Origin of the sequence: Cellulomonas soli (assembly GCF_052036975.1) — a bacterium.
Classification (GTDB): Bacteria; Actinomycetota; Actinomycetes; order Actinomycetales; family Cellulomonadaceae; genus Cellulomonas; species Cellulomonas soli_A.
In genome coordinates this window covers 56635-113465 of record NZ_JBQIAR010000014.1, presented here as the reverse complement: position 1 = coordinate 113465, position 56831 = coordinate 56635, and the positions used below count along the sequence as shown (strand labels likewise).

52 protein-coding genes and 1 tRNA gene (1 of these 53 running past the window's edge) are annotated in these 56831 nt (G+C 73.7%); 35 read left to right on the top strand and 18 right to left on the bottom strand.

Annotation, left to right across the window (positions count from 1 at the left end; genetic code table 11):
* Positions 1 to 901: glycosyltransferase family 2 protein (locus tag ACTHAM_RS14440; RefSeq protein ID WP_440688660.1), on the bottom strand; the 901-nt coding region annotated here is incomplete at its 3' end.
* 697 nt (positions 902 to 1598) lie between these two features.
* On the opposite strand from ACTHAM_RS14440, the gene ACTHAM_RS14435 reads away from it, so the two are divergent.
* The gene (locus ACTHAM_RS14435) at positions 1599 to 3185 is read left to right on the top strand and encodes a DUF4082 domain-containing protein (RefSeq protein ID WP_440688658.1); all 1587 of its coding nucleotides are present in this window, start codon (positions 1599 to 1601) and stop codon (positions 3183 to 3185) included.
* Positions 3186 to 3266: 81 nt separating this feature from the next.
* On the opposite strand, the gene ACTHAM_RS14430 is transcribed toward ACTHAM_RS14435, so the two are convergent.
* From ACTHAM_RS14430 to ACTHAM_RS14420, 3 genes are read right to left on the bottom strand one after another with little or no spacing between them, the layout of a single operon-like run.
* The gene (locus ACTHAM_RS14430; RefSeq protein ID WP_440688656.1) at positions 3267 to 4292 is read right to left on the bottom strand and encodes a hypothetical protein; all 1026 of its coding nucleotides are present in this window, start codon (positions 4290 to 4292) and stop codon (positions 3267 to 3269) included.
* Complete coding sequence (locus ACTHAM_RS14425; RefSeq protein ID WP_440688654.1) at positions 4289 to 5779, bottom strand: MFS transporter; 1491 nt, start codon at positions 5777 to 5779, stop codon at positions 4289 to 4291. Before ACTHAM_RS14425 ends, ACTHAM_RS14430 begins: the two co-directional genes overlap by 4 nt.
* Complete coding sequence (locus tag ACTHAM_RS14420; RefSeq protein WP_440688652.1) at positions 5776 to 6519, bottom strand: hypothetical protein; 744 nt, start codon at positions 6517 to 6519, stop codon at positions 5776 to 5778. The genes ACTHAM_RS14425 and ACTHAM_RS14420 overlap by 4 nt, the downstream gene beginning before the upstream one ends.
* 354 nt (positions 6520 to 6873) lie before the next feature.
* Between ACTHAM_RS14420 and mfd the strand changes: the two genes are divergently transcribed.
* The 15 genes from mfd (at position 6874) to ACTHAM_RS14345 (ending at position 26735) form a co-directional block, all read left to right on the top strand.
* Positions 6874 to 10503, top strand: a complete 3630-nt coding sequence (mfd, locus tag ACTHAM_RS14415) for a transcription-repair coupling factor (RefSeq protein ID WP_440688650.1) — start codon at positions 6874 to 6876, stop codon at positions 10501 to 10503.
* A 62-nt stretch (positions 10504 to 10565) separates the two neighbouring features.
* Entirely contained in the window at positions 10566 to 11270 is a 705-nt protein-coding gene (locus ACTHAM_RS14410; protein ID WP_440688648.1) for a hypothetical protein, read from the top strand.
* A gap of 37 nt (positions 11271 to 11307) precedes the next feature.
* Entirely contained in the window at positions 11308 to 12039 is a 732-nt protein-coding gene (locus ACTHAM_RS14405) for a MazG family protein (protein WP_440688646.1), read from the top strand.
* A gap of 276 nt (positions 12040 to 12315) precedes the next feature.
* Complete coding sequence (locus ACTHAM_RS14400; protein ID WP_440688644.1) at positions 12316 to 13866, top strand: Re/Si-specific NAD(P)(+) transhydrogenase subunit alpha; 1551 nt, start codon at positions 12316 to 12318, stop codon at positions 13864 to 13866.
* Position 13867: 1 nt separating this feature from the next.
* Positions 13868 to 15250 (top strand): Re/Si-specific NAD(P)(+) transhydrogenase subunit beta, encoded by a 1383-nt coding sequence (gene pntB / locus ACTHAM_RS14395; RefSeq protein WP_440688642.1) that lies wholly within the window; start codon positions 13868 to 13870, stop codon positions 15248 to 15250.
* A gap of 132 nt (positions 15251 to 15382) precedes the next feature.
* Positions 15383 to 16666 carry a phosphopyruvate hydratase gene (gene eno, locus ACTHAM_RS14390; protein WP_440688640.1) on the top strand — a complete coding sequence of 428 codons (1284 nt, stop codon included), beginning with the start codon at positions 15383 to 15385 and terminating at the stop codon, positions 16664 to 16666.
* Between the two features lie 551 nt (positions 16667 to 17217).
* A complete protein-coding gene (locus ACTHAM_RS14385) occupies positions 17218 to 17658 on the top strand; it encodes an FtsB family cell division protein (protein ID WP_440688638.1) in 441 nt (146 codons plus the stop codon).
* 47 nt (positions 17659 to 17705) lie between these two features.
* The gene (locus ACTHAM_RS14380) at positions 17706 to 18209 is read left to right on the top strand and encodes a DUF501 domain-containing protein (RefSeq protein ID WP_440688636.1); all 504 of its coding nucleotides are present in this window, start codon (positions 17706 to 17708) and stop codon (positions 18207 to 18209) included.
* Positions 18210 to 18236: 27 nt separating this feature from the next.
* Positions 18237 to 19181 (top strand): Ppx/GppA phosphatase family protein, encoded by a 945-nt coding sequence (locus ACTHAM_RS14375; RefSeq protein ID WP_440688634.1) that lies wholly within the window; start codon positions 18237 to 18239, stop codon positions 19179 to 19181.
* Positions 19182 to 19486: 305 nt separating this feature from the next.
* Positions 19487 to 20515, top strand: coding sequence for a substrate-binding domain-containing protein (locus ACTHAM_RS14370; RefSeq protein WP_440688632.1), 1029 nt, complete (start codon positions 19487 to 19489; stop codon positions 20513 to 20515).
* Complete coding sequence (locus ACTHAM_RS14365) at positions 20515 to 22104, top strand: sugar ABC transporter ATP-binding protein (RefSeq protein WP_440688630.1); 1590 nt, start codon at positions 20515 to 20517, stop codon at positions 22102 to 22104. Before ACTHAM_RS14370 ends, ACTHAM_RS14365 begins: the two co-directional genes overlap by 1 nt.
* On the top strand, positions 22101 to 23189 hold the full coding sequence (locus tag ACTHAM_RS14360; RefSeq protein WP_440688628.1) for an ABC transporter permease: 1089 nt from the start codon (positions 22101 to 22103) through the stop codon (positions 23187 to 23189). The genes ACTHAM_RS14365 and ACTHAM_RS14360 overlap by 4 nt, the downstream gene beginning before the upstream one ends.
* Positions 23186 to 24511, top strand: coding sequence for an S-methyl-5-thioribose kinase (gene mtnK / locus ACTHAM_RS14355; protein WP_440688626.1), 1326 nt, complete (start codon positions 23186 to 23188; stop codon positions 24509 to 24511). The genes ACTHAM_RS14360 and mtnK overlap by 4 nt, the downstream gene beginning before the upstream one ends.
* A gap of 5 nt (positions 24512 to 24516) precedes the next feature.
* Positions 24517 to 25599 (top strand): S-methyl-5-thioribose-1-phosphate isomerase, encoded by a 1083-nt coding sequence (mtnA, locus tag ACTHAM_RS14350; protein ID WP_440688624.1) that lies wholly within the window; start codon positions 24517 to 24519, stop codon positions 25597 to 25599.
* On the top strand, positions 25596 to 26735 hold the full coding sequence (locus tag ACTHAM_RS14345; protein ID WP_440688622.1) for a RuBisCO large subunit C-terminal-like domain-containing protein: 1140 nt from the start codon (positions 25596 to 25598) through the stop codon (positions 26733 to 26735). Before mtnA ends, ACTHAM_RS14345 begins: the two co-directional genes overlap by 4 nt.
* A gap of 4 nt (positions 26736 to 26739) precedes the next feature.
* Here the strand turns inward: ACTHAM_RS14345 and ACTHAM_RS14340 are convergent, their stop codons facing one another.
* Positions 26740 to 27195, bottom strand: a complete 456-nt coding sequence (locus tag ACTHAM_RS14340) for a cupin domain-containing protein (protein ID WP_440688620.1) — start codon at positions 27193 to 27195, stop codon at positions 26740 to 26742.
* Between the two features lie 246 nt (positions 27196 to 27441).
* On the opposite strand from ACTHAM_RS14340, the gene ACTHAM_RS14335 reads away from it, so the two are divergent.
* Positions 27442 to 27771: a PadR family transcriptional regulator gene (locus ACTHAM_RS14335; protein WP_440688618.1), complete on the top strand. Its 330-nt coding sequence runs from the start codon at positions 27442 to 27444 to the stop codon at positions 27769 to 27771.
* The gene (locus ACTHAM_RS14330) at positions 27768 to 28952 is read left to right on the top strand and encodes an HAAS signaling domain-containing protein (RefSeq protein WP_440688616.1); all 1185 of its coding nucleotides are present in this window, start codon (positions 27768 to 27770) and stop codon (positions 28950 to 28952) included. Before ACTHAM_RS14335 ends, ACTHAM_RS14330 begins: the two co-directional genes overlap by 4 nt.
* A gap of 52 nt (positions 28953 to 29004) precedes the next feature.
* On the opposite strand, the gene ACTHAM_RS14325 is transcribed toward ACTHAM_RS14330, so the two are convergent.
* The gene (locus ACTHAM_RS14325; protein WP_440688614.1) at positions 29005 to 29583 is read right to left on the bottom strand and encodes a hypothetical protein; all 579 of its coding nucleotides are present in this window, start codon (positions 29581 to 29583) and stop codon (positions 29005 to 29007) included.
* A 94-nt stretch (positions 29584 to 29677) separates the two neighbouring features.
* On the opposite strand from ACTHAM_RS14325, the gene ACTHAM_RS14320 reads away from it, so the two are divergent.
* The 5 genes from ACTHAM_RS14320 to ACTHAM_RS14300 all read left to right on the top strand — a co-directional run bounded on the left by ACTHAM_RS14320 (position 29678) and on the right by ACTHAM_RS14300 (position 34238).
* Positions 29678 to 30376 carry a response regulator transcription factor gene (locus tag ACTHAM_RS14320; RefSeq protein WP_440688612.1) on the top strand — a complete coding sequence of 233 codons (699 nt, stop codon included), beginning with the start codon at positions 29678 to 29680 and terminating at the stop codon, positions 30374 to 30376.
* Positions 30373 to 31341: a sensor histidine kinase gene (locus ACTHAM_RS14315; protein ID WP_440688610.1), complete on the top strand. Its 969-nt coding sequence runs from the start codon at positions 30373 to 30375 to the stop codon at positions 31339 to 31341. The genes ACTHAM_RS14320 and ACTHAM_RS14315 overlap by 4 nt, the downstream gene beginning before the upstream one ends.
* A 97-nt stretch (positions 31342 to 31438) precedes the next feature.
* Complete coding sequence (locus ACTHAM_RS14310) at positions 31439 to 32875, top strand: NAD(P)/FAD-dependent oxidoreductase (RefSeq protein WP_440688608.1); 1437 nt, start codon at positions 31439 to 31441, stop codon at positions 32873 to 32875.
* A 135-nt stretch (positions 32876 to 33010) separates the two neighbouring features.
* Positions 33011 to 33084: transfer RNA gene (locus ACTHAM_RS14305), tRNA-Leu, on the top strand.
* A gap of 164 nt (positions 33085 to 33248) precedes the next feature.
* Positions 33249 to 34238: an aldo/keto reductase gene (locus ACTHAM_RS14300; RefSeq protein ID WP_440688606.1), complete on the top strand. Its 990-nt coding sequence runs from the start codon at positions 33249 to 33251 to the stop codon at positions 34236 to 34238.
* Positions 34239 to 34247: 9 nt separating this feature from the next.
* Here ACTHAM_RS14300 and ACTHAM_RS14295 read toward each other — a convergent pair whose 3' ends face one another.
* From ACTHAM_RS14295 to ACTHAM_RS14275, 5 genes are all read right to left on the bottom strand, one after another.
* Positions 34248 to 34994 (bottom strand): SAM-dependent methyltransferase, encoded by a 747-nt coding sequence (locus tag ACTHAM_RS14295; RefSeq protein ID WP_440688604.1) that lies wholly within the window; start codon positions 34992 to 34994, stop codon positions 34248 to 34250.
* Positions 34995 to 35030: 36 nt separating this feature from the next.
* Entirely contained in the window at positions 35031 to 35447 is a 417-nt protein-coding gene (locus ACTHAM_RS14290; RefSeq protein WP_440688602.1) for a PLDc N-terminal domain-containing protein, read from the bottom strand.
* Between the two features lie 111 nt (positions 35448 to 35558).
* Positions 35559 to 36431, bottom strand: coding sequence for a siderophore-interacting protein (locus ACTHAM_RS14285; RefSeq protein ID WP_440688600.1), 873 nt, complete (start codon positions 36429 to 36431; stop codon positions 35559 to 35561).
* A 229-nt stretch (positions 36432 to 36660) separates the two neighbouring features.
* Complete coding sequence (locus tag ACTHAM_RS14280; RefSeq protein WP_440688598.1) at positions 36661 to 37530, bottom strand: ABC transporter permease subunit; 870 nt, start codon at positions 37528 to 37530, stop codon at positions 36661 to 36663.
* Positions 37527 to 38525 carry an ABC transporter ATP-binding protein gene (locus ACTHAM_RS14275; protein ID WP_440688596.1) on the bottom strand — a complete coding sequence of 333 codons (999 nt, stop codon included), beginning with the start codon at positions 38523 to 38525 and terminating at the stop codon, positions 37527 to 37529. Before ACTHAM_RS14275 ends, ACTHAM_RS14280 begins: the two co-directional genes overlap by 4 nt.
* Before the next feature lie 302 nt (positions 38526 to 38827).
* Here ACTHAM_RS14275 and ACTHAM_RS14270 point away from each other — a divergent pair, with 302 nt between their 5' ends.
* Positions 38828 to 39655, top strand: a complete 828-nt coding sequence (locus ACTHAM_RS14270; RefSeq protein ID WP_440688594.1) for a Bax inhibitor-1/YccA family protein — start codon at positions 38828 to 38830, stop codon at positions 39653 to 39655.
* A gap of 58 nt (positions 39656 to 39713) precedes the next feature.
* Here the strand turns inward: ACTHAM_RS14270 and ACTHAM_RS14265 are convergent, their stop codons facing one another.
* Positions 39714 to 41189: a phytoene desaturase family protein gene (locus tag ACTHAM_RS14265; RefSeq protein WP_440688592.1), complete on the bottom strand. Its 1476-nt coding sequence runs from the start codon at positions 41187 to 41189 to the stop codon at positions 39714 to 39716.
* Positions 41190 to 41285: 96 nt separating this feature from the next.
* Between ACTHAM_RS14265 and ACTHAM_RS14260 the strand changes: the two genes are divergently transcribed.
* Complete coding sequence (locus ACTHAM_RS14260) at positions 41286 to 42692, top strand: cystathionine beta-synthase (protein ID WP_440688672.1); 1407 nt, start codon at positions 41286 to 41288, stop codon at positions 42690 to 42692.
* A 93-nt stretch (positions 42693 to 42785) separates the two neighbouring features.
* A complete protein-coding gene (locus ACTHAM_RS14255; protein ID WP_440688590.1) occupies positions 42786 to 43832 on the top strand; it encodes an acetylxylan esterase in 1047 nt (348 codons plus the stop codon).
* 9 nt (positions 43833 to 43841) lie between these two features.
* On the opposite strand, the gene ACTHAM_RS14250 is transcribed toward ACTHAM_RS14255, so the two are convergent.
* Both ACTHAM_RS14250 and ACTHAM_RS14245 read right to left on the bottom strand, forming a co-directional pair.
* Positions 43842 to 44438 carry a TetR-like C-terminal domain-containing protein gene (locus tag ACTHAM_RS14250; RefSeq protein WP_440688588.1) on the bottom strand — a complete coding sequence of 199 codons (597 nt, stop codon included), beginning with the start codon at positions 44436 to 44438 and terminating at the stop codon, positions 43842 to 43844.
* Positions 44431 to 45366, bottom strand: coding sequence for an alpha/beta fold hydrolase (locus tag ACTHAM_RS14245; protein ID WP_440688586.1), 936 nt, complete (start codon positions 45364 to 45366; stop codon positions 44431 to 44433). The genes ACTHAM_RS14250 and ACTHAM_RS14245 overlap by 8 nt, the downstream gene beginning before the upstream one ends.
* Before the next feature lie 149 nt (positions 45367 to 45515).
* Between ACTHAM_RS14245 and ACTHAM_RS14240 the strand changes: the two genes are divergently transcribed.
* Positions 45516 to 45923 (top strand): FKBP-type peptidyl-prolyl cis-trans isomerase, encoded by a 408-nt coding sequence (locus tag ACTHAM_RS14240; RefSeq protein WP_440688584.1) that lies wholly within the window; start codon positions 45516 to 45518, stop codon positions 45921 to 45923.
* A 102-nt stretch (positions 45924 to 46025) separates the two neighbouring features.
* On the opposite strand, the gene msrA is transcribed toward ACTHAM_RS14240, so the two are convergent.
* Positions 46026 to 46688, bottom strand: a complete 663-nt coding sequence (gene msrA / locus ACTHAM_RS14235; RefSeq protein WP_440688582.1) for a peptide-methionine (S)-S-oxide reductase MsrA — start codon at positions 46686 to 46688, stop codon at positions 46026 to 46028.
* Positions 46689 to 46856: 168 nt separating this feature from the next.
* Between msrA and ACTHAM_RS14230 the strand changes: the two genes are divergently transcribed.
* The 3 genes from ACTHAM_RS14230 to ilvA all read left to right on the top strand — a co-directional run bounded on the left by ACTHAM_RS14230 (position 46857) and on the right by ilvA (position 50592).
* On the top strand, positions 46857 to 48092 hold the full coding sequence (locus ACTHAM_RS14230) for a cystathionine gamma-synthase (RefSeq protein ID WP_440688580.1): 1236 nt from the start codon (positions 46857 to 46859) through the stop codon (positions 48090 to 48092).
* Positions 48093 to 48187: 95 nt separating this feature from the next.
* Entirely contained in the window at positions 48188 to 49396 is a 1209-nt protein-coding gene (locus tag ACTHAM_RS14225; protein WP_440688670.1) for an AI-2E family transporter, read from the top strand.
* Positions 49393 to 50592: a threonine ammonia-lyase gene (gene ilvA / locus ACTHAM_RS14220; protein ID WP_440688578.1), complete on the top strand. Its 1200-nt coding sequence runs from the start codon at positions 49393 to 49395 to the stop codon at positions 50590 to 50592. Before ACTHAM_RS14225 ends, ilvA begins: the two co-directional genes overlap by 4 nt.
* A gap of 97 nt (positions 50593 to 50689) precedes the next feature.
* On the opposite strand, the gene greA is transcribed toward ilvA, so the two are convergent.
* Positions 50690 to 51178, bottom strand: coding sequence for a transcription elongation factor GreA (gene greA / locus ACTHAM_RS14215; RefSeq protein ID WP_440688576.1), 489 nt, complete (start codon positions 51176 to 51178; stop codon positions 50690 to 50692).
* Positions 51179 to 51434: 256 nt separating this feature from the next.
* Positions 51435 to 51887 (bottom strand): DUF4307 domain-containing protein, encoded by a 453-nt coding sequence (locus ACTHAM_RS14210; RefSeq protein WP_440688574.1) that lies wholly within the window; start codon positions 51885 to 51887, stop codon positions 51435 to 51437.
* A gap of 86 nt (positions 51888 to 51973) precedes the next feature.
* On the opposite strand from ACTHAM_RS14210, the gene mca reads away from it, so the two are divergent.
* Genes mca through ACTHAM_RS14195 form a run of 3 tightly spaced genes read left to right on the top strand, consistent with a single transcriptional unit; the run spans position 51974 to position 54035 of the window.
* Positions 51974 to 52831: a mycothiol conjugate amidase Mca gene (mca, locus tag ACTHAM_RS14205; protein ID WP_440688668.1), complete on the top strand. Its 858-nt coding sequence runs from the start codon at positions 51974 to 51976 to the stop codon at positions 52829 to 52831.
* On the top strand, positions 52828 to 53160 hold the full coding sequence (locus tag ACTHAM_RS14200; RefSeq protein ID WP_440688572.1) for a hypothetical protein: 333 nt from the start codon (positions 52828 to 52830) through the stop codon (positions 53158 to 53160). Before mca ends, ACTHAM_RS14200 begins: the two co-directional genes overlap by 4 nt.
* Positions 53157 to 54035, top strand: a complete 879-nt coding sequence (locus ACTHAM_RS14195; protein WP_440688570.1) for a carbon-nitrogen hydrolase family protein — start codon at positions 53157 to 53159, stop codon at positions 54033 to 54035. The genes ACTHAM_RS14200 and ACTHAM_RS14195 overlap by 4 nt, the downstream gene beginning before the upstream one ends.
* Here ACTHAM_RS14195 and trhA read toward each other — a convergent pair.
* Complete coding sequence (gene trhA, locus ACTHAM_RS14190; protein ID WP_440688568.1) at positions 54020 to 54736, bottom strand: PAQR family membrane homeostasis protein TrhA; 717 nt, start codon at positions 54734 to 54736, stop codon at positions 54020 to 54022. The two genes, ACTHAM_RS14195 and trhA, sit on opposite strands and share 16 nt — an antisense overlap.
* A 193-nt stretch (positions 54737 to 54929) precedes the next feature.
* On the opposite strand from trhA, the gene ACTHAM_RS14185 reads away from it, so the two are divergent.
* Together ACTHAM_RS14185 and ACTHAM_RS14180 are read left to right on the top strand one after the other, a co-directional pair.
* A complete protein-coding gene (locus ACTHAM_RS14185; protein WP_440688566.1) occupies positions 54930 to 55691 on the top strand; it encodes an isoprenyl transferase in 762 nt (253 codons plus the stop codon).
* Positions 55692 to 55853: 162 nt separating this feature from the next.
* A protein-coding gene (locus tag ACTHAM_RS14180) for a PhoH family protein (protein ID WP_440688666.1) crosses the window boundary here: on the top strand, positions 55854 to 56831 show its 5' portion. The gene runs 402 nt beyond the window's last position; 978 of the gene's 1380 nt are visible here — the first part of the coding sequence; the start codon lies at positions 55854 to 55856; the stop codon falls past the right edge of the window.

The following is a 56831-nucleotide window of genomic DNA, read 5'->3' as shown; positions in this document are numbered from 1 at the left end:
CGACCCGGTGGCCCGGGTCGCGCGCCCGCAGACCTGACTTGAGCAGCAGCACCCCGCGCACCGCCTGGGCGTGCAGGGCGGAGCCGTGCGCGCGGGCGTAGCGGACGCGGTTGGCCTCCTGCAGGGCCACCAGGGCGGCCGAGCTGCCGGACCCCCCTCGGCTGTGCACGACCTGCGCGGCGGGTTCGAACCAGATCTGCTGCCCGGTCTCGCGCAGCCGCCGGCAGTAGTCGGTCTCCTCGGAGTACAGGAAGTAGCGCTCGTCCCAGGGGCCCAGCCGGTGCGCGGTGCCGGCCCGGACGAGCAGCGCGGCGCCGGTGGCCCAGTCCACGGGGTGCGGGTGGGTGTAGTGCGCGGGTGTGCGGTCGGTCTCGGACGCCCAGGGCGGGCGGCCCGGGAACCGCCGCCCCACGAGGGCGTCGCCCAGGGTGCGCAGCACCGTCGGCTCGCGGCGCAGCGAGGGGTAGGGGGTGCCGTCGGGCTCGAGGATGCACGGGACGACCGCACCCACGCGGGGGTCGTCGAGGCGTGCCAGGAGGGCGGCGACCGCGCCGGGTCGCACCACGAGGTCCGGGTTGAGGACCAGGACGGCCTCGACGTCGCCGACGAGGGGGAGCAGGGTGTTCAGGCCGCCGGCGTAGCCGAGGTTCCCGCCGGTGGGCACCACCTGCACGTCGGGGTGCTCCGCGAGATGCGCGAGCGTGAGGTCCGAGGAGCCGTTGTCGGCGACGAGCACGCGCAGCGGGAGCTGCGCCGCCTCGACCCGCAGGGAGGCGACGAGGGCGTCGATGTCGTCCGCGCTGTTGTAGGTGACGACGAGCACGGCGACCCGGGCGTGCTCGTGCGGGGCGGCGAAACGCGTGCCGGGGGCGGTCGCGTCCTGCTGGGCGCGTGCGGGCATCGGCTTCGGCTCCTCGGGTGTGCGCGGGCATCGGCGCGGGACGGCGGGCATCGGGATCTCGGGTGGACGATCGGGGCATCCCGGGCACGATCACGGTACGGCGCGTGCCGGTGGGGGCGGCAGCCGACAGGGGCGGGCGGGTCGATTTCACCCTGCGGCCAGACGGGTGAACGAGTGCCCGAAGCGTCCGGATGTGCTCGTTCACATCCCTCGCGAATCGGACATTGTGCACCATTCCCGCCGATTCTGCTTCGAACAGCGGGTGAAGATCTTGCGGCATTCTTGCCCAGATCCCGTGCCCGTTGTGCGGCATTTGCGTGAAGGCCCACCTCCCGCAGGATTTGCTCGCGGCAGAGCATATTCGCCTGTGTCCCACACTCGTTGGCGATGTCGTGAAGCTGTCACCTGGCCCGATGTCGCGCAGCCCGGGCCCCAGGCCTGACGCGGCCGACTCGGACCGGCGGCCGGTCGGTGATCACGGGGCAGCGCGGGGACGCGCCACCCCGCGCAGCACGGGACCGACGGCCGACGACCGAGACGGGTCGCACCCCTCAGGGGTAGGACATCGCGGCCGATTCATGAGGGTGGGTCGGACTTCGGAAGGTTGCACGCCTTGCGGGCGCGTGTCCTGTTCGTGGTCGCCGGTCTCATTCCACCCGGTGCGCCCCTCCGCGCACCGCTTGATGACGGGAACACAATGAGCACGAATCTCAGTTGGAGCGGCGGACGACGACTCGTCCTCCGTGCCCTCGGTGCGACCGCAGTCGCAGCCCTCGCCGTCACGGCCGCGGTCACGCAGCCCGCCGCGGCCGCGACCACCACGACGACGCAGTCCATCTGGACGACGACAGCCGCCTCGCAGGCGTCCGTCGACCTGGCCGATGCGTCGTCGGTCGAGCTCGGCACGGCCTTCACCGCCACCGCCGACGGCGTCGTCAGCGGCGTGAAGTTCTGGAAGACCGCCGACAACAAGGGGACCCACGTCGGTTCGCTGTGGACCTCGGCCGGCAAGCGGCTCGCCAAGGCGACGTTCGTCAACGAGACGACCAGCGGCTGGCAGACCGTGCAGTTCGCCACCCCGGTGAAGGTCACCAAGGGCGCCAGCTTCGTCGCCTCGTACCTGGCCCCGAAGGGCCGCTACGCCTACACCCAGTCGTTCACGGGCACCTCGGCCAGCCCCTCGCTGAGCGTCCCGTCGACCAACGCCGGTCGGTACACCTACGGCACCGGGTCCTTCCCGAAGTCGACCTACAAGTCGACGAACTACTGGGTCGACGTGCTGTTCACGCCGGCTGCCACGACCACCGCGCCGGCCCCCGCACCGGCTCCGACGACGGCTCCCGCGCCGACGCCGACCGCGACCACCGCCCCGGCGCCGACCCCGACGCCCACGGCCACCACCGCCCCGGCGCCGACCCCGACGCCCACGGCCACCACCGCCCCCGCGCCGACCCCGACGCCCACCGCGACCACCGCCCCGGCGCCGACCCCGACGCCGACCGCGACCACCGCCCCGGCGCCCGCACCGACGACCACGCCCGGCACCAGCGTCGGCACCGCCCGTCCGGGCGCCACCACCACCGGCGTGCCGGCCGGCACCACCCTGAAGGCCTCCGGCGGCCTCACCGTCACGACCGCCAACACGGTCATCGACGGCCTGGACATCTCCGGCTCGGTCTACATCAACGCCCCGGGCGTCGTCATCAAGAACTCGCGCATCCACGGCAGCGGCTCCGGCACCGGCGTGCAGACCAGCGGCTCGGGCTCCGTGACGATCTTCGACAGCGAGATCTACGGCTTCGAGAACGCGATCGGGTTCGACAGCTGGAAGGCGTACCGCGTCAACGTGCACTCCAACACCGGTGACGGTGTGAAGTTCGGCAGCAACGTCGTCCTGCAGGACAGCTGGATCCACGACCTGAAGCCGGGTGCCGGTGCGCACGCCGACGGTGGGCAGGTCCAGTACGGCGTGGTCAACCTGGTCATCCGCCACAACGTGATCGACCTGTCGACCACGAGCTCGGCGAACGCGGCCCTGTTCATCGCCCCTGACCTGGGTGGCAGCACCAACGGCCCGGTGACGATCGACAACAACTACCTCGCCGGTGGCAACTACACCGTGTTCTGCGTCGACGGGAACAACGGCCAGTACTTCATCAGCAACATCTCGTTCACGAACAACACGTTCGGTCGGGGTGCCGCCTACGGCCCGGTGCGCGTCAACGTGCCGGTGACCTGGACGAACAACACGTGGGCCGACAACGGCGCCGCGATCACGCTCTGACCTGAGGGCAGCTCGACCGGAGCCCCCGTCCCCCGTGCGCGGGAGGGCGGGGGCTCCGTCGTGCGTGCGGCTCGCTGCGGGTCAGCGCACGATCGACGGCGACCACGCGCCCTCGAGGAACAGCTGCGGCTCGGCACCAGGGGTCGTGATGTCCAACGACCAGACGTCCGTCGTCCCGGGCTCGTCGGCGCGCGGCAGCCCGTACAGGATCGTGGAGTCGTCGAGCCACTCGATCTGGTCGTCGCACCCCTCGGTCACCGGGTAGAGCGTCTCGTCCGAGGAGTCGAGGTCGAGCACCGCGTAGGCCCAGACCTTCTGCGCGTCCTCGACCCGTTGGACCTTCTTGTAGGCCACCAGCGAGCTGTCGGGGGAGACCGACGGGCACTCGCCGCCGGCGCGCAGCGCGGTGATGGTCCGCTCGGACACCGACCCCGTGGCGATCCAGGTCGTGTCCGCCGACTGCGAGGCCGCCGTCACGTAGAAGAGCTCGTCGTCCACGAAGCTCACGCCCCAGAAGTTGCGGTCGGCCGCCGTGAACGGCTCGCCGTCGACCAGGAACGTCCACGACTCCAGGCTGCCCAGGTCGGTGCCGTCGGTCCCGTGGATCTTGGTCTCCGTGGAGAACCCCACCTGTGCGTACGAGTGGCCGGTGACGAACGCGGTGGTGGCCACCAGCGACCCGTCGGGGCTCAGCCGGGTGCGGCTGGGGATGCCCGGCAGCGGCCAGCTCTGCACCTCCTGCCACTGCTCGTCGAGCACGACCGCCTCGAACGTCGTGGCCACCCCGCGCACGGTCCGCAGGCACGAGGTCAGGCCCTCTGCGTGGTACAGGCGGTCGCAGGCGACGTCGGTGAAGGCGCGGGTACCCGCGGGGTCGTCCAGCGGCACGGCCGCCACGAGGCCGTACTGCGCACCGGGCAGCGTGTTGCGGAACAGCACGTACGGGCCGTCGAGCACCGAGGCCAGGTCGGTCGACGCCACGCTCGGTGCCGCCTCGGTGGCGGCACGCTGCGTGCGGGCCGCCGACCACACGTACGCGCCGACGCCCAGCACCACCACGGCCACGATCGCGACGAGCGCGACCACGCGGGGCGGCAGACGCCTCACGGCGCGCTCGTCGCGGTGCCGACGGCCGACGTCTGCGACGGACCGTCCTCGATCGGCGGTTCGAACCGGCGCACGGCGAACCAGGACACGGGGACGGCCACGGCGAGCAGCATGGCGACGCACACTATCGCCGGCTGACGACCCAGGGTGTACCAGAGCACGCCGAACGCCGCGGAGGCCGCCATCCGACCGACGGCGACGACCGTCTGCGCGGTGCCGATCGCCGAGGCCCGCACCTGCGGGGCGACGCTCTGACCGACCACCGCGGCCAGCACGCCGTCCGTCGCGGCGTAGAACGCGCCGAGCAGCGCCAGTGCCGCCAAGGTCGTCGCACCCGACGCACCGCCGAAGGCCGCGCACACGTAGGCCGCACCGAGCATCGCGTGCCCCCACACGAACACCCGTGCCCGACCGACCCGGTCCGACAGCCGGCCGGCGGGCACCGCCAGCAGCATGTAGGCCACGTTCGTGCCCACGTACAGCAGCGGGAACCACTGCGTCGCGAATCCGTCCCGAGCCTGCAGGGACAGGTAGATGAAGCCGTCGCCGATGGTCAGCAGCGCCAGTGCGCCGGCCACGACCAGCAGCCGACGCAGCCCCGGTTCGGTCAGGAACCGCCAGCTGAACGGGCGCTCCGTGAGCGAGGGCACCGCGCCGTCGCTGCACGAGCAGCCCTTGCAGCTGGGCAGCGAGCGCTCGGCGCGCGACTGGTGCGCGGTCAACCACGAGGCCTTGCGCGGACGCACGTCGGGCACGAGCAGGCCCAGCACCGCCAGGCCGATCACCGCCGACCCGAACGAGATCACGAACACCGTGTGGTACCCGTCGGGCAGCAGCCAGAGCACCACGAACGCGAGCAGCGGACCCACCGCCGCTCCCACCGTGTCGAGCATCCGGTGCACGCCGAACGAACGCCCCAGGTTCCGCGGGGTGCTGGACGCGGCGATCATCGCGTCGCGCGGCGACGTGCGCAGGCCCTTGCCCAACCGGTCCACGGCCACCAGCGAGGTGATGGCGACGAACCCGGTGGTCAGCAGCAGCCCCGCGCGGGTCAGGGCCGACAGCCCGTAGCCGAGGAACGCCACCCACTTGGGGTGGTCCCCACGGTCGGCCGCCCAGCCGCCACCGATGCGGACCAGTGCGCTGGCGCCCTGCATGAGCCCGTCGACGAACCCGTACGCCAACGTCGTCATGCCCAGCGCGGTGGTCAGGTACAGCGGCAGGATCGCGGCGACGGACTCCGAGGAGATGTCCGTCAGCAGGCTGACCACGCCGATCGTGACCACCGTCGACGACACGCGGCTGCCGCGGGCCGCGCGTGCCGCCCGCGCGGCGCGGGCCGCCTCGACCGTGCCGGCGTCGGTGGGCGGCAGCCGACGGGTGCCGGTGCTGCGCGCCTCGTGCTCGTCGTGCGACGCGTGCTCGTCGTGCGAGGTGTCCTGCCCCGGGCGGTCGGGCGCAGCGGTGGTCGGGGCGTTCGGCCTCACGGTGTCGTCTCGAGCGTGCCGGCCACCGACAGCTCCGTCCCGCCGCCGGTGCGCTCACGCGTGGTCAGGACCAGGCCCTCGTCGCCGTGCACGAACGCGGTCGCCGCGTCACCGGGCAGGGCGGGGCTCGCCTCGGCCGTGAAGCCGAGGGCCTCGAGGGTGGCGGTGAACGCCGCGCGCACGTCGTCCGCTCCGGCGCCCGTACCGGCCTCGAGCCCGATCTGCAGGCGTGCGCCCTCGGCCGACACCGAGCTGGAGACGATGTCGAGGCTGGTCCCGGCGGGCAGGACCTGCTCGGGGAAGCCGGTGACGAGGCCTCCGCGGGCGGATGCCGTGGCAGGCAGGGCGCCGGTGAGGGTCGCGGCGCTCGTGGTGCGCACCCCGTCCAGGCCTGGCAGGGTCGCCGGTGCGCTGTGGCCGGGGAACTTCGGGTTCGAGGTCTCGGTGTCGGTCTCCGCGTCCGGCGAGCCCGGGTCGGAGCCGGAGCCGGAGTCAGAACCGGTGCCGGAGCCCGTGGTGCTGCTCGCGGTGTCGGGGGAGGCCACCGAACCGCCGGTGGAGGTCCCGCCCGACGGTGCGTCCTGGTCGCCCCCCGGGCCGGTGCAGCCGGCCAGCAGGAGTGCGGCGACGACCAGCGTGGACGCTGCGGCCACGCGTGCCCCGGCACCGTCGCGCCGTCCCGGGCCTCGTCGTGCCGCGGGGTCGCGGGGGGCACGCAGGGTGCGGGTCTGGGCTGCCATCACGTCGTCTCGCTCGCTGGGTCGTCCGCTCACGTTCCGCTGAGGCCGACCACCGGCCGAAAGTGCGCAGATCGGACATCTCGGTGTCACCACCGTAGCTCCGTGCGCGGACCCGTCCACGCCCTGGCAGGGCAATTCACCCGCCTGCTCCCCTCTTCGCCCACGGCCCCGGCAGGGCGGCCTGCTGCAGGCCCGCTGCCGGTCGCTGACCGGGCGGCCGTCGGCTGGTTGTCGGCGCGCGCTCGTAGGCTGGGGCCACACCCCGCCTCCCTTGTGGAGCCGGGGCGCTCGTGCTGCACGTGCCCGTCCGGGCGTGCGGCGCGGCACGCCCACGACCTCCGCCGAAGGAACCCCATGGACCTCACCGGCCTGCTGCCCACCCTGCTGTCCGACCCGGCCGCCGCGGCTGCGCTCGAGCACGTCCGCGCCCGCGGCGAGGTCGACGTGGTCGGCCCCGCGGGCGTGCGACCGCCGCTGCTGGCGGCCCTGGCGGGGGAGCGCGGACGCCCGCTGGTGGTCGTGACGGCCACCGGGCGGGACGCCGACGAGCTCGCCGACGCGCTGCGCTGCTACCTGCCGCCGGACGCCGTCGCGGTGCTGCCCTCGTGGGAGACGCTGCCGCACGAACGCCTCTCGCCGCGCAGCGACACCGTGGCCCGCCGGTTGGCCGTGTTCCGGCGGCTGGCGCACCCCACGTCGGACGGTGGGCCCACCGGCGAGGTGCGGGTGCTCGTCATGCCGGTGCGGGCCATGCTCCAGCCGGTCGTGGCGGGCCTGGGCGACCTGGAGCCGGTGACCATCGCCACCGGTGACCGCGTCGACCTGAGCGACGTCGCCGAGCGGTTGGTCGCGGCCGCGTACTCGCGGGTCGACATGGTCGAGAAGCGGGGGGAGTTCGCCGTGCGCGGCGGCATCCTGGACGTGTTCCCGCCCACGGAGGACCACCCCCTGCGCGTCGAGCTGTGGGGCGAGGACGTCGAGGAGATCCGCTGGTTCGCGGTGGCCGACCAGCGCAGCCTCGAGGTCGCCGATCACGGCGTGTGGGCGCCGCCGTGCCGCGAGATCCTGCTCACGGACGACGTCCGGGCACGGGCTGCGGCCCTCGTGGAGCGGCTGCCGGGGGCCGCGGACATGCTCGACAAGCTCGCGGCCGGCATCGCCGTGGAGGGCATGGAGTCGTTGGCCCCGGCCCTCGTGGAGCAGATGGTGCCGGTGCTCGACCTGGTCTCCGACGACTCGCTGCTGGTACTGGCCGACCCCGAGCGGGTGCGCCGCCGCGCGCACGACCTGGTGGCCACCACGCAGGAGTTCCTGGCCGCCGCGTGGACCAGCGCCGCCGCCGGGGCCGCGACCCCGTTGGACCTGTCCGCCGCGTCCTTCCACTCGTTCGCCGAGGTCCGGGCGCTCGCGGCTGTGCGCGGCCTGGGCTGGTGGACGCTGAGCCCGTTCACGCTCGACGCCGACGCCGTGGACGCCGCCGACGCCGCGGCGCAGGGGCACGACGACGGGCTCGGTTCGCCCGCGCCGACGGGCGAGGGCACCACGCTGGTGGTCGCTGCCCGTGAGGTCGAGCGCTACCGCGGCGAGGTGGCCCGTGCGGTGGCCGACGTGCGCACGCTGCAGCAGGACGGCTGGCGGCTGGTGCTGGCCACCGAGGGCCACGGCCCGGCGCAGCGCATGGTGGAGCAGCTCAAGGCGGCCGACGTCCCGGCGCGGCTGGTGGGTTCCCTGCCCGAGGCCCCCGAGGGCGGCGTGGTGCTCGTGGTGCCGGCGGCGGTCGGTCCGGGCTTCGTGGCCCCTGACCTGCGCCTGGCCGTGTTCTCCGAGTCCGACCTGACGGGCCGGGCCGGCTCGTCCACCAAGGACATGCGGCGCATGCCCAGCCGTCGCCGCAACATGGTCGACCCGCTCGCGCTGCGGCCCGGCGACTTCGTGGTGCACGAGCAGCACGGGGTGGGCCGGTTCGTCGAGCTCATGCAGCGGACCATCGGCACGGGGGCCAACGCGGCCACGCGCGAGTACCTCGTCATCGAGTACGCGTCGAGCAAGCGGGGGCAGCCGGGGGACCGTCTCTTCGTGCCGTCCGACCAGCTGGACCAGGTGACCAAGTACGTCGGTGGTGAGGCGCCCAGCCTGAACAAGATGGGCGGCTCGGACTGGGCCAAGACCAAGGGCAAGGCGCGCAAGGCCGTCAAGGAGATCGCCGCCGAGCTGATCCGCCTCTACTCGGCCCGGATGGCCACCCCCGGGCACGCGTTCGGCCCGGACACCCCGTGGCAGCGCGAGCTGGAGGACGCGTTCGCGTACGTCGAGACACCGGACCAGCTGGCCACGATCGACGAGGTCAAGGCCGACATGGAGAAGACCGTCCCGATGGACCGCCTGGTCTGCGGCGACGTCGGTTACGGCAAGACGGAGATCGCGGTGCGGGCGGCGTTCAAGGCCGTGCAGGACGGCAAGCAGGTGGCGGTGCTGGTGCCCACGACCCTGCTCGTGCAGCAGCACCTGGACACGTTCGCCGAGCGGTACGCGCCGTACCCCGTGACCGTCAAGGCACTGTCCCGGTTCCAGTCGGCGGCGGAGTCGAAGGAGGTCGTCGACGGGCTGCGTGACGGCTCGGTGGACGTCGTCATCGGCACGCACCGGCTGATCACCGGCGAGATCCGGTTCAAGGACCTGGGCCTGGTGATCATCGACGAGGAGCAGCGGTTCGGCGTCGAGCACAAGGAGACGCTCAAGGCCTTGCGCACCAACGTCGACGTGCTGGCCATGTCGGCCACCCCGATCCCGCGCACGCTCGAGATGGCCGTGACCGGCATCCGCGAGATGTCCACGCTGGCCACCCCGCCCGAGGAGCGGCACCCGGTGCTCACGTTCGTCGGCGCGTACGACGAGCGGCAGATCACCGCTGCCCTGCGCCGCGAGCTGCTGCGCGAGGGCCAGGTGTTCTACGTGCACAACAAGGTCGACTCGATCGAGCGCGCCGCCTCCCGGCTGCAGGAGCTGGTGCCCGAGGCCCGGGTGGCGGTGGCGCACGGCAAGATGAACGAGCACCAGCTCGAGCAGGTGATCGTCGACTTCTGGGAGAAGCGGTTCGACGTGCTGGTCTGCACGACCATCGTCGAGACCGGCCTGGACATCTCCAACGCGAACACCCTGATCCTGGAGCGGGCGGACCTGCTGGGACTGTCCCAGCTGCACCAGCTGCGCGGGCGTGTGGGCCGTGGCCGCGAACGGGCGTACGCGTACTTCCTGTACCCGCCGGAGCGTCCGTTGACGGAGACCGCGCACGACCGTCTGCAGACCATCGCGGCCAACACCGACCTCGGGGCGGGCATGGCGGTGGCCATGAAGGACCTGGAGATCCGTGGTGCGGGCAACCTGCTCGGTGGCGAGCAGTCGGGCCACATCGAGGGCGTGGGCTTCGACCTGTACGTGCGCATGGTGGGCGAGGCCGTGGCGAGCTTCCGGGGCGACACCCCCGAGGAGGTGCCGGACGTCACCATCGAGCTGCCCGTCGACGCGCACATCCCGCACGACTACATCGCGCACGAGCGGTTGCGCCTGGAGGCGTACCGGAAGGTCGCCGGTGCCGCGGACGCGGCGACGCTGTCGGAGGTAAAGGCCGAGCTGGTCGACCGGTACGGCGCGGTGCCGCCCGCCGTCGACAACCTGTTCACGGTCGCGGAGTTCCGCCTGCACGTGCGGGCGGCCGGGCTGAGCGACGTGACCGCGCAGGGCAAGTTCGTGCGGTTCGCCCCCGTCGACCTGCCCGAGTCGGCGCAGCTGCGGCTCAAGCGGCTCTACCCGGGGTCGGTGCTCAAGCCCGCGGTGCGCACCGTGCTGGTGCCGTACCCGACGACCGCGCGCATCGGCGGTCGGCCGTTGCAGGGCCACGAGCTGCTCGCGTGGGCCCGTCAGCTCATCGACGCGGTGATCCGCGGGGACGTGTCGGCAGCGGCGCAGGTCGGCGTGCGGGGCTGACGCAGACCCGGCCCAGGCCGACCGGTCCCGCTCGCGCGGTGCACACGGCCTCGGCCTCTACGATGGCGGCAGATCGACAGGCGACGACGCAGGAGGTCCTGGTGACGGTGGTCGGTGACGACGTGCGCGGCACGTCCGCGCAGGTGCAGGCCGGTGCGGCAGGCGTGTCCGCCGGGTGGCGACCCCGCCGGGTGCGGCGTGCGGCAGGGCTGCTCGTGCTGGTGGTCGGCATGGCCGGGCTCACCGCGTGCAGCGGGCAGCCGGGGGCGGCGGCGATCGTCGACGGTGAGGTCATCACGCCGGGCGAGCTGCACAGCGCGCTCGACGAGCTCGGTCCGTACCTGTCGAGCCCGTCGACCTCGGCCGTGCTGACGATCCTCGTGCAGGCCCCGGCCGTGTCCGCGGTGGCTGCCGAGCACGGCGTCGCCGTGTCGACGGAGGACGCGCAGGCGGCGCTGTCGGACGTCGCCGCCGCCGACGGGATCGACGGGTCGGACTTCAGCGAGGCCTCGCTGACCATCGCGAAGTTCTCCGTGGAGTACAGCGCGCTGACGCAGCTGGACGACGCCGAGGCGATCAACGCCGAGCTCGTCGACCGGGTCTCCGCGCTGGACGTCGAGGTGAACCCGCGGTTCGGCTCGCTGGACGCGGGCAACTTCGTGTCCGACCCGGTGACCAACCCGTGGATCGTCCAGCCCGAGGCCGGTGCCGCGGACGAGAGCGCGCAGGCGCCGACCGACACCCCGTCCCCGAGCCCGTCCGAGTGACGCGCAGACCTCCCTGCGAGCGGTCGGTGAACCGCCGGTGAGCGGCAGCGTCGCACCCGGCGGCTCGCCGGACGCGCTGCGCACCCTGGTCGCGGTGATGGACCGGCTGCGTTCACCCGGCGGGTGCCCGTGGGACGCCGAACAGACTCACCGGTCCCTCGTGCCGTACCTGCTCGAGGAGGCCCACGAGCTGGCGGAGGCCATCGAGCTGGGGGATCGCGCCGACCTGCGCGAGGAGCTCGGCGACGTGCTGCTGCAGGTGGTCTTCCACGCGCGCGTCGCGCAGGAGGACCCGGGTGACCCGTTCGACCTGGACGACGTGGCGGCCGACCTGACCGCCAAGCTGGTCCGTCGCCACCCGCACGTGTTCGGCCCGGGGACGCCTGCGGCCCCGACCGACGGTGCCGGTGCCGGGGACCGACCGGCGACCGGCGACCTGCACGTGCAGTGGGACCGGCTGAAGAAGGCGGAGAAGCAGCGGGCGTCCGCGCTGGACGGCGTCCCGGCCTCGCTCGGCGCGCTGGCCCGTGCGCAGAAGCTCGTCTCCCGGGCCGGCCGTGCGGGACTGCCGGTCGAGGAGCCGCACGACGCCGCCGGCGCATCCGACACGACGGCGATCGGGGAGCGCCTGCTGGCGTTGGTGCTCCAGGCGCAGGCCGACGGGGTGGACGCCGAGGGCGAGCTGCGCCGGGCGACCGGGCGCTGGGAGGCGCGTGTCCGTGCGGTCGAGCAGCAGCAGTCCGCTCCGCCGGCCGGGACTGACGCCTGACGCGTCGCCTGCGACGGCGCCCCTGGGTGTTGTTCGCCTGACTGCCTGACGGACGCGGGGCCGGCCGGTGCGCCACGCGGGATAGGGTCCCGCTGCGGGTCGATCACGCGGGGCGGAGGTCCGTCCCGCCCGTGTGATTCCTCCCGCCCACGACAGCGGACGGGCCCAAGGTCCGGCATCCGGGGGCGCCCGGGTGGTGAGGATGTGCGCGGCTGCCCCGGCAGCGGCACCGGTCGACGGCTCCGCACGGCAGCACCACACAGGCGAGGAGTGAGGATGAGGATCGGGGTCCCCCGGGAGTCACGTCCCGGAGAACGGCTCGTCTCGGCAACACCCAAGACGGTCGCCCAGCTGCGCAAGCTCGGCTATGAGGTCGTCGTCGAGCACGACGCGGGCGCCGGGGCGAACTTCTCCGACGCCGCCTACGAGGAGGCCGGCGCCAGCGTCGGCGACGCCGCGCAGGTGTGGGCGTCCGACGTCGTCACCACGGTGGCCGCGCCGACGCCGGAGCAGGTCGCCACGCTCACGCCCGGTGCCACGAGCATCGCCATGATCTCTCCTGCGGCGAACCCCGAGCTGGTGGAGTCGCTGGCCGCGCGGGGCGTGACGGCGCTCGCGCTGGACGCGGTGCCGCGCATCTCGCGTGCGCAGGCGCTCGACGTGCTGTCCACGTTGTCCAACGTCGCCGGGTACCGCGCGGTCATCGAGGCCGCCGAGGAGTACGGCGGCATGTTCACCGGGCAGGTCACCGCCGCCGGCAAGACCCCGCCCGCGAACGTCTTCGTCATCGGCGCCGGTGTGGCCGGTCTGGCGGCGCTCGGTGCGGCCGCGAGCCTGGGTGCCCAGGTGCGCGCGTTCGACGTGCGGCCCGAGGTCGGCGAGCAGATCGAGTCGATGGGCGCCACGTTCGTCCAGGCGGCCACCGCCCAGCAGGAGGTCAGCTCCGACGGGTACGCCCGCGAGCTGACCGCCGAGCAGGAGGCGCTCACCGCGGCGATGTACGCCGAGGAGACCGCCAAGGCCGACATCGTCATCACCACCGCGCTCGTGCGCGGCCAGGCGCCGCGCACCATCACCGCCGAGATGGTCGCCGCGATGCGACCCGGCTCGGTGATCGTCGACCTCGCCGCCTCCGGCGGCGGCAACTGCGAGCTGACCGTGCCGGGCGAGAAGGTCGTCACCGCCAACGGGGTCGTGATCCTCGGCTGGACGGACCTGACCAGCCGGATGCCGCAGCACACCTCGCAGCTGTTCGGCACCAACGTGGTGCACCTGATGGCCCTGCTCACGCCGGGCAAGGACGGGCAGCTCGTGCTCGACCTGGACGACGTGGTGCAGCGCGGCATGACCGTGGCGCACGGCGGCGACGTGCTGTGGCCGCCGCCGCCGGTGCAGGTGTCCGCGGCCGCCCCGGTGGTCGAGGCCGCACCGGCCCCGGTCGAGGTCGACCCGGCGGAGGTGGCCCGGCAGGCGCAGCTGCGCGGTCGGCGCAACCTGGTGCTGGCCGGTCTGGCCACCGTGCTGGTGACGTTGGGTCTGACCGCCGCACCGTCGGCGTTCCTCGGGCACTTCACGGTGTTCGCCCTGGCGGTGATCGTCGGCTACTACGTCATCTCGAACGTGAGCCACTCGCTGCACACGCCCCTCATGGCCCAGACGAACGCGATCTCCGGGATCATCCTGGTCGGCGCGCTGCTGCAGATCGGGTCGGACTCCGCCCTGGTCAGCACGCTCGCGTTCGTCGCGGCGACGGTGGCCAGCATCAACATCTTCGGTGGGTTCCTGGTCGCGTACCGCATGATCGGGATGTTCAGGAAGGACGCCTGACGTGCTGACCTCGCTCGCCCAGGCCGTGTACCTCGTCGCGGCCGTCCTGTTCGTCCTGTCGTTGGCAGGGCTGTCCAAGCAGACCTCCGCGCGCCGCGGGAACCTGCTCGGCATGATCGGCATGGGCCTGGCCCTGCTGGCCACCGTGGTGCTCGCCGTCGACCAGGCGGAGCGTTCCGTGCTGGTCACCTTGCTGCTCATCGCCCTGGTGTTCCTCATCGGCGCGAGCGTGGGCACGTGGCAGGCCCGCAAGGTCGAGATGACGCAGATGCCCGAGATGATCGCGATGCTGCACAGCTTCGTGGGTCTGGCCGCGGTGCTCGTCGGGTTCAACTCCTACCTGACCGAGGGCACCGACGCGGTGCACCTGGTCGAGGTGTTCCTCGGCGTGCTGATCGGCGCGGTGACGTTCACCGGCTCGATCGTGGCGTACCTGAAGCTGTCGGCGCGGATCAAGAGCTCGCCGCTCATGCTGCCCGGGCGGAACCTGCTCAACCTCGCCGCGCTGGTCGTCTCGGCCGGTCTGCTCGCGTGGTTCCTCGTGGCGCCGTCGGTCGTGCCGCTGGTCCTCATGACCGTGGTCGCGCTCGCGCTCGGCTGGCACCTGGTCGCCTCGATCGGCGGCGGCGACATGCCGGTCGTCGTCTCGATGCTGAACTCGTACTCGGGCTGGGCGGCTGCCGCGGCGGGCTTCATGCTCGGCAACGACCTGCTCATCGTCACCGGCGCCCTGGTGGGTTCCTCCGGTGCGATCCTCTCGTACATCATGTGCAAGGCCATGAACCGCTCGTTCATCTCGGTGATCCTGGGCGGGTTCGGCGCCGAGGGCGGCACGGTCGTGGCCTCCGACAAGGACTACGGCGAGCACCGTGAGGTCTCGGCGGCGGACGTCGCCGACATGCTCAAGGGTGCCCGTTCGGTCGTCGTCACCCCCGGGTACGGCATGGCCGTGGCCAAGGCCCAGTACCCCGTCGCTGACCTGGTGTCGCGGTTGCGGGCGTCGGGTGTCGAGGTCCGGTTCGGCGTGCACCCGGTGGCCGGGCGCCTGCCCGGGCACATGAACGTGCTGCTGGCCGAGGCGCGCGTGCCGTACGACGTCGTGCTCGAGATGGACGAGATCAACGACGACTTCCCGCAGACGGACGTCGTGCTGGTCATCGGCGCGAACGACACCGTCAACCCGGCCGCGCTGGACGACCCGAGCTCCCCGATCGCCGGGATGCCGGTGCTCGAGGTGTGGAACGCCCAGCAGGTGATCGTGTTCAAGCGGTCGATGGCCACCGGGTACGCCGGCGTGCAGAACCCGCTGTTCTTCCGCGAGAACACCGCGATGCTCTTCGGCGACGCCAAGGAGCAGGTCGAGCACATCATCCAGGCGCTCTGACCTGCGACGCGGTGCGCCCGGGTGCCCCCTGCACGGGGGTCCGGGCGTCCCGCGGTCGAAGGTCCTGTCTCCTGTTCGCGCAGTTCCCTCTAGGCTGAGGTCGCAAACCCAACCGCTCGTCGAAGGAGCACCATGGCCAGCATCGAGGCCGTCGGCGCCCGCGAGATCCTTGACTCGCGAGGCAACCCCACTGTCGAGGTCGAGGTCGCCCTCGACGACGGCACCATCGCTCGTGCGGGGGTCCCCTCGGGTGCCTCCACCGGCGCGTTCGAGGCCGTCGAGCGCCGTGACGGCGACAAGAGCCGCTACCTGGGCAAGGGCGTCGAGGACGCCGTCAACGCGGTGATCGACGAGATCGCCCCCGAGCTCATCGGGTTCGAGGCCTCGGAGCAGCGTCTGGTCGACGCCGCGCTCATCGAGCTCGACGGCACGCCCAACAAGGGCAAGCTCGGCGCCAACGCGATCCTGGGCGTCTCGCTCGCGGTCGCCAAGGCCGCGGCCGACTCGGCCGACCTGCCGCTGTTCCGCTACGTCGGTGGCCCCAACGCCCACGTGCTGCCGGTCCCGATGATGAACATCCTCAACGGTGGGTCGCACGCCGACTCCAACGTCGACATCCAGGAGTTCATGGTCGCCCCCATCGGCGCCACGACGTTCCGTGAGGCCCTGCGCACCGGCGCCGAGGTCTACCACTCCCTCAAGTCCGTGCTGAAGAGCAAGGGCCTGTCGACCGGTCTGGGCGACGAGGGTGGCTTCGCGCCGAACCTCGAGTCCAACCGTGCCGCGCTGGACCTGATCCTCATCGCGATCGAGAAGGCCGGCTTCACGCCGGGCGTCGACGTGGGCCTGGCGCTCGACGTCGCCGCGACCGAGTTCTTCAAGGACGGCGCGTACCAGTTCGAGGGCAAGGCCACCTCGCCCGCCGACATGATCGCGTTCTACGAGCAGCTCGTGACGGACTACCCGCTGGTCTCCATCGAGGACCCGCTGTCCGAGGACGAGTGGGGCACCTGGTCCGAGCTGGTCTCCAAGGTCGGCGACAAGGTGCAGATCGTCGGCGACGACCTGTTCGTCACCAATCCGACGCGTCTGGCCAAGGGCATCGAGCTCAAGGCCGCCAACTCGCTGCTGGTCAAGCTGAACCAGATCGGCACGCTGACCGAGACGCTCGACGCCGTGACGCTCGCGCAGCGCAACGGCTTCACCACGATGACCTCGCACCGCTCCGGCGAGACCGAGGACACCACGATCGCCGACCTGTCCGTCGCGACGAACGCCGGCCAGATCAAGACCGGTGCGCCGGCCCGTGGTGAGCGCATCAACAAGTACAACCAGCTGCTGCGCATCGAGGAGGAGCTGGACGACGCCGCTGTCTACGCCGGTCGTTCCGCCTTCCCGCGGTTCCGCCAGGCCTGAGCCTGTCGCAAGTCCGTCCCGCCTCGGCGGGCGGCTCGCATCGGAGGCCGGTGACCCTCAGGGGTCGCCGGCCTTCGGCGTTCCGCGGTGCCGGCGTGCCTGTCCGGTGTGCCCCCGGCGGCCGTGCGGCGCGCCCGCAGCGGGCCGGGTGCACCGGGGGCCCCGTCGGGCGAGGCAGAATCGGTGTCATGTCTGCCCCTCGACGCCCGGCCGCGCCACGCGCGCCTGCGTCCGGGGAGCCCCCCGTGAGCCCCGACCGTGCGGCTGGGCCGCGGGACGCCGCGCACCGTCCGGCTGCCCCGCACCCGCTGGCCCCGCGCCCCGCGACCCCGCGCCCTGCCGCCGCGCGTCCCGCCGCAACCAAGACGAGCGGCACGCGGTCCGCGGCGCCGCGGACCCCCGCGCGGGGCACCCCGACCCGGGGGCAGGCGGCGCCGCGCGGCTCGGCGGCACGCCCCGCCTCGTCCCGGCCGTCCTCGGCCCGTCCCACCGCACGTCCGGCACCGACTCCGGCCCGGGGGACCCCGCGGGCGCAGACCGTGCAGGTGCGCGTGCCCCGGTTGTTCAGCATCCGGGTGGCCGTCATGGCCGTGGTGCTCGGTCTGGCGTTCGTGCTGGCGTACCCGACCTTGGCCTCGTACCTGCAGCAGCAGGCCGAGCTCACCCAGCTGCGCAGCCAGGTGGCGGCCGCACGGGAACGGAACGACGACCTGCAGGCCGACCTGGCCCGGTGGGACGACCCGGCGTACGTGACGGCGCAGGCGCGTGAGCGGCTCGCCTTCGTGATGCCCGGGGAGACCGCGTTCCGGGTGGTCGATCCGGAGATCGTGCCGGACACCGCTCCGGTGGAGGGGGCCGCGCCCAGCAGCGAGCTCGACGAGGGGCTGACTCTGCCCTGGTACGCGACGGTCTGGGACTCCGTGCAGGAGGCCGGTGCGGCGGGGGACAATGAGGATGCGCCCGCGACCGACGCGGGCACCCCCAGCCCCTGAACCTGCCCGTCCTTGCTGCGCACGGGCCGTGACCGATCGGAACGCCCGTGACCCGCACGCCCCTGGACGCCGTGACCGACCGTGACCGTGAGGTGCTCGCCGAGCAGCTCGGCCGGCCTGCCCGGGGTGTGGTGGGCGTGGCCGCCCGGTGCGTGTGCGGTCGGCCGCTCGTGGTGCGCACGGCCCCGCGGTTGGACGACGGGACCCCGTTCCCCACGACGTACTACCTCACGTGCCCGCCGGCGGTGGCCGCGGTGTCGACGCTCGAGGCGACGGGTCTGATGAAGGAGCTGACGGCTCGGCTCGCGCAGGACGAGGAGCTGGCGGCGGCGTACGAGCGGGCGCACCGGGCGTACCTGGCCGACCGTGAGGAGCTGGGACACGTCGAGGAGATCGCCGGGATCTCGGCCGGGGGCATGCCCACGCGGGTGAAGTGCCTGCACGTGCTGGTCGGTCACGCGCTGGCCGCCGGCCCGGGAGTCAACCCGATCGGTGACGAGGTGCTCGAGATGCTGCGCGAGGAGTGGCGTCCGGACCGCTGCACCTGCTGAGACCGCCCGGATGGGAGGATGTCCGCCGTGACGCGTGTGGCTGCCATCGACTGCGGGACCAACTCCATCCGACTCCTTGTCGCCGACGTGGTCGACGGGGTGCTGACGGACGTGGTCCGTCGCATGGAGGTGGTCCGGCTCGGTCAGGGCGTGGACCGGACGGGCCGCCTGGCGCCTGAGGCCCTGGCCCGCACGCTCGACGCCACGCAGCGGTACGCACGCGAGTGCGACGAGCTGGGTGTGGAGGCGGTGCGGTTCGTGGCGACGTCCGCGACGCGTGATGCGAGCAACCGCGCGCTGTTCGTGGACGGTGTGCGGGCGGCGATCGGTGTCGAGCCCGAGGTCGTGTCGGGCACCGAGGAGGCGGCGCTGTCGTTCCGGGGAGCCGTGGGCGGTCTGTCGGCGCACCCCGGGCCGTACCTGGTGGTCGACCTGGGCGGTGGGTCCACGGAGCTGGTGCTGGGTGCGGGGTCGCCGTCGGCGGCGTGGTCGATGGATGTCGGCTGCGTGCGGATGACCGAACGGCACCTGCACACCGACCCTCCGGCGGGCACGGAGGTCGCGGCGGCGCGGTCCGACGTGGTGGCAGCGCTGGACGAGGCCGCGGGGCACGTGCCGTGGGCGCAGGCGCGCACCCTGGTGGGCCTGGCGGGCACGGTGACGACGGTGACGGCGCACGCGTTGGGCCTGCCGGCGTACGACCCGCTGCGCATCGACGGGACGAGGCTCGAGGTCGGGCAGGTGCTGGCCACGTGCGAGGACCTGCTGGCCCTGCCGCGGCAGGAGCGGGCGTCGTTGGGCTTCATGCACCCCGGTCGGGTGGATGTGATCGCGGCGGGTGCGTTGGTGTGGCACGGCGTGGTGAGCCGCGTGGACGCGGACGTGCGTGCTGCCGGTGGCGAGCTGAGCGGGGTCGTGACCTCCGAGCACGACATCCTCGACGGCATCGCGTGGAGCGTCGTCGAGCGGTAGGTGTCCGTCCACCGGACAAGAGTCCGCATGCTGGAACGCCTGTTCCCGGCCGCCGGACCGCCTGGCACCCTTCGGGACATGACCTGCCCCGTCGCCCCGAGCTGTGCGCGAATGTGTTGCGCCAGCCGTCGCGGCGTCGGCCGGTCGTGCGCGTGAGCAGCTGAACCCCACGGGTTCCGCCCCCACGCCAGACCCCTCCCTCCGACACTGCGGCGCGTTCGAGCGCGCCTCGGACCGGAGCGGAGCGGAATCCGTCCGGGAGTGGCGCGTCGACCTGACCGCCACCCCCCGACAGGAGCACGACCATGACCCGCCGCCTCACCCCAGCCCTCCTCGCCGCCGGTGCGGCCGGACTCCTCGCACTGTCCGCCTGCTCGAGCGGGGCTGCGGCCGACGCGGCCGACGCACCCGCCGACGACGCCGTCACGATCTCGCTGGTGCGCCAGCTCGGCTCGGGCGACTACTTCGAGCAGTGGCTCGCCGGGGCGCAGGCCCAGGCCGACGAGCTCGGTGTCGAGCTGAAGGTGTCCAACGCCGACGGTGACGACAACCAGCAGTCGCTGGACCTGGAGTCCGCCGTGAACCAGGCGCCCGACGCGATCGTCGTCGACCACGGCTTCGCCGACACCATCGGCGACGGCGTCACCGCGGCCCTCGACGCCGGCATCCCGGTGGTGGCCTTCGACGCCGAGGTCACCGACGAGCGGGCCATCACCGTCTCGCAGTCGGACCACGACCTCGCGCAGGCCGTGCTGGACCAGCTCGTCGAGGACACCGGCGGCACCGCCCAGGTCATCTCGGTGCACGTGGCCGGCTACGCGCCGCTGGACCGCCGCAACGAGGTCTGGGAGGACGTCAAGGCCGCCAACCCGGGCCTCGAGCAGGTCGCGCAGATCGGGGTGGTCAACGAGTCGACCGCCTCGGCCGTCGCCGACCAGGCCAAGGCGGCCCTGCAGGCCAACCCGGGCGTGACGGCGATCTTCGCGCCGTACGACGAGTTCGCCAAGGGTGCCGTGCTGGCCGTCCAGGAGCTCGGACTGCAGGACACCGTGAAGGTGTACGGCGCGGACATCTCCACCGCCGACATCGAGGTCCTCACGGCCGACGGCAGCCCGTGGGTGGCCACCGCCGCCACCGACCCCGCGAACGTCGGCGCCGTCACCGTGCGCGCCGCGTACCTGGCCGCGACCGACGGTGACGTGCCCGCCTCGATCGAGGTCTCGCCGACACTCATCCTCGCCTCGGAGCTCCGCGAGGCCGGCGTGGCGACCATCGCCGACCTGGGCGCGGTGTTCCCGGGGCTGACGACGGACGACCTGGTCCCGGTTCCCTGATGACCGACCGCACCACACCGGGAGCACGGGCCGCGACGCCCGTGCTCTCGGTGCGCCACCTCGTCAAGCACTACGGGGCCACGGCGGCGCTGCGCGGCGTCGACCTGGACGTGCACGCCGGCGAGGTCCTCGGGCTCGTCGGCGCGAACGGCGCGGGCAAGTCCACGCTCATCAAGGTGCTCGCCGGGGCCGAGCAGCCCACCTCGGGCACCCTGCTGGTCGACGGCCGACCGGTCCGGCTGCACGGCCCGACCGACGCCGCCGCCCAGGGCGTGGCCACCGTGCACCAGGACGTCGACGCGGCGCTCGTCCCCACGCTCACCGTCGCCGAGAACCTGGTGCTGGCCGACCTGGCCCGTGCGGGCCGCGGTGTGCGGGCCTCGCGCCGGGCCATCCGTGCGCGGGCCGCCGCGCTCGTGCCCGCAGGGTTCCCGGTCGCCCTGGACGCGCGCGTCGAGGACCTGACGACCTCCGCCAAGCAGCAGGTGCTCATCGCCCGGGCGCTGGCCGCACGACCCCGGGTGCTGGTGCTCGACGAACCCACGGCGGCGCTGTCCGTGCCCGAGCAGCAGCGGCTGCTCGCCGACGTGCGTGCGCTGGCCGCGGCCGGCACGGCCGTCGTCCTCATCTCCCACCACCTGGCCGAGGTCACCCAGGTCAGCGACCGGGTCGTCGCACTGCGCGAGGGTCGCGTCGTCGAGGTGTTCGGCGCGCCCGTCGACGGGGCTGCACTCGTGCGGGCGATCCTCGGCGAGCTGGCCGTGGCGCGCACCGTGCGACCGGGTGCCGACGAGCAGGTGCCCGCGGACGACGACCGGCCACCGGTGCTGTCGGCTCGCGGTGTGCAGGCCGTGCCGGGTGCGCGTCCCTTCGACCTGCACGTGCGGCCGGGAGAGGTGCTCGGCCTGACCGGGCTGCTCGGTGCCGGCAAGACCGAGCTGCTGGAGCAGCTCGTCGGTGCCCGCCGCCTGCTGGCCGGTCGGCTCGAGGTCGAGGGCCGCCCCTACCGGCCCACCCACCCGGCCGACGCCGTGACCGCCGGTCTGGGCTTCGTGCCCGAGGACCGGGTGCGTGCGGCCGAGGTGCCCGACTGGGACGTCACCCGGACCGTGACCCTGCCCGACCTGCGGCGCGTGCGCCGGCGCGGGCTGCTGCACGCCGGTGCCGAACGCACCCAGGCGCGGGCGGTGATCGACGCGCTCGCGGTCGTGTGCGCGGGCCCGCGGGCGCCCATGAGCTCGTTGTCCGGCGGCAACCGGCAGAAGGTCGTCGTCGGCCGGTGGATCGCCGCCGGCAGCCGCGTGCTGGTGCTCGACGAACCGTTCCGCGGCGTCGACCTGGGCGCCCGAGCCGACATCGCAGCACTGCTGCGCAGCGGTGAGGTCCAGGCGGCCGTCGTGGCGTCCTCCGACCCGGAGGAGGTCCTCGAGGTCGCCGACCGGGTGCTCGTGCTGGCCGAGGGCACCGTGGTCGGCGAGGTCCGGCCGGGTCAGGTCGACGCCGACGCCCTCGCCTCGCTGCTCGCCGGTGGCTCGTCCGCCTCCCTGACCGACCCCGCGACCCTCGCCCCCGAAGGAGTCCCGCGATGACCACCGAGATCGCCCCGCCCACGCAGGCAGCCCCACCGGCTGCACCGGCGGAGTCGGCTGCACCGCGCGTCGCCGCGTCCACGCGGCCCGACGTCCTGGGCGTGACCCGGGACCTCGTCTACCGGTACGGGCTGCTCGTGCTGCTCGCCGCGCTGGTCGTGTGGTTCGCCACCGCGACGCCGGAGTTCGCGACCGTGCGCAACCTGCTGGTGATCCTGCAGTCCGTGGCCATCACCGCCGTCGTCGCGCTCGGGGTGACGGTCTCGCTCGTGGCCGGCGGGTTCGACCTGTCGGCCGGGGCCACCGTGAGCCTGACCGTGATGGTCAGCGCCGCCGCGCAGGTGTACTTCGGCCTGCCCGCCTGGGTGGCCGTGCTGGCCGGCCTGGCCTGCGGGGTGCTCGTCGGCCTGGCCAACGCCGCGCTCGTCGTGCTGGGTCGCGTGCCGGACCTGGTGGCCACGCTCGGCACGATGTTCGCCGTGCAGGGGCTCGCGCTGCTGATCACGTCGGGCCAGTCGGTGTCCTCGGGGGCGACGTTCCGCGGCGAGCCGACGACGGGCCGGATCTCCGAGCAGTTCCTGTGGCTCGGCCGCGGCGACGTGCTCGGTGTCCCGGCGCCCGTCGTCATCGTCTCGGTCGTCTCGGTGGCCGTGGCGGTGCTGCTGACCCGCACGCGCGCGGGGCGGCTGCTCGAGGCGGTCGGCGGCAACCCCGAGGCGGCCCGGCTCGCCGGGGTGCGGGTGGGTCGCTACCGCGCCCTGGCGTACGTGGTGTCCGGGTTCCTGGCCTCCGTCGGTGGCGTGCTGCTGACGGCGCGGCTCGGTCGCGGTGACGTGGGTGCCGGTTCGCCGTACCTGCTGGAGACCGTGGCCGCCGCGCTGATCGGCTACGCGGTGCTCGGCGCCAACCGGCCGCACCCGCTGGGCACGCTCGTCGGGGCGCTGTTCGTGGGGGTCGTCATCAACGGCCTGACCATGCAGAACGCGCCGTACTACGCGCAGGACCTCATCAAGGGCGCCCTGCTCGTCGGTGCCGTGCTGCTCTCGTTCTCGTCCCTGTTCCGCCGTACGGGAGGTTCCCGATGAGCGCCGAGGTGCTCGACGTCACCACCGTCCCCGCCTACCTGGCTGGTCGCCCGGGGGTGCCCGAGCTGATCGACCTGTCCACGGCGAACGTGCAGGAGGTCGGCGACGGCAACCTCAACCTGGTGTTCGTGGTGCGTGACGCGCAGGGGCGTTCGCTCGTGGTCAAGCAGTCCCTGCCGTACGTGCGGATGGTCGGCGAGTCGTGGCCCCTGAGCCAGGACCGGATCCTGGCCGAGGGGCGCGGGTACGTGGCCGCGCAGGCGCTGACGCCCGACCTGATCCCGGCCTTCCACGGCCTGGACGCGGACCGGCGCGTGCTGGTGCTCGAGGACCTGTCGGAGTGGACGGTGTGGCGCCGGGCCCTCGACCAGGGCGTCATCGCCCCCGGGGCGGGCGCGGCGGTCGGCACGTACGCGGCACGCATCGCGTTCGGCACGTCCGTGCTGGGCCTGCGGGCCGAGCAGGTGCAGGAGGCGGCCGCGGCCGCGGCCAACCCTGAGCTGTGCCGGATCACCGAGGACCTGGTCTTCACCGAGCCGTTCGTCGACCACCCGCAGAACTCCTGGGACGACGCGCTGACCGCCGACGTGCTCGGGCTGCGCGACCCGGCGCTGCTGGACGAGGTCGCCGCGCTGAAGTACCGGTTCCTCACCGCGGGTCAGGCGCTGATCCACGGCGACCTGCACAGCGGCTCGGTGTTCGTGCCGGGTACGCGCCTGCGGGCGTCCGGGGCGCCGGCGGCCAAGGTGTTCGACATCGAGTTCGCGTTCTACGGCCCGGTCGGGTTCGACCTGGGCACCAGCCTGGCGAACCACCTGTTCGCGCACGTGCGCGCGCAGGTGCTCGACCGCCCTGCCGCGTTCCAGGAGTCCGTCGCCGACCTGCCCTCGCAGACGTGGGGGGCGTTCGAGGCCGAGATCCGGCGGTTGTGGCCGCAGCGGGCGGACGTCTCGTGGACCGACGGGTTCCGGGACGCGTGGCTGCGTGAGGTGTGGCAGGACGCCGTGGGCTTCGCCGGGCTGGAGGCGATCCGCCGGGTGGTGGGCCTGGCGAAGGTGTCCGACCTGCAGACGTTGGCCACCGACGAGCGGGTGCGGGCGGCGCGGGCCGTGCTGACCACGGCGCGGCACTGGATCGCCGACCGGACGCGGATCGCCGGGCCGGACGGGCTGCTGCCCGCCGGGCTGGTCGAGTCCGTCGACGCCGCGCACCGCGCCGGTGCCACGCCGCGCACCGGGGTGGGTGGAGGGGCGGGTGCCGTGGCAGCCTCCGCGCTCGCTGCGGACGCCCGACGCAGTGAGCCGGCCGGGGCGCGAGCATGACCCTCGTGACCGACGCCCCCCGCGACCTGCACCTGGCCGAGCCGCACCCGGATGCGCCCCGCGCGGGCCGAGCGGACCCGCCGGGCCTGCCGCCGTCCGTCGAGTGGACCGGCGACGCCGTGCGCGTCATCGACCAGCGTCGCCTGCCCGGTGCGTTGGTGCTGCGCGACCTGCGCACCGTCGAGGACGTCGTCGAGGCCATCGCGACGCTCGCCGTGCGCGGCGCCAACGTCATCGGCACCACCGGCGCGCTCGGCGTGGTGCTGGGCCTGCGGGCCGGTCGCCCGCTCGACGAGGTCGCCACCCTGGTGGCCCGCACCCGCCCCACGGCCGTGAACCTGCAGGTGGCCGTCGACGTGGTCGCCGCCGCGGCCCGCGCCGGGCGGGACCCGCTCGCCGCCGCGCTCGGGCTGCTGGCGGCCGACCGGGAGCAGTGCCGACGCATCGGCGAGGCCGGCCGGGTCGAGCTGGCCGGACGGACCCGCCTGCTGACGCACTGCAACACCGGCCGGCTGGCCACCACCGGCATCGGCACCGCGCTCGGGATCGTGCACGCCAAGGCACAGGCCGGTGAGGAGGTCCACGTGCTGGCCACGGAGACCCGACCCCTGCGCCAGGGGGCGCGCCTGACCGCGTGGGAGCTGCACCGCTCGGGCGTCGACGTGCGGGTGCTGCCCGACGGCGCGGCCGCGGCGGCGCTGCTCGGTGGACTGGTCGACGCGGTCGTCGTCGGGGCCGACCGGATCGCGTCGAACGGCGACACGGCCAACAAGGTCGGCACGCTGGCGCTGGCCCTGGCCGCCCGGCACGCCGGTGTCCCGTTCTACGTCGCAGCGACCCTCAACGCCGTCGACCTGGGCCTGGTCGACGGGGCGTCCATCCCCATCGAGACCCGGGCTGCCGCCGAGGTGCTGGACGGGCCCGGTGACGTGGACGTGCCCGTGTGGAACCCCGCCTTCGACGTGACCCCGGGCGACCTCGTCACGGGCATCGTCACGGAGGCCGGTGTGCTGCGCCCGCCGTTCGCCGTGAGCCTGCCGGCCGCCGTGCGCGCCGCACGTGCCAGCACCGACAGGCCTGCGCCGTGAGCCCGTCGAGCGCCGCGGGCGCCGCAGGCGCGGTGGGCCCGGTGATCCGGGCGACGTACGAGATCCACGGCCCGGCTGCGGACGCGTCCCGGCGTGCCCAGGCGCTGGCCGTCGAGCAGAGCCACGAGTTCCCCACCGAGCTGGCACCCGAGCACACGCGCGTCTCGCTCGCCAGGGTCGTCGACCTGGTGGACGTGCACCCGACCCTGGTGCGCGCGCACGTCGAGTTCCCGGCGGACCTGGCCGGTGACGACCTCTCGCAGCTGCTGGTGCTGCTGTTCGGCAACGTGTCGCTGCAGCCCGGGGTGCGACTGGTGGACGTCGACCTGCCGCCTGTGCTGCAGCACGTCGGCCCGGGCCCGCGGGTGGGCGTCGAGGGGCTGCGGGCGCTGCTCGGTGCGTCGTCGCGCCCGCTGCTGGCCACGGCGCTCAAGCCGGTCGGCCTGTCCTCGGCGGAGCTGGCGCAGCGCGCCGAGGCGTTCACCCTCGGCGGGATCGACCTCGTGAAGGACGACCAGGGGCTGGCCTCGCAGCGGTGGTCGCCGTTCGAGGAGCGGGTGGTCGCCGTGGCGTCCGCGGTGACGCAGGCCAACGCCCGCACGGGTGGCCGCACGCTGTACCTGCCGACGCTGTCCGGGCCTGCCGAGACGCTCGAACGCCGGGTGCGCCTCGCGCTCGACGCGGGCGTCGGCGGGTTCCTCGTGCTGCCCGGCGTCGGTGGCCTCGACGAGGTCCGTCATGTGGCCTCGCTGGTGCCGCCGGGAACACCGCTCATGGCTCACCCGGCACTGCTCGGGGCGTTCGTGGCGGACCCGACGCACGGGATCGCACCCGAGCTGCTGTTCGGCCCGCTGCTGCGCCTGGCGGGTGCGGACGTGGTGGTGTTCCCCTCGTTCGGCGGACGGTTCTCGTTCACGCGTGAGCAGTGCACGGCGATCGCCGAGGGTCTGCGCCGCCCGTTCGGTGACGTGCCGGCGGCGCTGCCGGCTCCGGGCGGTGGCATGGGCGTCGACCGGGTGCCGGAGCTGCTGGACACCTACGGTCAGGACGTCGTGCTGCTGATCGGTGGCGAGCTGCACCGCGGGGGCGACCTGCGCCGTGCGACCGAGGCGTTCCGGGCGGCGGTCGGCGGCTGAGGGGTCAGACGCGCAGGAAGTCCGCGACCTCGGGGATGCTGCGCAGCTGTGCGAGCTGCTCGGCGTCGGGCCGCACGGGGCGGTCCCGCTCGCACGTGACCAGGCACAGGAAACCGAACGGCTCGTCGCCTACGGCCCGGAACTGGTGCCAGGTCCACGCCGGCACCTGCACCACGTCGTGCGGTGCGAGGTCGACGACCTCGGTGCCCACCAGCGCGCGGCCCTGCCCGCGGACGGGGACGACCACGTGCGTGTGCTCGTGGTGCTCGAGCGTCGAGTGCCCGCCGGGGCCGACCTCGAAGTAGCGCAGCTCGACACCCTGCCCGGCCTCGGCGCCGGCGAGCACGCGCCGGGTCACGTCGCGGAACGTGGTGTCGGACTCCTTGTAGACCAGCTCCTCGACGCCGTCCCAGCGGAACGGGGTGCTCTGCGGGGTGTGCGCCCGCGGGGTGCTGGCCATGGCTGCCTCCTGCGCTGCGGTCGGGTCCGGGCGGGCCGGGCTGGATCGGGGCGACGCTAACCCGTCGGCCGGTCACCGGTCACGAGGGTCCGGCAGGTGGCCGGTCGTGACCGCGCGCGACACGCGGTCCTTCGTTCTGGACGCTACTGCGCATCGTGCACTACCGTCCATGCTGCGGGAGTCGCAGGGGGACGCCCGCCAGACCAGGCCGCCGCGCACGCGCGCGACCGGCTCACCGGAGGGCACATGGACACCACACAGCTGCTCAAGGGCGTGCTCGACGTCGCCGTGCTGGCCGTCGTCGAGGAGGAGGACGGCTACGGCTACGACGTCGTGCGCCGCCTGCGCGCCGCCGGCATCGAGGCCGTCGGCGACGCCTCCGTCTACGGCACGTTGCGCCGGCTCTACTCGGCGGGCGCGCTCACGTCCTACGTCGTGCCCAGCGACGAAGGCCCGCACCGCAAGTACTACGGCATCAACGCGCAGGGCCGGGCACTGCTGAAGGTGCAGCGCGACGAGTGGCAGGACTTCGCGGACGTCATGACACGTCTGCTCCAGAGGGGGACGGACCGATGAGCACGCTGCACACCACCGCGAGCCGCGAGCCGGCCACGGACGCCCAGCCGGCCGACGTGCACGCCTACGCGCGCGCCGTGCGCCGGCACCTGAGCGGGCTCAGCCCCGACCAGGTCGACGACCTCACCGACGGGCTCGAGGCCGACCTGGCCGACGCGCTCGCGGACCGTGCCGACGAGGGTGGCAGCAACCTGCTCACCCTGTTCGGCCCGCCCCAGGAGTACGCCGCCGAGCTGCGGACCGCCGCGGGGCTCGCCGAGGAGCCCGCCGAGCGGCGCCGCCGGTCGCGGGCCGTCCGCACCCGACTCGTCGCGTGGCGCGACCGGACCCTGGCCCCGCTGCGGGCCCAGCCCTGGTGGCCTGGCGCTGCGGGACTCGCCGCCGAGCTCGCACCCGCATGGTGGGTGCTGCGCGGGTACGTGCTGTACCGGCTCGCGGTGGCCCCCTTCGAGTGGTCGGTGAACCTGGTCCCCGGCGGGGTCGGCGGTTGGGTGCTGCTGCTGGGTGCGCTCGCGGTGAGCGTCCAGTGGGGACGGGGACGGTGGCGGGGCCGCCGGGGGTTGCGCACGCTCGCCACCCTCGCGCAGACCGTGGCCGTCGTCGCCGTGGTCCCGGTGATCGGCTACCTGGCCGGGTCGATGCAGCAAGGCGGCGGGTTCGTCACGGTCTACGAGTCGCCCGCGGACGGCATCTACACCGACGGCGAGCAGGCCACGAACCTGTTCGTCTACGACGCGGACGGGATGCCGGTGCCGCACGCCCAGGTCTACGACCAGAGCGGGCGCCCGGTCTCGGTCGGCGCCGAGGTCTACGAGTCGGACGCGACCGGGCGCCAGTGGGGCCTGACACCGTTCGAGGAGCTCGACGGCACGCCCCGGCTGAACGTGTACCCGCGGGCCAGGGTCGCCGACGGGTATCTCGACAGCAGCACCGGCACGTTCGTCGGCGACCCGACCGACGCGCCCCTGCCGTTCGCCCAGGCGCCCGCCCTGCGGCCGCTGGCGTCGCCCGGTACGCCGACCGAGCCCGAGCCGGGCACGAGCCCCACGCCGAGTGCCACCCCGGCCGACGGGGCGGCTGCGGTGGATCCCGCAGCCCCGACGGACCCGGCCGCACCGGCGGCGCCGGGCACGCCCGACGGCGCAGACGCGGCGACGGCGGTGACACCGGCAGCACCGTGAGGGTGGGTGTCACCGCCGCGGAGTGCGGACCGGTGTGCGTCGCAGGGAGGGGTCAGTCGTCGTCGCCGTCGGGCTGCTCGGCGCCGTTCCCGCCGCCCGTCGAGCTCACCTGGTCCTGCCAGGCGGCGCGGGCACCGGAGTCACCGGCCCGGTACACGGCCAGGGTGGCGCCTCCGGCGACGACCAGCGTCACCACGGCGACCAGTGCACGCGCCCACGGAGCGGACGCCCACGCGGCCGACCCGCTGCGGGCCACCGTCGTGACCGGGGCAGTGCCCTCGGACGACGCGGACGCCGCGGCCTTCGCGGCCCGGTCGGCCATCCGTCCGCCCCACCAGATCACGCACGTCACCCCGAACAGCGCGACGGCCCACACGAGCACCGCGTCGCCGTACTGCGCGTGGCGCTCCACCAGCGGGCTCTCGGGCACGTGCTCCTCGAGCCACTCGCCTGCCTCCACCGCGAGCGGCACGCTGCCCAGCGCAGCCAGGGCGACCAGCGGGGTGAGGAACCCGAGCTTGCGGCGCGCGGCCGGCCACGCGGCGGCGAGTACCGCCATGAGCGCCGCGAGCGGGACGAGGACGACGACCGCATGGACCAGCAGGACGTGCGCGGGCAGGCCGTTGACCATGACCACCTCCGGGTGATGGGCCCCGCTGCGCGCGGGGCGACATCCCGAGCCTGGTCAGGGCTTCTGGGAAGCTTCTGGGGGCGAGAGGTGCACGATGAAGGACGTGGACGTGACCGTGGGTGCCCCGAGGGCTTCGCTGCTGCTGGTCGAGGACGACAAGGAGCTCGGACCGCTCCTGGTCGAGGTGCTCGGCGAGCACTACGACGTGACCCTGGCCCGTGACGGCCAGGCGGGCCTGCACCGGGCGCTGAGTGACGACCCCGACGTGCTGGTGGTCGACCGCGGCCTGCCGGGCATCGAGGGGCTGGACCTGGTGGCGCGGTTGCGGCGCGCAGGCCTGCGCTCACCCGTGCTGGTGCTGACGGCTCGCGGCACCGTGCAGGACCGGGTCGACGGGCTCGACGCCGGCGCGGAGGACTACCTGGTCAAGCCGTTCGACATCGCCGAGCTGCTGGCCCGCCTGCGGGCGCTGCTGCGCCGGCACGCGGACACCAGCGAGCAGCTGGCCGTCGGTGAGGCGTCGTTCGACGTGCGCAGCCGGCGCGTCACCGGCACCGACGCAGGCCCGGTGGACCTGACGGCGCGGGAGGCCGCCCTGCTGGAGACCCTCGCCCGCCGGCCGCAGCGGGTGTTCACACGCGAGGAGCTCCTCGAGCTGGTCTTCGACGGGGAGAACGTCCCCAACACCGTCGACACCTACGTGCACTACCTGCGGGTCAAGCTCGGTCGCGGCGTGGTGCGCACGGTCCACGGCCTCGGCTACCGCCTGGGCGCGGGGACGGGCGAGGCATGAGCGGCGCGGACCGGGCCGCCGTGCGCCGCGCCGAGACCCGCACGGCGGCGGCCGTGGGTGCTGCGGTGCTGGTCGTGGTGGCCCTGACCGCTGCGATCGCGTGGGTCGCCGGCCGTGCCGAGGGCCTGGAGGGCGCAGCCACGCTCGGCGGGGAGGTGCCGGTCGAGCAGGTCTCCGACGACAAGGCCCTGCTGCTGCTCGCTGTCGTGGTGGTGGTGGGCACCCTGAGCGCCGGTGCGGTGGGCCTGCTGGCCGCCCGGCGTGCCGTCCGCCCGGTGCAGGAGGCGTTGGCGACGCAACGTCGGTTCGTGGCCGACGCCTCGCACGAGCTGCGCACGCCGTTGACCGTGGTGCACACCCGTGCCCAGCTGCTGCTGGCCCGCACGGCGCCGGACGACCCGCGTCGGCCGGTGACCGCACAGCTGGTCGAGGACACCCGTGTGCTCGGCGAGGTGGTCACGGACCTGCTGGTCTCCGCCCAGCTCGAGGGTCAGGGCGGGGCGCTCGCCCGCGAGCCGGTCGACGTGCTGCCGCTGCTGCACGCGGTCGCCGACTCGTTCGAGGCCATCGCACACGGGGTCCACCTGGAGGTGTCGGGCGCCCCGGTGAGCGTGCCGGCTGCTCCGACGGCGCTGCGCCGCGCGGTGGCGTGCCTGGTCGACAACGCGCTCGCGCACAGCCCGGCCGGAGGTGGTGTGGTGGTCGGGGCGGAGCACGACGCGGCACGCGGCCTGGTGCGGATCTCGGTGGCCGACGAGGGGGAGGGGTTCCCGGCCTCGGCCGAGGACCGCCGCCGGCTGACGGCCCGGTTCGAGCAGGGTGCACGCTCCGACTCGTCCCGTCCCCGGTTCGGGTTGGGTCTGGCGCTCGTGCGGGAGGTCGCCGAGCGGCACGGTGGTCGGCTCGTGCTGGGGGACCGGGACGGCGGCGGTGCGCTCGCGACGATCGAGCTGCCCGACCGCTGAGCTCGGCCGCCAGGCGGGTCGAAGGTCCCAGGGAGTGTGCGCAGCGTCACCGCGTGCGGGTGAGGCATGCCTCAGAGCGCCCGGTTACCGTTGATCCATGCCTCAGCCTGCCTCGACCATCGGTGCTGCCCCCACGGAGTCCGAGGGCGCCGCGGCCCCCAAGCCGCGCAAGGTGCCCCGGGTCGTCGTGCTCGGCGGCGGGACCGTCGGCCTGTACACCGCGCGTCGCCTGCGCAAGCGCCTGGGTGGCCGCGAGGCGGCGATCGTCGTCGTCGACCCGCGCCCGTACATGACGTACGCGCCGTTCCTGCCGGAGACCGCCGCCGGGTCGATCGACGCCCGCAACGTCGTGGCCCCGCACCGTCGCGCGCTCAAGGGTGCCGACGTGCTGCAGGGCAAGGTCACGCACATCGAGCACGCGCAGCGCCGCGTCGAGATCACACCCGAGGCCGGCGAGCCGTACTGGATCAGCTACGACCACCTGGTCGTCGGCCTGGGTTCGGTCGCCCGCACGCTGCCCATCCCGGGTCTGGCGGAGCAGGGCATCGGCTTCAAGAACGTCGAAGAGGCCATCGCGCTGCGCAACCACGTGCTCAACCGCATCGACGTGGCCTCCAGCACGTGGGACCCGGAGCTGCGCCGCAAGCTGCTCACGTTCGTCTTCGTCGGGGGCGGGTTCGCCGGCATCGAGGCCCTGGCCGAGGTCGAGGACATGGCCCGGTACGCGGTGCGGCACTACAAGCAGATCGAGCCCGAGGAGCTGCGGTTCGTGCTCGTCGAGGGCTCGCGGCGCATCCTGCCCGAGGTCAACGAGGAGCTCGGCGGCTACACGCTCGAGCAGCTGCGCAAGCGCAACATCGAGATCCACCTGTCCACGTTCCTGTCCTCGTGCGTCGACGGCCACGTGGTGCTGTCCACGGGCATCGAGTTCGACGCGGACACCCTGGTGTGGACGGCCGGCGTGAAGGCCAACCCCGTGCTGGCCGACTCCGACCTGCCGCTCGACAAGCTCGGCCGGGTCACCTGCAACGAGTACCTGCAGGTCGTCGACGCCGACGGGAACGTGGTCGCCGACGCGTACGCCGCCGGTGACTGCGCCGCCGTGCCCGACCTGTACAACCCGGGTCAGTTCTGCCCGCCGAACGCCCAGCACGCGCTGCGCGAGGGCAACCACCTGGGCGACAACCTGGCCAAGGCGCTGCGCTCCGCCGAGCTCGAGCCGTACAAGCACAAGAACATCGGCGCCGTCGCCTCGCTGGGCATGTACAAGGGCGTCGCGCAGATGTTCGGCAAGATCAAGGTCCGCGGGTTCCTCGCGTGGGTGCTGCACCGCTCGTACCACGTGGCCGCCATGCCCACCTTCAACCGCAAGCTGCGCATCGCGGCCGGCTGGACCGGCTCGCTGCTGTTGCGCCGTGAGGTCGTGGCCCTCGGATCGCTGCACGACCCCCGCGCCGAGTTCCGGGCCGCCTCGGTGCCCGCGACGCCGACCCCGACCGCCACACCCGCCCCGGAGAAGCCCGCCGCGTCCTGACCGGCGGTCGACCCCCGGGTCGACGAACGACCTCACGACACCCCCAGCCTTTCGTAGGCCTGGGGGTGTCGTCGTCGAGGGGGGCGTCCCTGGCAGGATGGGTAGGTCCGGTGCCGTCCGTGCCCGGGCGGCGCGGCCCCCGTAGCCCAGCTGGCAGAGGCAACCGGCTTAAACCCGGTCGAGGGCGGGTTCGAACCCCGCCGGGGGCACCGATCACCGTGGCAAGCACCGGGGCAAGCACCGGGGCCGCCGGTGCTGAGGGGGCCCCGGGGACCAGGGAACGCCAGGACCTCCCTGGCTCCGACGTTCCGGCCTACCGTCGAGCGCAGGAGCGGACGACGCCGGTCGTCCGCCGGTTGCAGGAGGTAGCGCCATGCACCAGCGCACGCTCGGTCAAGGTCTGCAGGTGTCCGCCGTCGGTCTCGGCGCCATGGGGATGTCGATGAGCTACGGCCCGAACCCCGGCAGTCGTGACGACATGATCGCCGTGCTGCGCGGCGCCGTGGACCTCGGGGTGACACTCGTGGACACCGCGGAGGTCTACGGCCCGTACGTCAACGAGGAGCTTGTCGGCGAGGCGCTCGAGCCGGTCCGCGACCAGGTGGTCGTCGCGACCAAGTTCGGGTGGGACATCCAGCCCGACGGTTCGTGGCCGGGCACCGACTCACGTCCGGAGCGGATCCGCCGGGTCGCCGAGGAGTCGTTGCGGCGGCTGCGCACCGACGTGATCGACCTGTTCTACCAGCACCGGGTCGACCCGAAGGTGCCCATCGAGGACGTCGCCGGCACGGTGGGGGAGCTGGTCGCCGAGGGCAAGGTGCGCCACTTCGGGCTGTCAGAGGCGGGTGCGGCGACGATCCGCCGCGCGCACGCCGTGCACCCGGTCACCGCGGTGCAGTCGGAGTACTCCCTGTGGACGCGTGACCCGGAGCCGGAGGTGCTGCCCACGTGCGCCGAGCTCGGGATCGGGTTCGTGCCGTTCAGCCCGCTCGGCAAGGGGTTCCTGACGGGCACGGTCGACTCCTCGACGACGTTCGCCGAGGGGGACATCCGGCTGCGCGTGCCGCGGTTCACCGCGGAGAACCGGGACGCGAACGCGGCGATCGTCGACCACGTGCGGCTGCTCGCCGCGCGCAAGGCCGTCACGCCCGGTCAGGTGGCGCTGGCGTGGCTGCTCGCGCAGCAGCCGTGGATCGTGCCGATCCCGGGCACGCGCCGGCTGAGTCGTGTCGAGGAGAACGCCGGTGCGACGACGGTCGCGCTGTCCGCCGACGAGAAGGCCGAGCTCGACGCCCTGGTGGCCACGGTCGGGGTGGCCGGCACCAGGTACGACGAGGCGGGCATGTCGATGGTCGGCCTCTGAGCGGGTCGGCTATCGCGCGATGAGCGCGAACACGCCCCACCCGAAATGGGTTCGGGCCCCGGCCGCGTACCGCTGTGGCTCAGCGGCCAGCTCACGGCGGATCTGGTCGTGCAGCTCGTGGTCCGGGTGCGCGTCGGCCCAGCGGCGCATGGTCAGCCACTGCCGTGCCTGGTACCTGTCCCAGGACTCCTCGGTGGCGCAGACCATCTCCACCACGTCGTAGCCGAGGACCCCGAACGAGGCCAGCAGGTCCGCAAGCGGCAGGTACTCCTCCGCGGACGGCACACCGCACGCGGCCAGCGCCTCGGCGGTGGTGGGGGTGGTGCGCCAGTACGGCTCACCGACCAGGATCATCCCGCCGGGCCGCAGGCTGCGGCTGAGCAGGTCGAGGGTGCCGGGCACCCCTCCGCCGATCCACGTCGCACCGACGCACGCGGCGACGTCGACCGGCTCGGTGGCGACGTACCCGGCGGCGTCGGCCTCCACGAACCGCACCGCACCGCTCACGCCGAGCTCGTCGGCCCGGGCCCGGGCGTGGGCGATGAAGTCGGGGTTGAGGTCGACACCGACCCCGGTGACCTGGTGGTCGCGCGCCCAGGTGGCCAGCAGCTCGCCGGACCCGCAGGCCAGGTCGAGCACACGGGCCCCGGCAGGCAGGTCGAGCGAGGCGCCGAGGTCGGCGAGCTGCCGGTCGGTCAGGGGGTTGTGGATGCGATGGCGGGACTCACGGATGGAGAAGAGACGAAGGTCGAACATGACGGTTGCTCCTGATCCTCGCGGCGCTGCGTCCGGTCAGGCGCGGTGGTCGCCCTCGGGCTGCTCGTCGTCCTGGGCCGCCAGGCGGCGCTCGCGCTCGCGCAGCTGGGCCTCCCAGTCGCGCAGCATCTTCTCGTGCGTGTCGTCCGAGCGGCGCACGGAGGCGAGGAACTCGGGGTCGTCGTCGGGGGCCACCGGTCGGGGACGCTCGTACTCGGGGAACCCGGCGGTCTCCGTCGACCGCCAGGGCACGTCACGACGCGTCCGCGCGGAGTCCAGGGGTCGTCCGGCCACCAGCCACGCCACCCCGCCGACGATCGGCAGGATGATGATGAGGATCACCCAGCCCGTCTTCGGCAGGTTCCGGACGCGGTACTCGTCGGTCTGGATGCAGTCGACCAGGCAGTAGACGAGCACGGCGAGCTCGACCAGGAACGGCAGCGCGCGGAACATCGGACCTCCCCCCGGGCCTGCGACGCAGGCCGACCGACGCCGACGGTAGCGGAGGTGGGTCGGTCCGCGGGCGCGTTCCGGGAGCACAGGGGAGTGGCGCTCAGCTGCCCTTCAGTCGAGGCCTGCGCTGCGCTCCTGCTCCTCGATGCCCGCCAGCCAGGCGCGCTTGCCCGCGCGCCAGCCCTCGTCATCGGCGCCGAACCTCCAGTACCCCGACACCGACAGGTGCTCGCGCGGCACTCCGCGCACGCTGCGCAGGTGCGCGCGCAGCGCACGGACGGCACCGGCCTCGCCGTGCAGGAACGCGCCGACGGGCCCAGGCTGGTCGGGCAGCGACTCGACGGCCTCGACCAGGGCTCGCCCGGGGGTGTGGTCGGCTTCGTGCACCCAGCGGACCTCGACGCCGCCGGGTGCGGCGAGCGGCAGCTCGTCGTCCGGGTCGGGGACCTCCAGCACCACGGTGCCGACGGCGTCCGCGGGCAGCCGCTCCAGGGCGACCGCGACGGCCGGCAGGGCGCTGGCGTCGCCGATGAGCAGGTGCGAGGCGACGTCCGGGGACGGTGACCAGGCGCCGCCGGGCCCCGCCACCCACACGGTGTCACCCACCTGCGCCCGCTGCGCCCACGGCCCGGCAACGCCGGCGGTGCCGTGCACCACCATGTCGAGCGTCAGCTCGCCGTCGTCGAACGCCCGGACCGTGTAGCTGCGCTGGCGCGGCTGGTCGTCGGGCGGCAGAGCCGCGCGCACGGCGTCGAGGTCGAGCCGGCCGTCGGCGCGGACCGGCACCGTGCCGCCCACCGACGCGGGCAGGAAGACGAGCTTGACGTAGGAGTCGGCGTGCGGCGCCGGGGGCAGGTCGCCCAGCCCGGGGCCGCCGAGCACGACCCGCACGAACGAGCGTGACAGCCGTTGCGTCCGGACCACCCGGGCCTGCCGCGGAGCGGGTCGCGGGCGGTCGGCGGGGCGGGTGGGGGAGTCGGTCACGGCGGTACCTCCGAGGCCAGGACGAGGGCGGCGAGGGGTGCGCGCCGAGGCCGGAGCCTACGGGTGCCGGATGTGCGGCCCGTCGGCGCCGGCCATGTCGCAGTTGTGCGTCGATGCAGCGAAGGCGGTCGCCCGGGCCCCCTCCGGCCCTGGCGACCGCCTTCAGCGCCCCCCGCAGGGGGCAGTCGCGTCGGGGCGTGCCCTCGCAAGGCCGCCCCGCTGCGAGTCCTTACGCGTCCCGCGTGCGCAGCCGGATCGCGGCAGCGGTGAGCAGGATGACGACCCAGCCGACCAGCACGCCGTAGCTCGCCCAGACGCCCAGGTCGAGGCCACGCGTGTTCATGTCGTTGGCCATCTCGATCATCGACGAGGAGTACGTCACCTTGATGCCGCTGCTGTAGGGCAGGAACGGCGTGACGTACTGCAGCGGCTGCCACGGGATCAGCGCGATCGCGTTCTCGACCACGAGCAGAAGTCCGAACACCGTGGCGAGCGCGGCGGCGGAGTGCCGCAGCAGGGCGCCGATCGCGAACGCGAACAGCGCGATCGTGGTGAGGAACAGCGTGGTGCCGAACAGCATCCGCTGCGTCTCGGCGTCGCCGAGGTCGAAGGTCGCCTCGGCCCCGCTGAACAGCGCGCTGGTGATGCCGGCCCCGACCCCCACGAGGACGGCCGTCACCACGAACGTCACCGCGCCGAGCACGGCCGCCTTCGCCCACAGCACCGGCAGGCGCTTGGGTGCCGCGGACAGGCTCGAGCGGATCATGCCGGTCGTGTACTCACCGGTGATGATGAGGACGCCGAGCACGACCACGGCCAGCGACGACGTCTGCGTCGCGGCCATGAGCGGGACGAACGGGAGCTCGGTGGCGTCGGCGCCTGCCTCGGCGGCACCCAGCGAGCGCATGGCCAGGCCGACGAGGGTCACCAGACCGAGGAACACGACGGCCGTCGAGGCCAGCGTCCAGAACGTCGAGCGGAGCGTCCAGAACTTGATCCACTCGGCCTTCAGCAGGTGCCCGAAGGTCACCCGCGTGCGGGTCGGCGCGGCGGCGACGACGGCGTGCGCGCCGGTCGCCGGGGCGGTGGTGGTGCTCATCGGGCGGACTCCTCGACGGTCGTCGGGACGGGGGCGCCGGCAGGTACCGGGGTCACGGGCTGCCCGGGTGCGCTGTGCGCACCGGCGGTGGGCACACCCGAGTGGTACTCGACCTCGCCGGCCGTCAGGTTCATGTAGGCCTCCTCGAGCGAGCCGGTGACCGGCGTCAGCTCGTGCAGCACCAGGCGCGCGGCGGCGGCGAGCTCGCCGACGGCCTCCGCGGTGGGGCCGGTGACCTCGAGCAGGCCGGGCTCCAGGGCCGAGACCAGTGCGCCGTTGCGCGTGAGCTGCTCGGCGAGCTCGGTGGCCCGCGGGCTGCGCACGCGCACCGTGCTGGTGGTGGCGCGGGCGACGACCTCGGAGACGGGGGCGTCGGCGATGATCCGGCCACGGCCGATGACCAGCAGGTGGTCGGCGGTCATCGCCATCTCGCTCATGAGGTGCGAGGACAGGAAGATCGTGCGGCCCTCGGAGGCGAGGTAGCGCACCAGGTTGCGCACCCAGAGCACACCCTCGGGGTCCAGGCCGTTGACGGGCTCGTCGAGCAGCAGGGTGCGCGGGTCGCCGAGCAGCGCCGCGGCGATGCCCAGGCGCTGGCCCATGCCGAGCGAGAACCCGCCGACGCGCTTGCCGGCGACGGTCTGCAGGCCGGTCATCTCGATGACCTCGTCGACCCGCTTGGTGCCGATGCCGTGCGTGGCGGCCATGGCGCGCAGGTGGTTGCGGGCGCTGCGGCCGGTGTGCACGGCCTTGGCGTCGAGCAACGCGCCGACCTCGGTGAGGGGGGAGCGGTGCTCGGCGTACGGGCGGCCGTTGACGATCACGGTGCCGTTGCTCGGGCGGTCGAGCCCGACGATCATGCGCATGGTGGTCGACTTGCCGGCGCCGTTCGGGCCGAGGAAGCCGGTCACCTTGCCGGGCTGCACCGTGAAGCTGATGCCGTCGACGGCGGTCTTGGCGCCGTACCTCTTGGTCAGGCCGTGGGCCTCGATCATCGGGAGTGTCCTCCGGTCGGTGGGGTTGCACCACGACCGTACGGGAGCGCGCCCACTCAGGGGATCGGTCCGGAGGTGGAGTCGCGGCGCGGAACCCGCTCCACCGGAAGGCGGACGTGACCCTGAGCCCCGGATGGGCCCGGATGGGCCCGCATGAGCCCCGGATGGGCCCGGCTGGGCCCTGGTGACGGACGGGCGGGCCCGCACCGGACCCGCTGCGGTACGCGGGAACGTCGGGCAGGCTTTCGGCGTTGGACACCATGGCAGGAACCGGCCGACCTCGACCGACCCCAGGAGCAGGCATGAGCAACCCGATCTTCGACAACAGTCCCGTCTTCGCCGACCCGAGCAAGAAGCGCGCCGGGGGCCGCGGCGGTGCCGCGACGATGACCGCCGGCACGGCCGGTGCGCAGGCCGCCGACGCGGCGAGCCTCGACGCGCTCTACCAGGCACCTGCGGCCACCACGCGCGACACGGGACGGCTGACCTACGACGACGTCATCGTCAAGACGGCGGGTCTCCTCGGCCTGCTGGTGGTCGTCGGTGCCGCCACGTGGGTGCTCGCGCCGGGGCTGTGGATCGTCGGCGCGATCGTCGGCCTGGTGCTCGGCCTGGTCAACGCGTTCAAGCGCGAGCCCAGCCCGGTGCTCATCACGCTGTACACGGCCGCGCAGGGCGTGTTCCTCGGCGGGATCAGCGCGTTCTACGAGTCGTTCTACGAGGGCATCGTCGGGCAGGCCGTGCTGGCCACGCTCAGCGTGTTCGCCGTCTCGCTCGTGCTGTTCCGCTCGGGCAAGGTCCGCGTCACGCCGAAGTTCCAGCGGGCCGTGCTCATCGGCATGGCGGGCTACCTGGTCTACTCGCTGGTCAACGTCGGCTTCGTGATCTTCGGCGTCGGCGACGGCGCGTACGGGCCGCTGCGCTCCGGGTTCCTCGGCATCATCGTCGGCCTGGTCGCCGTCGGCTTGGCTGCGGCCAGCCTGATCATGGACTTCGACTCGATCAAGCGCGGCGTCGACCTGGGCGTGCCCGCCAAGATGGCGTGGTCGGCGGCCTTCGGGCTGATCGTCACCCTGGTGTGGCTGTACCTGGAGCTGCTGCGACTGCTCGCGATCCTGCGAGGGGAATGACGTCACGGGTGCGGCCACCGCACCCGCACCACCTCGCCGAGGCCTCCGACCCGCACCCTCACGGTGCGAGGTCGGGGGCCTCGCGCACGTCGAAGACCTCGCGCAGCAGGTGCCGCGCGGCGAACCAGCCGGCCATGCCGTGCACGCCCGGGCCCGGCGGGGTCGAGGCCGAGCACAGGTAGGTGCCCTCGAGCCCGACGGCGTACGGGTCCCAGCGGGCGGTCGGTCGGGCGACCATCTGCCGCAGGGTCGTCGCACCGGCGGCGATGTCCCCGCCCACGAGGTTCGGGTTGTGCTCGGCCATGCGGGAGGCCGGGACGCACCGTGCCGCCACCACCAGGTCGCGGAACCCCGGGGCGAAGCGTTCGATCTGCGCCAGCACGGCCTCGGTCACGTCGACGTCGGAGCCGTGCGGCACGTGGGCGTAGGTCCACAGCGGGCGCAGGCCGCCGACCTCACGGGAGGCGTCGACGACCGCCGGGTCGCTGAGCAGGACCATCGGGTGGGTCGCGTGCCGCCCGGCGGCCACGGCGGCCTCGGCCTCGGCGACCTGCGCGCGGGTGCCCCCGACGTGCACCGTGCCGGCCAGGGCCACGTCGGGCACGGTCCACGGCACGGGGCCACGCAGCACCAGGTCCACCTTGGCGGCACCGCCGCCGTACCGGAACCGCTGCAGCGCGCGACGGGAGCGGGCGGGGATCCGGTCGCCCAGGATCTCGACCAGGGCACGCGGGGTGGTGTCGAACAGGTATCCCCGTGCCGGGGGCAGCTGCGCCCCGGCGCGCACCTGGTGGCCGGTGACGACCAGCCCGCCGTGCGCCCGCAGGTCCGCCACCAGGGCGTCGACGATCGCGCCCGACCCGCCGCGCGGGATCGGCCAGCCCAGGCCGGAGTGCCCGAGGGCGGTCAGCAGCAGGCTCGTGCCGGCGGCGGCCATCGAGGGCAGCGGGGTGATGGCGTGCGCGGCCACCCCGGCCAGCAGCGCCGGGGCGACATCCCCCCGGAACCGCCGCGAGGAGGCACGCGCACCCTGCTCGAGCATGCCCAGCCCGAACCGCGCGGCCGTCCGCCCACCCCGCGGCAGCAGGCCCGGCGGCACGCTGCGCTTGTCGCCGAGGGCGACCCGCACCACGTCGGCCGGCCGGTGCGTGAGCGGCCCGACCAGCGCGCGCCACGCGGGCCCGTCCGCGCCGAGCTCCTCCACGGTGCGGTCCAGGTCCCGGTAGGCGATCCCGGCGCGGTCGTCGGGCAGCGGGTGCGCGAACGACACCTCGGGGGTGAGCAGCTCCACCCCGCGGGCGTGCAGGTCGAACGCGTGGAAGAACGGTGAGGCCCACGCCATCGGGTGCACCGCCGAGCACACGTCGTGCACGACGCCGTCGGCGAGGCCCAGGTCGAGCGTGCGTGCCCCACCGCCGACGGTCGACTGCCCCTCCAGCACCACCACGGACAACCCGGCCCGTGCGCAGGTCACGGCTGCCGCGAGCCCGTTGGGCCCCGAACCGACCACGACGACGTCCGCAGGTGTGCCCATCGCTGCCTCCTCGTGGTGACCCTTCCGTCACCGTACGCCGAGGGTGAGAAGATCGACCGTCGTCCCCTGGCCACCAGCGCACCGGAGCCCGCCACCGTGAAGTACGCGAACCACATCTCCGAGCTGGTCGGCGGCACCCCGCTGGTCCGGCTCCACGCCGTCACGCAGGGCCTGTCGGCCACCATCCTGGCCAAGGTCGAGTACGTGAACCCGGGCGGCTCGGTCAAGGACCGCATCGCGCTGAAGATGATCGAGGCGGCCGAGGCCAGCGGTGAGCTCAAGCCCGGCGGCACCATCGTGGAGCCCACCAGCGGCAACACCGGTGTCGGCCTGGCGCTCGTCGCGCAGCGCAAGGGGTACCGCTGCGTGTTCGTCTGCCCCGACAAGGTCAGCCAGGACAAGCGCGACGTGCTGCGCGCGTACGGCGCCGAGGTGGTCGTGACACCCACGGCGGTGCCGCCCGAGCACCCCGACTCCTACTACTCGGTCTCCGACCGGCTCGCGGCGCAGATCCCCGGCGCGTGGAAGCCGAACCAGTACGTCAACCCGAACGGTCCGGCCAGCCACTACGAGTCGACCGGCCCGGAGATCTGGGCGGACACCGACGGGCGCGTGACGCACCTGGTGGCCGGCGTCGGCACGGGTGGCACCATCACCGGCACGGGTCGGTTCCTCAAGGACGTCTCCGCGCAGCGCGCGGCGGCCGACGGTGGTCGCGTGGTCGTCGTCGGGGCGGACCCGCTGGGTTCGGTGTACTCCGGCGGCGACGGGCGCCCGTACCTGGTCGAGGGCGTCGGCGAGGACTTCTGGCCCGCGGCGTACGACCCGAGCGTGCCCGACGAGATCATCGCCGTCTCCGACGCCGACTCGTTCGCCATGACCCGCCGCCTGGCCCGCGAGGAGGGCCTGCTGGTCGGCGGCTCGTGCGGCATGGCCGTCGAGGCAGCGCTGCGCTACGCCCGTGACCTGCAGGAGCGCGACCCGCAGGCCGCCGAGCGGGCCGTGATCGTGGTGATCCTGCCCGACTCCGGGCGCGGGTACCTGTCCAAGATCTTCAACGACTCCTGGATGCGTTCGTACGGGTTCCTCACCGCCGACGAGGGCGCCACGGTGGCCGACGTGCTGCGCACCAAGACGGGCACGCTGCCCGACCTGGTGCACACCCACCCCACCGAGTCCGTGCGTGACGCCATCGAGATCCTGCACGAGTACGGCGTCTCGCAGATGCCCGTGGTGGGCGCCGAGCCGCCGCTGAAGATCGGGGAGGTCGCCGGGTCCGTCAGCGAGCGCGAGCTGCTCGACGCCGTGTTCTCCGGGGCTGCCGAGCTGTCCGACCGGGTGGACCGGCACATGGCGGCGCCGCTGCCGCTCATCGGCGCGGGGGAGTCGGTCACGTCCGCCAAGGACGCGCTGCAGAAGGCCGACGCGCTGATGGTCGTCGACGACGGGCAGCCCGTCGGCGTGCTGACCCGGCACGACCTGCTCGGCTACCTGACCCGCTGACCGCCCCGCCCCGCACCTGCGCGGGCTGTGAGCCCGTCAACCCACCCGCCCACCCGCTGACCCGCAGCGGGACGCCGCGTCCGAAGGAGAACGATGGCCCTGTTCGACCTGCCCCTGCCCGAGCTGGAGCGCTACCTGCCCGAGCTCGACGAGCCCGCCGACCTGGACGCGTTCTGGGCGCGCACGCTGGCCGAGGCCCGATCGTTCGACCTCGACGTGCGTCGCGCCCCGGTGGAGACCGGGCTGAGGCTCATCGACACCGAGGACGTCACGTTCGCCGGGTTCGGCGGCCACCCGATCAAGGCCTGGGTGACGCGCCCGGCGGGCAGTGCCACCTCGGGTGAGCTGCTGCCGGCGGTCGTGGAGTACATCGGCTACGGCGGCGGGCGCGGGTTCGCGCACGAGCACCTGGGCTGGGCGGCCGCCGGGTACGTGCACCTGCTCATGGACACCCGCGGACAGGGCTCGACGTGGGGCACGGGCGGGCACACGGTCGACCCGGTCGGCAGCTCCCCGGCGGTGCCGGGTGTGATGACCCGCGGCATCGAGGACCCGGCCGACCACTACTACCGCCGCCTGATGACCGACGCGGTACGCGCCGTGGAGGCCGTGCGGGCGCTGCCGGGGGTCGACCCGACGCGGGTCACCGTGGCGGGCGGCAGCCAGGCCGGCGGGCTCGCGCTCGCGGCGGCGGGGCTGACCGAGGGGCTGGTCGCGGTGATGCCCGACGTGCCGTTCCTGTGCCACATGCGCCGTGCCGTCGACCTGACCGATGCCGACCCGTACGGCGAGATCGTGCGCTACCTGTCGGTGCACCGCGACGCCGAGGAGCGCGTGTTCGGCACGTTGGCGTACTTCGACGGCATGCACCTGGCCCGTCGTGCCACCGCGCCGGCGCTGTTCTCGGTGGGGTTGCGCGACATGGTCTGCCCGCCGTCGACCGTGTACGCGGCGTACAACCACTACGGGCGCGGCGCCGACGGCCTGGCGCAGCAGCCGGCACGGCAGATCGCGGTGTATCCGTACAACGGGCACGAGGGTGGTCAGGCGCGGCAGTTCGTCAGGCAGCTGGCCTGGCTCGCGGACGTGCTGGACGGCGTGGACCGGTCGGCGCGCGCCGACCAGCTGCCCGTCGGCTGAGGACTCCGCTCAGTCCGCTGCCCGGCGGGTCCGGGAGTCGAGCGCACCGACGAGCCCGTCGACCAGGTACGCGAAGCTGACCTCCACGTCCTCGGGCATGCCGAAGCCGCCGTCGAGCTCGAGCACCACGAACCCGTGCACCGCGGCCCGCACGGCGCGGACGGCGTCGACGCGCCGTGCGGGTGGCACGTCGAGCTCGGCGACGACCTGCTCGACGAGCTCGACGGTGCGCGCGGCAGCGGTGTGCACGTCGATGGCGAGCGGGTCGGTGACCCACTCGCCGGTCTGCGTGGCCAGGTAGCGGCCGGGGTGGGTGCGGGCGTGGGCGCGCAGGGCGTGCGCGGTGGCTCGCAGGGCCGCGGCCCCGTGCTGCCCGGCGACGGCCTGCGTGAGCACGGCGGTGAGCTCGTCGACGCAGGCCGCCGCGACGGCTCGCCGCAACCCGGGCAGGCCGTCGACGTGCTTGTACAGGCTGGGGACGGCGACCCCGGCCCGCGCGGCCACGGCGGACAACGACAGGTCCGCCCAGCCGTGCGGACCGGCGGCGTCGACCTCCTGGAGTGCGAGGGTGACGACGGCGGCGGGGGTCAGTCCGGCCCTAGGCACCGGTGGCCTCGTCCTGCGCCACACGCCCGGCCTCGGCCCGGGTCGGGGCCGGGGCGAACGCGCCGGCGGTGGTGCGCGGCAGCCCGGCGAGGAAGCGCAGGGTCTGCGGCACCACCACGTCGGGCCGCTGGTGGTGCGGGTAGTGCGCCGCGTCGGCCACGGCCACGACGTCCGCGCCGAGCACCTGCGCGATCCACGCGCGTTCGGCGGCGACGTCGGGGAAGTCCGGGTCGAGGTCGCCCACGAACGCCAGCGTGGGGGCGTGCACGTCGGCGAGTCGCGCGGTGACCGGTGCGTGCGTGAGCTGCACGGCCAGGTCGCGGAACGAGCGCAGCCGCCCCGGTTCGCGCAGGTTCGCGCGCAGCGCGGCCAGGTGCGCGTCGAGCCAGGGGCCGCGGGTTCCTCGGGTGAGCGGGCCGCCGTAGTAGGCGGTCCACGCGCGCCCGCCCCAGGGGCGGGCGAACAGCATCCGGTAGGCGGCCCGCATCGCGGCCGCAGCGGGCCTCGGCATCGGGCGGTCGCGCAGCACCGGCCCGACCAGCACGAGCCCGGCGACCAGGTCGGGCCGTGCGGCGGCGACCCAGCACGCGGCGGCGGCGCCCATCGAGCTGCCGAGGAGCACCACGGGCCCGCCGACGGACTCGACGAGCGCGACGAGATCGCTGCCGGTGGCCAGGTCGCCGTGCGTGCGGAACGTGGTGTCCGACTCGCCGTGCCCGCGCAGGTCGGTGCGGACGACGCGGTGGCCGGCGGCCTGGAGCGGTTCGACGAGGTCGCGCCACGTGCCACGCAGGTCGCCCATGCCGGGCACGAGGACCACCGTGGGTGCCGTCTCGGGGCCTTCGCTGGTCCAGGCGATCCGGCCCTCGGGTCGGGGCAGGAACCGGGTGGCGGGCGCGGGTGCGGGGGTGCGCGGTGCGGTGTCCATGCACTCAAAGCTAAAGTCATTAGCCAATGGGGTCAAGGGGACCGCCGAACCGCCCGTGCGTCGCACACCGCGGTCGGGCAGGGCAGGATGGTCCGGTGCGTGCCCCCGGGTGGCGCACCGGACAGATCCGCGAACACAAGGAGCACCTCATGACCGCAGCACTGCCCGAGGCCACGGGATCCTTCGGCGAGAAGCCGACCCTGAGCTTCCCGCAGACGCCTGCCCCCGCCGAGCTCGAGGTCGTCGTGCTCAGCCGCGGCGACGGCCCCCTCGTCGAGGCCGGCGACGACCTCGAGGTGCACTACCTCGGCCAGTCGTGGGGCGGGAACGTCTTCGACAACTCCTACGACCGCGGCTCCTCGATCAGCTTCCCGATCGGCGTCGGCGCCGTCATCGGCGGCTGGGACGAGGGCCTGGTCGGCCAGCAGGTCGGCTCGCGCGTGCTGCTGTCGATCCCGTCGCACCTGGGCTACGGCGACCGTGGCGTCCCGCAGGCCGGCATCCGCGGCGGCGACACGCTCGTCTTCGTCGTCGACATCGTGGGCACCAGCAACTGAGGCACCCCGCGCACGACGAGGCCCGCCGCCCCTCGGGGACGGCGGGCCTCGTCGTCTCAGGCACGGTCCCGCGCGATCGCCCTGCGCCGGACCACGCCACCCTCACACCGGGCTCGGGCACGCCACCCCGGTCGAGTGCACCGGGCAGTACCCCGCCGGGTTCTTCAGCAGGTACTGCTGGTGGTACTCCTCGGCGTAGTAGAACGGCCCGGCGTCCGCCGCCGAGCGGATCTCCGTGGTGATCTCGCCGAACCCGTTGCGCGCCAGCTGCGGGGCGTACGCCTCACGCGTGGCCCGGGCCACGGCCTCCTGCTCGGGCGTCGTGAAGAAGATCGCCGACCGGTACTGCGTGCCGACGTCGTTGCCCTGCCGGAACCCCTGCGTGGGGTCGTGCAGCTCCCAGAACCGGCGCAGCAGCGCCTCGTGCGACAGCACGGTCGGGTCGTAGGCCACCAGCACCGTCTCGGTGTGGCCGGTCATGCCCGTGCAGGTCTCCTCGTAGGTGGGGTTCGGCGTGAACCCGCCCTGGTAGCCGGCGGCCGTGGTCACGACACCGGGGGTCTGCCACATCTCCTTCTCGGCACCCCAGAAACACCCCATCGCCAGGTACAGCACCGCCGTGCCCTCGGGCCACGGGCCCTGCAGCGGGGTGCCGAGCACGGCGTGGGTGGTGGGGACGGTGTAGGCGGGAGCGTCGCGTCCGGGCAGCGCGCGCTCGGGGTCGACCATGCTCGTGCGTAGTGCGGAACCGAAGAGCCAGGCCATCGGTCTGCTCCTTCCTGGCGGGTGCGCCGCCGGTCCGGGGGGCAGGGTCGTCGGACGGCTGCGACCTCGCAGCACCTGCCCGGCCCCGGCGTGTGCAACGGCACCCGTACCCACCCTGTTCCCGTGCCGTCCTCACCTGCGGGTGCAGGCGGACCTAGGCTTGGGTCCGTGAGCACACCCGAGCACGCCACCACGCACGACCTGACGTCCGCGGGCTTCTCGACCCGCGCCATCCATGCAGGTCAGGACCCCGATGCGACCACCGGCGCGGTCGTCCCGCCGATCTACCAGGTCTCCACGTACAAGCAGGACGGCGTCGGCGGCCTGCGCAACGGCTACGAGTACTCGCGCTCGGGCAACCCCACCCGCACCGCGCTCGAGGAGGCGCTCGCAGCCGTCGAGGGCGGTGCGGCGGGCTTCGCGTTCGCCTCCGGCCTGGCCGCCGAGGACACCCTGCTGCGGGCCGTGCTGCGACCGGGCGACCACGTGGTCGTGCCCGACGACGCGTACGGCGGCACGTACCGGCTCATCGCGCGCGTGTTCGGCCCGTGGGGCGTGGAGCACACGCCCGCCGACCTGTCCGACCCCGACGCTGTCCTCGCCGCGATCGAGCCGGGTCGCACCAAGCTCGTGTGGGTCGAGACCCCCACGAACCCGCTGCTCGGCATCGCCGACATCGCCGTGCTCGCCGCGCACGCCCGCGCCGCCGGGGCCGTCCTCGTCGTCGACAACACGTTCGCCACGCCGTACCTGCAGCAGCCGCTGGCCCTGGGTGCCGACGTCGTCGTGCACTCCACCACCAAGTACATCGGCGGGCACTCCGACGTGGTCGGCGGGGCCGTCATCGTGGCCGACGGCGCGCAGCTGCCCGTGGGGCTGACCGGGCCGACGGGCACGACGAGCCTGGCCGACGCCGTGCGGTTCCACCAGAACGCCTCGGGCGCCGTGGCCGGCCCGTTCGACTCGTGGCTGACGCTGCGCGGGCTGAAGACCCTCGCGGTGCGCATGGACCGGCACACGGCCAACGCGCAGGCCGTCGCCGCGCACCTGGCCGCCCACCCCGCGGTCACCGAGGTCATCTACCCCGGCCTGGAGTCCCACCCCGGGCACGAGGTCGCCGCCCGGCAGATGCGCGGCTTCGGCGGCATGGTCTCGTTCCGCACCGGTTCGGAGGAGTCCGCCGTGGCCGTGTGCGGCGCCACCCGGGTGTTCACGCTCGCCGAGTCGCTGGGCGGGGTGGAGTCGCTCGTCGAGCACCCGGCGCGGATGACGCACGGGTCGGTGGCCGGGACGGCGCTCGAGGTGCCGTCCGACCTGGTGCGCCTCTCGGTCGGCATCGAGGATCTGGACGACCTGCTGGCCGACCTCGACCAGGCGCTGGAGCAGGCGGGGCGCGACGCGTGAGCGAGGGGTCCGCCACGCAGACCGGCCCTGAGTCGCCGGTCGCTGCGCAGGTCCTCGACCCGGCCGCCGTCGTACCCGGAGCCCTCGAGCACCCGGTGCCCGAGTCGGTGCGCTCCGCGGCGTCGTGGTCCTGGCGGCTGCTGCTCATCGGCGCGGTCGTCGCCGTGGGGCTCTGGCTCCTCGTGCAGCTCAAGGTCATCGTCGTGCCCGTGCTGGTCGCCCTGCTGCTCACGGTGCTGCTGGCCCCGGTGGTCGGCTGGCTGCACAGGCGAGCCCGGTGGCCGCGTGCGCTGGCGGCCGGGGTCGCGGTGATCGGCATGCTGCTGGTCGTCGCCGGGCTGCTCACGTTGGCCGGTCGCTCGATCGCCAAGGGCTTCGGCGACCTGTGGTCGGAGGCGTCCACGGGCATCGACAAGGTCGCGGTCTGGTTGTCCGAGGGGCCTCTGCAGCTGACGGACGCCGACCTGACCGGGTACCTCGACCGGGCGCAGGAGGCGCTCGGCTCGTCGGCCTCCGGCCTGGTCTCCGGTGCCCTGTCGGTCACCACGACGCTCGGCCACGTGGTCGCCGGCGGGCTCATCGCCCTGTTCTGCACGTTCTTCTTCCTGCTCGACGGCCGCGCGATCTGGGCCTGGGTGGTCGGTCTGCTGCCGCGGCGCTCGCGTGAGCGCGTGCACCAGGCCGGGCGCCGCGGGCTGGTGACTCTCGGGGCGTACACCCGCACGCAGATCCTGGTGGCAGGCGTCGACGCACTCGGCATCGGGCTCGGTGCGGCGATCCTGCAGGTCCCGCTGGCCCTGCCGCTGGCCATCCTGGTCTTCCTGGGGTCGTTCGTGCCGATCGTCGGCGCGATCCTCACCGGTTCGGTCGCCGTGCTCGTCGCTCTGGTGGCCCAGGGGCCCGGCGCCGCGCTGGCGATGCTGATCATCGTGCTGGCGGTGCAGCAGTTCGAGGGCCACGTCCTGCAGCCGGTGCTCATGGGGCACGCCGTCTCGTTGCACCCCGTGGCGGTGCTGCTGGTCGTGGCGGCCGGTTCGTTCGTGGCGGGCATCGTGGGGGCGCTGTTCGCGGTGCCCGTGGCCGCCGTGATCAACACCGTGCTGCTGTACCTGCACGGGTACGACAAGTTCCCGCAGCTGGGCACCGACGACGCCCTGGTGCAGCGTCCGGCCGGCGCGCCCACGGTCCGCCGCAGCATCGTGGCGCTCGAGTCCGTGCTGGCCCCCGACGCCGACACCGACCCTGCGGCCGTCACCGACCCCACCGCCGCGCCGCAGCGCCCCACATCGGACGGCAGGTCATGAACGCCACCATCGACGTGCTCGGCGCCGCACGCCTGCTCGAGGGCGTCGCGCACCGCACTCCGATCGAGCACAGCGAGGCACTGGCCCGCATCGTCGGGGCCGACGTGTGGTTCAAGTGCGAGAACCTGCAACGTGGCGGGTCGTTCAAGCTGCGCGGCGCCTACGTGCGCATGGCGCGGCTGAGCCCGCAGGAGCAGGCGCGCGGCGTGGTCGCGGCGAGCGCCGGCAACCATGCGCAGGGCGTGGCGTTGGCTGCCCGGCTGCTGGGGATCCAGGCCGTGGTGTTCATGCCCGTCGACGCGGCCCTGCCCAAGCTGGCCGCGACCCGCGAGTACGGTGCGCGGGTCGAGCTCGTGGGCCGCACGGTCGACGAGGCGCTGCTGGCCGCCCGGGCGTACGCCGAGCAGACCGGGGCGGTCCTCATCCACCCGTTCGACCACGAGGACGTGGTGGCAGGGCAGGGCACCATCGCGCTGGAGATCCTCGAGCAGGTGCCCGACGTGGCCACGATCGTGGTCCCGGTCGGCGGGGGAGGACTGGCGGCAGGCGTCGTCACGGCCGTCCAGCAGGTACGCCCCGACGTGCAGGTCATCGGTGTGCAGGCAGCCGGGGCGTCGGCGTACCCGGCCTCGCTCGCGGCCGGCCACCCGATCCCCGTGCAGCACATGCGCACCATGGCCGACGGCATCGCCGTGGGCACACCGGGTGCGGTGCCGTTCTCCGTCCTCGCGGCGCACGGCACGCCCGTGCGCACGGTGTCGGAGGAGGACCTCTCGCGCGCCCTGCTGTTCGTCGCCGAGCGGGCCAAGCTGCTGGTGGAACCGTCGGGCGCCGCGGCGGTGGCCGCCCTGATGGCCGCCCCGGGGCAGTTCACCGGGCCGGTCGTGGCGATCCTGTCGGGCGGCAACATCGACCCGATCGTGCTGATGCGGGTCGTGCGGCACGGTCTGGCCTCGGCCGGGCGGTACCTGCAGCTGCGTGTGCGCATCGACGACACCCCCGGGGCCCTGGCGGCGCTGCTGGGCGACCTGGCCGGCACGGGGGGCAACGTCATGCACGTCTCTCATGTGCGGACCGGGATCGACCTGGCCCTGGACGAGGTCGCGATCGACGTGCAGGTCGAGACGAAGGGTCCCGAGCACTGCGCCCAGGTGCTCACGTGCCTGCGCGAGGCGGGCTACCGCCTGGCCGAGTGAGGCGGACCCGTCACCGACCGGTCAGCTGCACGGCCGCCCCGGCGCACGGCGAAGGCCCGGTCCCCGCGCAGGGAACCGGGCCTTCGAGGTCGTGGCGTCAGCCCAGGAACGGCGTGGCGGCACGCACCACGACCGGGATCTCCCGGCCGTTGGGGGCCGTGTACGACACCGAGTCGCCGACCTTGCTGCCGTTGATCGCGGCGCCGAGCGGCGACGTGGGCGAGAACACCTCGATGTCGGCCGACCCGGCGATCTCGCGCGAGCCGAGCAGGAAGACCATCTCGTCGCCGGCCACCTCGGCCGTGACCACCATGCCGGGCTCGACGACACCGTCGTCGGGCGGCGTGCCGATCTGCACGTTGCGCAGCTTGGCCTGCAGCTCGCGGATGCGCGCCTCCTGCTTGGCCTGCTCCTCGCGGGCGGCGTGGTATCCGCCGTTCTCCTTCAGGTCGCCCTCGTCGCGGGCCGCGGCGATGCGCGCGGTGATCTCCGCGCGACCCTCGCCCTCCAGGCGTGCCAGCTCGGCCTTGAGGCGGTCGTAGGCCTCCTGGGTCAACCACGTCGCTGCCGCAGTCGTGTCGGTCACGATCGCTCCTTCCTTCGTGTGCTGCCACCGGATGCGGTGACAGCGTCGTCGTCGTGCTCGGTCCGTGCTCACCCTGCGGCCCACCGTGCGGCCCGCCTGCGCGCGCCGGACCCCCGTGGGCGGGCGTCGGGTGCGCTTGCGCGCGGGCCTCTCGGTCGCGTCAGCCGGACGGTCACGCAGGCGTACGAGCAGGCCGGGGCGGCGGGTGAAACTCCTAGGCTACCAAGGCGCCGTGCGCGACGGGCGAAGACGCCTCTCAGTCGTCGACCGGCTCGCAGCCCAGCACGGTGGCGGAGACGGCCAGCCCGGTGGTGCGCACCGTGGCGGTCACCCGTTGCGTGCGTTCGTCCCCGGGGCCGACCTCGACCGTGCGCACGCCGACCTCGCCGTACGACTCCGACAGCGCCTGCACCCGGCACGTCACGCTCACGCCGGTGTCCTTGGTGACGTCGAACGTGACATCGGTGCTGGTCGCGTCGCCCACGTGGTACCCGACGGTCTTCCACTGCACGGGGTCCTCGAACACACCCCGCGCCATCCACACGCCGAACGCCACGAGCACCACTGCCGCCGCTGCGATCCCCACGGCTCGCCATGCGCGCAGGCGTGCCGAGGGCTGCGTGGGTGCGGTGCCGTAGCGTCCTGCCGGCAGGGCGGTGTCCACGAGGTCCTCCTCGGTGCGTTCGGCCGGGTTCGGCGGGTCGATCACGGTGGGTGCGGGATCATTGTCCTCTGCGACCAGGGGAGTCGTCGCACGACTGGAGGTTTCACGTGACCGGAGAGCGCCTGCGGCTGATGGCGGTGCACGCCCACCCCGACGACGAGTCGAGCAAGGGTGCGGCGACGACCGCGAGGTACGCCGCGGACGGTGTCGACGTGCTGGTGGTGACCTGCACGGGTGGTGAGCGCGGCGACGTGCTCAACCCGTCGTACGGTCCGATCGAGCCGGGCCTGGAGGCCATGCGCGCGGTGCGTCGGCTCGAGATGGCGGCCGCGGCGCAGGCCCTCGGCGTCCGGCAGCACTGGCTCGGCTTCGTCGACTCGGGTCTGCCCGAGGGGGACCCGCTGCCGCCGCTGCCCGAGGGGTGCTTCGCCGCGCAGCCGCTCGAGGTCGCCGCAGCGCCGCTGGTGGCCCTGGTGCGCGAGTTCCGCCCGCACGTGATCACCACGTACGACCCCACGGGCGGCTACCCGCACCCCGACCACGTGATGACCCACCGGGTCGCCGTCGAGGCGTGGGACGCCGCGGGCGATGCGAGCCGGTACCCGCAGGCCGGTGAACCGTGGGAGCCGCTCAAGCTCTACTACAACCACGGGTTCTCCCTGGTGCGGATGCGTGCGGTGCACGACGCGCTGGTCGCCGAGGGTCACCCCTCGCCGTTCGGCGACTGGATCGACTCCCGCATGGCGCGCGAGATCCCCGAGCGCGAGGTGACCACGCGGGTGCCCGTCGCCGAGCACTTCGCCGCCCGTGACGCCGCCCTGCGGGCGCACGCCACGCAGATCGACCCGGACGGGTTCTTCTTCGCGGTGCCACGCGAGCTCGAGGCGCGGCTGTGGCCCACCGAGGAGTACGAGCTGGCCGCCGCGCGCGTGCCCGTCACGCTGCCCGAGGACGACCTGTTCGCGGGTGTGCCGGGAGCCGCCGCGTGAGCGCGGCCCTGGGCGTGGCCCTGTCCACCTCCTTCACGGTGCTCGGCGCGGCCGTGCACTCGGCCACACCCTCACCGAGCCCCTCGGACGTCGTCGTCACCGGCTCGTCGGCCGGATCACCGGGCTTCCTGGGGTTCGTCTTCACGTTCGCGCTCGCGGTGGCGTGCGTGGGCCTGTTCCTGTCCCTGACCAAGCAGCTGCGGGTCGTGGACCGGCGGGCCAAGCAGCGTGAGGAGGACGAGCGTGACGCGCCGCAGGGCGGGGCCGCGCCGGAGGGCGAGGTCGAGCAGGACGCGTCCGGCACGGTGGCGGGCGAGAGCAGCCGGTGAGCCGCCCGCAGCCACCGGTCCGGCCCGCCGTGCGGGTCACGGTGGGTCAGCTGACCGTCACGGACGACCGACCGGCCAACCGGGAGGCCGTGCAGGACGCGTTCGCGACCGCCGAGCGCGCGCGGGCGGACCTGCTGGTGCTGCCCGAGTACGCCTCGAGCTTCGACCCGCGCGGGGTCGGCGAGTCGCATGCCGAGCCGCTCGACGGTCCGTTCGTGCGGATGCTGCGCACGAGCGCGGCGCGCACCGGGGTCGCCGTGCTCGCGGGCACCACGCTGCCCGGGCCGGGCGACGGCCGGGCGGTCAACGCGGTCGTCGGTGTCGACGGTGCCGGCGAGATCGTGGGCGTCTACCGCAAGGTGCACCTGTACGACGCGTTCGGCCACCGCGAGTCCGACCGCCTGGTGCCCGGCCCGGCGGACGCGCCCCCGCTGGTGCTCGAGGTGGGCGGGCTGCGGTTCGGCGTGATGACGTGCTACGACCTGCGGTTCCCCGAGCAGGCACGGCGACTGGTCGACGCCGGGGCCGATGTGCTCGTGGTGCCTGCCGCCTGGGCGGACGGCGAGCTGAAGGCGTGGCACTGGCGCACGCTCGCCATCGCCCGCGCCATCGAGAACACGTGCGCCGTGGTGGCCGTGGGCCAGGCGGGCAAGGGCGTGGTCGGGCGTTCGCTCGTGGTCGCGCCGGACGGCGTGGTCGGCCTGGAGCTCGACGAGCGGCCGGGCGTGCGCACGGTCGACGTGGACGGTGGTGCGCTGGCCGGTGTCCGCGAGCGCAACCCGTCGCTGGCCAACCGGCGCTACGCGGTCGTGCCGTTGCCGTTGCCGGTGACGGGGCCTGCGCCGGTACCGGGCAGTGGTCAGGCGACGGTGTAGGTCGCGATCGACACCGCGATGTAGTGGCACGTGAAGCCGATGACGGTGAGCACGTGGAAGATCTCGTGGAAGCCGAACACCCGCGGGCTCGGGTTGGGCCGCTTGAGCCCGTAGACGACCGCGCCGAGCGTGTACGCCAGGCCGCCTGCGGCCACGAGCCACACGATGGCCATGCCGCCGGTCTTGCCGAAGTCCGGCAGGAACCAGACCGCCACCCAGCCGAGCGCCACGTAGACGGGCACGTAGACCCAGCGCGGCGCCCCGAGCCAGAAGATGCGGGCGAGCAGGCCGAGGATCGCGCCGGTCCACACGATGATCAGCAGCGCACGGGCGGTGCTCGCGGGTAGCAGCAGCACCGACAGCGACGTCGAGGTGCCGGCGATGATGAGGAAGATGTTCGTGTGGTCGAGCCGGCGCAGCACGGCGGCGACCTTGGGCGACCAGTGGCCGCGGTGGTACACCGCGCTGGTGCCGAAGAGCAGGAACGCGGAGATGGCGAACACGGTGTTGGCCCAGCGGGCGGCGGGCGTGGGCGACAGTGCGACGAGCACGATGCCTGCGGCCAGCACGAACGGCGCGACCCCGGCGTGGATCCACCCGCGCAGCAGCGGCTTGACCGCGTCCTTGACGGTGTCGATCGCCTGCTCGACGGCGTGCTCGACGGCACCGAGGGCGCCATCTGTCGGTCGTGCCTGCTCCACGGGAACCTCCGGTCGGAACTGCCGGGTGACGGCAGCGGCCGCGTGCGTGCGGCGTGATTCGTCATGGGTAACCTACGAGCCCGTAGGTTACGGCACCGTAGGTAGTGCTGTCGACGCATGGATCCGCTCAGGACGACCGTAGTCGAACGGTACGGTGGGGGGCGTCGTCGTCGTCCCACCGAGGAGCCCCCGCGTGCGTCTGCCCCACCCGCTGTACGGGCTGTACGAACGTCGGCTGCGGGGCTCCCTGTCGCCCGACCGCGTGCCGCGGCACGTCGGTGTCATCCTCGACGGCAACCGGCGCTGGGCCCGCGCCCTGGGGCAGTCGACCGCCACCGGGCACCAGCGGGGCGCCGACAAGATCGCCGACCTGCTCGAGTGGAGCGAGGACGTCGGCGTCGAGGTCGTCACGCTGTGGATGCTGTCCACGGACAACATGGCCCGCCCCGCCGAGGAGCTCGAGCCTCTGCTGGCGATCATCGAGGATGCCGTGCGCTCACTCGCCGCGAGCGGGCGCCACCGGGTCCAGGCGGTCGGGTCGCTCGAGCTGCTGCCCCAGCACACGCAGGACGTGCTGCGCGAGGCCGAGCGGGCCACCGCCGACGTGCAGGGCCTGCACGTGAACGTCGCCGTCGGTTACGGCGGCCGCCGCGAGATCGCCGACGCGGTCCGCGCGTTCCTGCGCGAGCACGCCGACGCCGGGTCGAGCCTGGACGAGCTGGCGGAGGCGTTCGACGTCGAGCACATCGCGCAGCACCTGTACACCAAGGGGCAGCCGGACCCCGACCTCGTCATCCGCACGTCCGGCGAGCAGCGGCTCGGCGGGTTCCTGCTGTGGCAGAGCGCGCACTCGGAGTTCTACTTCTGCGAGGCCTACTGGCCGGACTTCCGCCGGGTCGACTTCCTGCGCGCGGTCCGCGCCTACGGCGACCGCGAGCGCCGGATGGGCCGCTGACCGACCCGGCACGGGGGTCTGTGTGACGCGCAGGTGAACACTCGCGACACGCGCGGTGTGTGACGTAGGTCATGTCGGAGCCCCGGCGTACGTTCCCGGTAAGAGGGCGGCGCCCGCCGCCTGGGATCCAGGGGAGCTGCCGTGGCCAGCACCGCGCACGACATGGACGAGTCCCGCACCTCGATCGACCACCCGAGCGACACCCCGACGGCGGCCCCCGACGGCCGCCGTACGCATGTGCTGGACACCTCCGTGCTGCTGTCCGACCCGCGGGCGCTGCTGAGGTTCGCCGAGCACGACGTGGTGATCCCCGTGGTGGTGATCACCGAGCTCGAGGCCAAGCGCCACCATGCCGAGCTCGGGTACTTCGCCCGGTCCGCGCTGCGCCTGCTCGACGACCTGCGGATCCGGCACGGGCGCCTGGACGCGGCGCTGCCGATCACCCCCGAGGGCGGCACGTTGCGTGTCGAGCTGAACCACACGGACCCGACCGCGCTGCCCGCGGGGTTCCGGCTCGGGGACAACGACAGCCGGATCCTGGCGGTGGCCGCCAACCTCGCGGCCGAGGGTCACGACGTCACGGTGGTGTCCAAGGACCTGCCGATGCGGGTCAAGGCCTCCGCGGTGGGCCTGCGCGCCGAGGAGTACCGCGCCGAGCTGGCGGTCGACTCCGGCTGGACCGGGATGGATGCGCTGGACCTGACCGAGCAGCAGATGGCCGACCTGTGGGAGCACGAGTCGGTGCCCCTGGCCGACGTCGACCTGCCGCTGGGCCCCGGGGGCACGGTGCCCGAGCTGCCCTGCCACACCGGTCTGGTGCTGCACAGCCCGCGGGGTTCGGCACTGGGGCGGGTCACGCCCGACAAGCACGTGCAGCTGGTGCGCGGCGACCAGGACGTGTTCGGGGTGCACGGGCGCAGCGCCGAGCAGCGCATCGCGATCGACCTGCTGCTCGACGAGGAGATCGGCATCGTCTCGCTCGGCGGGCGCGCGGGCACCGGCAAGTCCGCGCTCGCGCTGTGCGCCGGGTTGGAGGCCGTCCTCGAGCGCCGCCAGCACAGCAAGATCATGGTGTTCCGCCCCCTGTACGCCGTGGGTGGCCAGGAGCTGGGGTACCTGCCCGGCTCCGAGGCCGAGAAG

Bases quoted from the DNA above. Each gene is read 5' to 3' on its own strand.
- ACTHAM_RS14300 (WP_440688606.1), top strand. From the start codon at position 33,249: ATGCACCAGCGCACGCTCGGTCAAGGTCTGCAGGTGTCCGCCGTCGGT.
- mfd (WP_440688650.1), top strand. From the start codon at position 6,874: ATGGACCTCACCGGCCTGCTGCCCACCCTGCTGTCCGACCCGGCCGCC.
- ACTHAM_RS14335 (WP_440688618.1), top strand. From the start codon at position 27,442: ATGGACACCACACAGCTGCTCAAGGGCGTGCTCGACGTCGCCGTGCTG.
- ilvA (WP_440688578.1), top strand. From the start codon at position 49,393: ATGAACGCCACCATCGACGTGCTCGGCGCCGCACGCCTGCTCGAGGGC.
- ACTHAM_RS14330 (WP_440688616.1), top strand. From the start codon at position 27,768: ATGAGCACGCTGCACACCACCGCGAGCCGCGAGCCGGCCACGGACGCC.
- ACTHAM_RS14270 (WP_440688594.1), top strand. From the start codon at position 38,828: ATGAGCAACCCGATCTTCGACAACAGTCCCGTCTTCGCCGACCCGAGC.
- ACTHAM_RS14315 (WP_440688610.1), top strand. From the start codon at position 30,373: ATGAGCGGCGCGGACCGGGCCGCCGTGCGCCGCGCCGAGACCCGCACG.
- ACTHAM_RS14280 (WP_440688598.1), bottom strand. From the start codon at position 37,530: ATGAGCACCACCACCGCCCCGGCGACCGGCGCGCACGCCGTCGTCGCC.
- ACTHAM_RS14295 (WP_440688604.1), bottom strand. From the start codon at position 34,994: ATGTTCGACCTTCGTCTCTTCTCCATCCGTGAGTCCCGCCATCGCATC.
- ACTHAM_RS14400 (WP_440688644.1), top strand. From the start codon at position 12,316: ATGAGGATCGGGGTCCCCCGGGAGTCACGTCCCGGAGAACGGCTCGTC.
- ACTHAM_RS14365 (WP_440688630.1), top strand. From the start codon at position 20,515: ATGACCGACCGCACCACACCGGGAGCACGGGCCGCGACGCCCGTGCTC.
- ACTHAM_RS14340 (WP_440688620.1), bottom strand. From the start codon at position 27,195: ATGGCCAGCACCCCGCGGGCGCACACCCCGCAGAGCACCCCGTTCCGC.
- ACTHAM_RS14325 (WP_440688614.1), bottom strand. From the start codon at position 29,583: ATGGTCAACGGCCTGCCCGCGCACGTCCTGCTGGTCCATGCGGTCGTC.
- ACTHAM_RS14410 (WP_440688648.1), top strand. From the start codon at position 10,566: ATGGCGGCAGATCGACAGGCGACGACGCAGGAGGTCCTGGTGACGGTG.
- eno (WP_440688640.1), top strand. From the start codon at position 15,383: ATGGCCAGCATCGAGGCCGTCGGCGCCCGCGAGATCCTTGACTCGCGA.
- mtnK (WP_440688626.1), top strand. From the start codon at position 23,186: ATGAGCGCCGAGGTGCTCGACGTCACCACCGTCCCCGCCTACCTGGCT.
- ACTHAM_RS14290 (WP_440688602.1), bottom strand. From the start codon at position 35,447: ATGTTCCGCGCGCTGCCGTTCCTGGTCGAGCTCGCCGTGCTCGTCTAC.
- msrA (WP_440688582.1), bottom strand. From the start codon at position 46,688: ATGGCCTGGCTCTTCGGTTCCGCACTACGCACGAGCATGGTCGACCCC.
- ACTHAM_RS14360 (WP_440688628.1), top strand. From the start codon at position 22,101: ATGACCACCGAGATCGCCCCGCCCACGCAGGCAGCCCCACCGGCTGCA.
- ACTHAM_RS14435 (WP_440688658.1), top strand. From the start codon at position 1,599: ATGAGCACGAATCTCAGTTGGAGCGGCGGACGACGACTCGTCCTCCGT.
- ACTHAM_RS14265 (WP_440688592.1), bottom strand. From the start codon at position 41,189: ATGGGCACACCTGCGGACGTCGTCGTGGTCGGTTCGGGGCCCAACGGG.
- ACTHAM_RS14240 (WP_440688584.1), top strand. From the start codon at position 45,516: ATGACCGCAGCACTGCCCGAGGCCACGGGATCCTTCGGCGAGAAGCCG.
- ACTHAM_RS14255 (WP_440688590.1), top strand. From the start codon at position 42,786: ATGGCCCTGTTCGACCTGCCCCTGCCCGAGCTGGAGCGCTACCTGCCC.
- ACTHAM_RS14320 (WP_440688612.1), top strand. From the start codon at position 29,678: ATGAAGGACGTGGACGTGACCGTGGGTGCCCCGAGGGCTTCGCTGCTG.
- ACTHAM_RS14420 (WP_440688652.1), bottom strand. From the start codon at position 6,519: ATGGCAGCCCAGACCCGCACCCTGCGTGCCCCCCGCGACCCCGCGGCA.
- ACTHAM_RS14370 (WP_440688632.1), top strand. From the start codon at position 19,487: ATGACCCGCCGCCTCACCCCAGCCCTCCTCGCCGCCGGTGCGGCCGGA.
- mca (WP_440688668.1), top strand. From the start codon at position 51,974: ATGGCGGTGCACGCCCACCCCGACGACGAGTCGAGCAAGGGTGCGGCG.
- ACTHAM_RS14275 (WP_440688596.1), bottom strand. From the start codon at position 38,525: ATGATCGAGGCCCACGGCCTGACCAAGAGGTACGGCGCCAAGACCGCC.
- ACTHAM_RS14310 (WP_440688608.1), top strand. From the start codon at position 31,439: ATGCCTCAGCCTGCCTCGACCATCGGTGCTGCCCCCACGGAGTCCGAG.
- ACTHAM_RS14245 (WP_440688586.1), bottom strand. From the start codon at position 45,366: ATGGACACCGCACCGCGCACCCCCGCACCCGCGCCCGCCACCCGGTTC.